This is a genomic window from Photobacterium sanguinicancri, assembly GCF_002265265.1.
GTDB classification, from domain to species: Bacteria; Pseudomonadota; Gammaproteobacteria; order Enterobacterales; family Vibrionaceae; genus Photobacterium; species Photobacterium sanguinicancri.
On record NZ_NOIF01000013.1, the window covers coordinates 1 to 49,099 of the forward strand.

Sequence of the window (49,099 nt, forward strand, 5' to 3'; positions counted from 1 at the left end):
ATTATTGTGGTCGCTATTGTGGCTTGGCTAGTTAACTTCTTGTTCCGCGATCTTATGCGTGTATCTGATGCACTAGCTGAAATCGCATCAGGGGAAGGCGATCTAACTCAACGCCTTGAGCCACGTAGCGACGATGAAGTCGGTCAGCTAGCCCTAAACTTCAACCGCTTTGTCGGAAACATGCACCAAATGGTGATGCGCTTACGTGATGTTTCTGATTCGTTAGGCCAACAAGCGCAAACAACGGCATCGCAAGCAGAAGAACGCAGCACCCGTATTCAACATCAACAAGATGAAATCAATATGGTTGCCACTGCGATTAATGAAATGGCGGCAGCAACACAGGAAATCGCCGGTAATGCAGATAATACGGCTCAAACATCAGGTGAAACGGTTAGCGCCGCTGAACACGGCTCTGAGCAAGTAACCCAAAGTCAGCAGTCCATTTCAAGCCTTGCGGGTGAAGTTGAAACAGCGACAGGCGTGATCGGTGAGCTAAATACACATGCACAAAGCATCAATACTATTCTTTCAACCATCCAAGGCATTGCCGAGCAAACTAACCTACTAGCACTGAATGCCGCAATTGAAGCAGCCCGTGCGGGTGAACAAGGCCGTGGCTTTGCGGTTGTTGCAGATGAAGTCCGCGTCCTAAGCCAACGTACTCACGCTTCAACGCAAGAAATCCAGCAGATGATTGAGACGCTACAGCAAACAACAGGTCGCGCTGTCGGTATCATGGAAAACAGTCGCCACTTAGCTGAAACTTCAGTTGATGATGCCAATGCCGCCTCTACTAGCCTGTCACAGATTAATATTGCAGTGACCAATATTAGTGATATGGCAACACAGATTGCCTCTGCTGCTGAAGAACAATCTTCAGTAACAGAAGAGATCACCCGCAATACCCAAGGTATTCGCGATGTGTCTGATGAACTGGCATTAGAAGCCGACGAAGCTGCGCGACAAGCGGCTGAACTCTCTTCATTGTCACATCAGCTACAACAAGAAATTAACCAGTTTAAGCTATAAGCCAGCCTAAAACTGAAACAAAAAAGGGTGTCACTGTATCAGTGACACCCTTTTCTTTTACCTATTAGTCAGTATCTACTAACCCTGACTCAGCTTATATCAATAGCGCACGGTTAAAAATTGAATAAGATTGCAGATACCGCCAGCACACCAACCACTAAAATAAAGTGATTACTCACTTTGCCACGATAACGGCGTAACGACTCCACTTTGTAAACCGCAATAACAGGCATGATAAATAAAATCATCGCAATCACTGGGCCTGAAAAGGCTTCCATCATGCCTAAAATACTCGGGTTCATCACAGCTGCTCCCCAAATACTCAGCATCATAAAGACAATCCCCGCTTTATCTGTCGCTTTTGGCGACAAACTAGAATGCTTACGCACTAAGCCATTAAAACTCTCACGCGCACCTAAAAAGTGACCAAGAAATGATGATGATATGGCAATAAAGGCAATCAGCGGACCAAGCAGAACAATAAAAGGATTGTCATGAATATTGGCAAGGTAAGACAGTACAGAAACATTCTGCGCTTTCGCTTCAAGTAGTTGCTCTGGGCTTAAGCTTAAGACACAAGAGAAAACGAAGAACAGAACAAAGCCAATCAGCATGATAGAGGTACGCTTTAGAATATGTTCCGCTTTATCGTTAGCGGCTTTACCGTAGTGACGACGCTGCGCTTGGGCAAAACTTGAGATTGCAGCTGCATGACTAAATGCAAAAACCGTCACAGGTACAGAAAGCCAAACTGTCAGTGAAAAATCCCCCACACTTGGTAGCGCACCCATAGTTGGTAAATGCCAGTTGGGGATCATGTATACCGAAAGGCAAAATAGAATTGCAGCCAGCGGATAAACAATAATTTCAAAGGCTTTTAGCATCACCTTTTCACCCGCTAGCATGATGGTGATCATACTAAAAACCAGTAGACCAGATAAGGCAATACGCGATGGCGAGCCGAAGCCCAGTTGATTAACAATAAAGCTATCAACAGTATTCGTTAGACCGACGCCGTAAATCAACAAGATCGGGAAAATAGACAGAAAATACAATACCGAGATCACTAGACCAGCCGAGCGGCCAAAATGCTCTTCTACTACATCGGTAAAATCTGCTTTCTGATTACGAGAAGAAAGAACAAAACGCGCTAAACCACGGTGTGCAAAGTAGGTCATCGGAAATGCAAGTAAGGACATCAACACTAAGGGCCAAAAGCCACCCGCACCAATGTTGATTGGCAAGAAGAGAATACCCGCCCCCACAGCGGTACCAAATAAGCTTAGCATCCAGCTTGTATCGTGTTTACTCCATGAAGAACTGGACACGTCTTCATTGCTTACTGGTATATCTTGAGATAATGACACGTAACAACCTACTTCTGCGGAATTAAAATCTGGCCGAAGTATATCGGCTTGGCATTTAATTCTCACAAAGCGAACGACAAACATCTCGCTCCGTAACCATGAAATATATAGTTACATCCCCCACTATAAAAGAGGTGAACACTTTAATTCGCTACTAAATGGCCAGTTAAGCAGAGCTATCCACCAAATTTTTCAAATTTTCATTTTTTTATTGGCGAACAAAAAAGCCCCAGTAGGCGAACTTACTGGGGCTTTTCACTATAACTCGTATGCACTAGTGCACTGATGATCAGTTAATTTCGATTGGCTCGAACGCTTTAACAAGATCATCAAGTTGTTTAATTTGCTTCAAGAAGGGTTCTAGCTTATCAAGAGGGAAAGCCGAAGGACCATCACAGCGTGCTTGATCTGGAGTTGGGTGTGCTTCCATAAATAGGCCCGCAATACCCGCAGCAATACCACAACGAGCAAGATCAACCGTTTGCTCGCGACGACCACCAGAAGCTGCACCTTGAGGATCACGGCACTGAAGTGCATGTGTCACATCAAAGATGATTGGGCTGCCTTTTGATGCTTTTTTCATCACATCGAAACCAAGCATATCAACAACAAGATTGTCGTAACCGTGCAGTACGCCACGCTCACAAAGAATGATATTTTCGTTACCACACTCTGCAAACTTCTCTGTAATGTTACCCACTTGACCTGGGCTCATGAACTGTGGTTTTTTCACGTTGATCACAGCACCAGTTTTCGCCATTGTCTGAACCAAATCAGTTTGACGAGCAAGGAAAGCTGGAAGCTGAATAACATCAACCACATCAGCAACAGGCTGAGCTTGGTGATGTTCGTGAATATCCGTGATGATCTTCACGCCAAACGTGTCTTTCAGTTCTTGGAAAATCTTAAGCCCTTCTTCCATACCAGGGCCACGGTATGAATGAACAGATGAACGGTTCGCTTTATCGAAAGACGCTTTGAAGACATAAGGGATACCAAGCTTGTCTGTCACTTTTACGTAATGTTCACAGATCTTCATCGCTAAATCGCGAGATTCAAGCACGTTCATGCCACCAAACAGGACAAACGGTTTGTCGTTTGCTACATTAAGATCGCCAACGCGAACTACTTTCTGTTCCATCATTATCTTTTCTCTTTATTAGTGAAGGGTCAGCGGCTCTTCGTTCAGGGCTGCAACTTGCAACTTCAATAACTCAGCTGCAGGGTCTTCAGGGCATTGTTCAATAAAATAGCTATAATCAGAAGCTGCAGCATGGCTACAGTCTAGCTTTTGATAAATATAACCACGGTCACGAATTTCATGCGGATCGTCTGGCTGCATCTTCAAAGCAAGATCGCTACAGCGCAACGCATCGGTATATTGCTCTTCACGCAGTAAAGCGCTTTTCATTACCGTTAACCAACGCTTAATTATATCGCTGTTGGTCGCATTTTCGAGATCTCTTGCGCCAATTTGTGCGAATGGTCCTTTCGCCCCTTTAAGCCAACCACCTAAAGTACGTAGGCTTAAAAATTCACCGTCAAATGGGTTGATATACTGAATTTCGCTATCATACCAAGTCACTTTCAAAATGAATTGGGTGGGGAAACCAACACTACTAACAGGTAGATCAAGGTGATTAGCCAAATAAAGAAAGATAGCACCTAAACTCACAGGAATACCGCGCTTACGATCTAACACTTTATCTAGGTAGATATTGTCAGACGAGAAGTATTGCTGTTCATCCCCTTCAAAGCCCCACTCACGATAAAATAAACGAATCAAGCCATCCAATCGTACATGTGGGTTAGGTTCATCCATCAACGCGTGTTCAGCTTCTTTTGCCATACGCTCAAGTTGGATTTGTACCCAGCCTTTCGGAAATGAAGGATCCGTTAACGCTGTCATCGCTAATGCCCCTTCAACAAGTGGCATTTGCTCTAATTCTTCATGACTAAAGTTCACGTCAATCACCCTAAAAATGATGTTTTGGTCATAGCTATGTTAGCGGCAGCAACTAGCCAACCTAACGCACCAAAATACGCGAACGTTTTAAAAACTTTATTTTTACCGTATTTCAATGTGAAAAAGCCCAACGCAATGTACGCCAGCACACAACTTAGTTTTTGTGTTAACCAGCTTCCAGCTTCGGTAAACGGCATAAAGCCCGTTATGAAGATCAGCGCCACACCCGACAGTAATAGAAACGTATCAACGACGTGGGGTGCTATTTTTAGGAATTTTTTTTCATTCAGCGTGGAATTAGCCATCATCAAGCAATAACGAACTGTAAATAACAATACGCTCAGAACGATAGCCAGCATGTGGAAGTGTTTAGCTGCTGCATACATAGTTTTGTCTCTCTATCCTTGCCAACACCCAAGCGTTACGCGATCTAATCCTGCGTAATCTTGAGCTGTCTCTACTTGGGTATACCCCAAATCCTGTAAAATCTGACGAACGGCGAAGCCTTGCTCAAAGCCATGCTCCATCAATAACCAGCCATCCGTTTGTAAATGCTGTCGGCCTTGCTCACTGATAATTCGAATATCAGCTAAACCATTATCTGGCGCAACAAGTGCTGTTAGCGGTTCAAACCGCACATCCCCTTGCGCTAAATGCGGGTCTTGATCGTCAATATAAGGCGGGTTACTCGCAATCACAGCAAACTGATCATTGGCTGATAACGGGCTATACCAACTTCCAGACAAAAAATCCGCATTGGTAATACCCAAACGTTGCCCATTTTCAGTCGCCAATTGCGCCGTTTCAGGACGAAGATCAATCCCAGTTACCAAGGCGTCAGCACGTTCAGAAGCCAGTGCTAGTGCAATCGCTCCCGTACCTGTTCCCAAATCTAACACTCGGCATGCTTGGCTTGGCATTTTATCCAATGCCAGCTCCACTAAGCGTTCGGTATCAGGGCGTGGGATCAAAGTATGCGGTGCGACTTTCAAAGACAGCGACCAAAATTCACGTTCACCGACAATATAAGCAATCGGCTCACCTTGAATACGCCGTGCAACTAATGCATCAAACATCTGCTGCTGCGCGTCCTCTAACGTTTTTTCTGGCCACGTCAGCAAATAACTGCGCGGTTTATCCAGCACATGACAAAGCAAAACAGCAGCATCAATTTGCGGGCTATCAGAGCCCGCATCGGTCAATTGCGCTGTAGTTTGCTTGAGCAAAGCGTCAATCGACAACGCCATTAGTTTTGTTCAGCCATTGCTGCAAGTTGATCCGCTTGGTGCTCAACCAATACTGGTTGGATCAAGCTATCTAAATCACCTTCCATCACTTCATTTAGGCGGTAAAGCGTTAACGTAATGCGGTGATCCGATACACGACCTTGTGGGTAGTTATAAGTACGGATACGGTCAGAACGGTCACCCGAACCTAGTAGGTTACGACGTGTACTTGCTTCCGCTTCGTGACGACGTTCTTCTTCAGCTTTAATGATACGAGCAGCCAGTACAGACATCGCTTTTGCTTTGTTTTTATGCTGTGAACGCTCATCCTGACACTCCACAACAGTACCTGTTGGTAAGTGCGTAATACGAATTGCAGAATCGGTGGTGTTAACGTGCTGACCACCCGCGCCTGATGCACGGAATGTATCAATTTTCAAATCTGCCGCTTTAATCTCAGGAAGGTCCGCTTCTGGGATCTCTGCCATTACAGCAACGGTACAAGCCGATGTATGAACACGACCTTGTGATTCTGTGGCCGGAACACGCTGTACACGGTGACCACCAGATTCAAATTTTAAGATACCGTAAGCACCTTCGCCGTTTACTTTCGCGATCATTTCTTTATAACCGCCTTGTTCTGAGCGGTTTTCACTGATCACTTCGATACGCCAACCTTGGCGCTCAGCAAACTTGCTGTACATACGGAACAGATCACCGGCAAAGATACCCGCTTCATCACCACCCGCACCTGCACGAATTTCGACGAAACAGTTACGTTCATCATTTGGATCTTTCGGGATCAATAGTACTTGCAGCTCATCTTCCAGACGAATGATATTCGCTTTCGCGTCTTTCACTTCTTCTTGCGCCATTTCACGCATTTCAGGATCGTCTTCTTGTGCCATTTCTTCAGCGGCTTCCAAGTCTTCCTTTGCTTGTTGATACGCTTGGAAAGCTTTGGTTACTTCTTCTAGCTGAGAATATTCACGTGATAGCGCACGGAACTTATTTTGATCGCTAAGAACCCCAGGATCACCCAGTAAGTGTTGAACTTCTTCGTAACGCTCAACCAAAGTTTCTAATTTAACTAAAATGGACGGTTTCATAATTCACTACAAATCAATGTTCTGTTTATGGCGATAAGCAACATCTCTCATTAAGAATACTTAACTTACCACCTCGAATAGGACGTCGTTATTTGCTTTTGGTGCTTAGACTCTGAGAATCTAATCCTAAGCTTTCACGAATAACGGCCAGCTTTTCCGGTTCACCGTGATGAGCCGCTTGTTGCATGGCGCGCGTTGGGGCATGAATCAACTTATTGGTGAGCTTATTACTGAGTTCGGTTAATACCTTTTCAGGATCACTACCATTAGCCAGTAACTGTAGACTGCGGCTCAATAAGTCTTGTTTAATATCATCAGCATGGCAACGGTATTGACGGATACTATCTACCGCTTCCAGTGAACGTAGCCAACTCATAAAAGCGGCGCTTTCTTCACTGACAATGGCTTCCGCTTGAATTGCAGCCACTTTACGTTGTTCACGGTTTTTGTTCACAATTCCTTGTAAGTCATCCACCGTGTAAAGATATACGTCGTTGAGATCACCCACTTCTTGCTCGATATCACGTGGAACTGCGATATCTACTAATAGCATAGGTTGGTGTCGACGTGCTTTGATCGCTTTTTCCACCATCCCTTTACCAACAATGGGTAATGGGCTGGCTGTTGAACTAATTACAATATCAGCACGGTGAAGGTGATCAGGGATTTCAGGTAAGCCGATCACCTCAGCACCAAATTCTTTAGATAATCCTGCCGCACGCTCTTTGGTGCGGTTAGCAACAATAAGGTTGTTACACCCTTGCTCAACAAGGTGGCGCGCCACAAGTTCAATTGTTTCACCTGCACCTACCAGTAAAACTGTTGCTTCTGACATAGATTCGAAAATCTGTTTTGCTAACGTACAGGCGGCAAACGCGACGGATACTGCGTTACCGCCAATATCAGTTTCAGTTCGCACCCGCTTCGCGACGGTAAAGGTTTTATGAAACAGCTTCTCTAACATGCCGTGCACCGCGTGGTGATCACCAGCATCTGAATACGCTTGTTTTACCTGACCTAATATTTGCGGTTCACCCAATACCAAGGAGTCTAAGCCACAAGCAACACGCATTAAATGGCGTACTGCAGCTTGTTCTTCATGGAAATAAAGGCTTGGCATGAGCTCATCTGCCGATAGCTGATGAAATTGGCTTAACCAATCAATAAGCACACCTGGCCCCGCTTGAGAGACGTCACAATACAGCTCCGTGCGATTGCACGTAGAGATAATAACGCCACTATTCACGTCAGGGTGTGTGCCTAGCTCATGTAGAGCGGCTGTTAGCTTATCAGGAGAAAAAGCCACTTTTTCACGCAAATCTACAGTCGCAGTATTGTGATTGATGCCTAATGCAAGCAAGGTCATGGAGACGGTGTACCAACGTTGCCAAATAAAAAGATCTAGGGCGGGATTTTACTTGATGACCCACCGTAATAAAAGGAAACAGGCAGATTCATTCATCATAGAGTACACATTTGCCGCTTTTTAGGTGCTATTTTACCCACTCGCCAACAATATACACATTAATGGCAAGCGCATGAAATTGCGTATTAAGCCAATGCTAAGCCTGTGCTTCTGTTACATATTATCACTTTGTCACCACGGCTTTTATTTGGCTTATCGCCTAATTACCGCTATTGTTTGCCCAAACTACCGAATGAGTCATTCGTCATGAATTTATCCGTGCCATTGTCGTTTAAACGCTGCCATCGCATGTTGAGCACTGCCTTAATGCTGATATTATTAGCTGGGTGTGCCCAACAAGCCCCCGTTCAATCTACCAATTGGCAAACCCATCAATATGCACTCGAACAGTTAAGCCACTACCAAGCAAAAGGGAAACTGGGCTACAAAGGCCCCGATCTTCGTTTTGGTGCGAACTTACTCTGGAAAACAGCGGCGCAAAAAGATCAGCTGCTTCTTACCAATTTTTTAGGTAGTACTTTACTCAAACTCGACACCACAGAATCTGGTGCCACACTGATCGACAATAATGGTCGTCGTCATCAAGGGACAGATGCAGCAACGCTAGTCCAGCAACTCACGGGGATTAACCTTCCTGTAGAACAAATGCGAGATTGGTTGATTGGTCTGCCAACAGCCGCAGATAGCTACCAACTAAATGAACAAAATACCGTTAGCTATTTAGCCAAGACAGTGGGCAATCAAACGTGGGAAATGACGTTTGATGAATATGACTACACCACCTCACCTGTATTACCAAAAAAAATGGTACTCACGCAAAATAGCCAACGTATCACCCTGATTATTCATTCTTGGTCTTTGAAATAAGTTATGAGCAGCCCAATTCTTACTCAAACAACACGCTGGCCTGCGCCTGCAAAACTCAACCTTTTCCTTTACATCACTGGTCGTAGACCTAACGGCTACCATGATCTACAGACCTTATTTCAGTTCTTAGATCACAGTGACACACTGACGATCACCGCTAATAACAGCACGGAAATTACGATTTCCCCTGAAATTGAAGGGGTCGCAACCGAAGATAATTTGATCTATCGCGCAGCCGATGCCCTGCGTAAAGCGGCAAACATTACAGCCGGCGCTGATATTCATATAGACAAGATTTTACCTATGGGTGGAGGATTGGGTGGTGGTTCATCTGATGCTGCGACAACCTTGGTTGCACTCAACTATTTATGGCAAACCAAGCTAACCGTAGAGCAGCTTGCTGAGATAGGTTTAGCCCTAGGCGCTGATGTACCTGTTTTCGTACGCGGAGTCAGTGCTTTTGCTGAAGGTGTTGGTGAAAAATTACAACCAGCAGAGCCCGAAGAAAAGTGGTATTTAGTCGCAAAACCAGACGTTAGCATCGCAACTGTCGATATTTTCACCCATTCGGACTTAACTCGCGATACTGAAAAACGCAGCCTGAAGGCACTATTAGCAGGGACTTACGAAAACGATTGCGAAAAAATAGTAAGAAGACTGCACCCTAAGGTTGATAAGGCGCTTTCTTGGCTGTTAGAATATGCGCCGTCAAGATTGACTGGTACTGGCGCATGTGTGTTCGCTGAATTTAGCACCCATCGCGAGGCCATTGCAACACTGAACAAATTACCTAACTGGCTCCACGGATTTGTCGCAAAAGGTGTCAACACGTCTCCCTTATTGACAGCCTTGAGCACACATTCTTCGGATGGTCAGTAATTACAACTTGGACGCAACCCTGAGGTTTCCACCGTGCCTGATATGAAGCTGTTTGCTGGTAACGCTACACCAGAACTAGCCCAACGCATTGCTGACCGTCTATACATCTCTCTTGGAGATGCGACAGTTAACCGTTTTTCTGATGGTGAAGTATGTGTTCAGATTAATGAAAACGTTCGTGGTAGCGACGTATTCATTATTCAATCAACTTGTGCACCAACTAACGACAACCTAATGGAGTTAGTTGTAATGATCGATGCACTTCGTCGTGCATCTGCAGGCCGTATTACCGCAGTTATCCCTTACTTCGGTTATGCTCGCCAAGACCGCCGCGTCCGTTCTGCTCGTGTGCCTATTACTGCAAAAGTCGTTGCTGATTTCCTTTCAAACGTTGGTGTTGACCGCGTTCTGACTGTTGACCTGCACGCTGAGCAAATCCAAGGCTTCTTCGATGTACCAGTTGATAACGTATTCGGTAGCCCTGTGTTACTAGAAGACATCCTGGCGAAGAAACTGGAAGATCCAGTTGTTGTATCTCCAGATATCGGTGGTGTTGTGCGTGCACGTGCTATCGCTAAACTACTAGACGATACTGACATCGCTATCATCGATAAGCGTCGCCCTCGCGCGAACGTTTCTCAGGTAATGCACCTGATCGGTGACGTTGAAGGTCGTGACTGCATCATTGTTGATGACATGATCGATACTGGCGGCACACTATGTAAAGCAGCAGAAGCACTGAAAGAGCGCGGCGCTAAGCGTGTATTCGCTTACGCAACTCACCCAGTATTCTCTGGTACGGCTGTTCAAAACATCCGTGAATCTGTTATCGATGAAGTTATCGTAACTGACTCAATTCCTCTATCTCAAGAAATCATAGACACAGGTCGCGTATCTGTTCTAACGCTTTCTGGCATGCTAGCGGAAGCTATTCGTCGCATTAGCAACGAAGAATCAATTTCAGCAATGTTCGAACACTAATCGAGCGAAGCGGGAACTGACAAACGCCTCGCTTTTGCGGGGCGTTTTGCTTTTGGGGCTATAACAACCTTGCAGGGCAATAACCGCGATCCGTATCAATCTTTCCAAGTTTGGTATAACATAGCGCGCGTTTTCAGCCTAAGACGAGAGAAATCAAGCGTGAGTAACCAAATTCGTCTACTAGTTGGTCTGGCAAATCCAGGCCCTGAGTATGCTAGAACTCGCCACAATGCCGGCGCATGGGTCGTCGAAGAATTAGCGCGTGTTCATAACATCAGCTTACGAGAAGAATCAAAATACTACGGTCTGACTGGCCGGATCATGGCAAATGGCCAAGATCTCCGCTTGTTGATCCCAACAACATTCATGAACCTGTCAGGTAAATCCGTGGCAGCGCTAGCGAATTTCTACCAAATAAAACCGGAAGAGATCCTAGTGGCGCATGACGAGCTCGACCTCCCGCCTGGAGTAGCTAAATTCAAGAAAGGCGGTGGGCACGGCGGGCATAATGGTCTGCGTGACATCATCAGTAAAATGGGCAACAACAAAGATTTCTATCGCTTACGTGTTGGCATTGGCCACCCTGGCGACAAGAATAAAGTCGCCAATTTTGTTTTGGGTAAAGCACCGACTAAAGAGCAAGAATGCATTGACGCGGCGGCTGATGAAGCTGTGCGCTGTATGGATATCTTACTGAAAGATGGGCTTAATAAAGCACAAAACCGACTACATTCATTCAAAGCAGAATAGATTCATTTCGATCTGCTTGTGAGTTTTCATTAGTAATGTTTGTTACGTTATGCTGGTGTAAAACAGCTAACGTGGCATTGCGTAATCACCAAAAGGGTTTAATACCATGGGTTTTAAATGCGGCATCGTTGGTCTTCCTAACGTTGGTAAATCAACACTATTTAACGCTTTAACAAAAGCAGGCATCGAAGCAGCGAACTTCCCGTTCTGTACTATCGAGCCAAACACTGGTGTCGTACCTGTGCCAGATCTACGTCTGGATGCGCTAGCTGAAATTGTAAATCCAGAGCGCATTTTACCAACAACGATGGAATTCGTAGATATTGCTGGCCTAGTCGCTGGTGCATCTAAAGGTGAAGGCCTTGGTAATAAATTCCTAGCAAACATCCGTGAAACTGACGCGATTGGTCACGTTGTTCGTTGTTTTGAAGACGACAACATCGTTCACGTTGCAGGTAAAATCAGCCCGCTAGACGATATCGAAGTGATCAACCTAGAGCTAGCTCTGGCTGACCTTGATACCTGTGAGCGTGCTATTTTCCGTCAAGCAAAACGTGCTAAAGGCGGCGATAGCGAAGCTAAATACGAAATTGCTGTACTTGAAAAGCTACTGCCAACGCTAACTGAAGGCGGTATGGTACGTTCAATCGAGCTTTCTAAAGAAGAAGCTGCTGCGATTGATTACCTACACTTCCTAACAATCAAACCAACTATGTACATCGCTAACGTTAGCGAAGACGGTTTCGAAGATAACGAATTCCTAGACATGGTTATTGAATACGCTGCGAAAGAAAATGCAGTTGTTGTTCCGGTTTGTGCTGCTATCGAATCTGAAATTGCTGAGCTTGACGATGCTGATCGCGAAGAGTTCCTAGCTGACATGGGTATCGAAGAACCAGGCCTGAACCGAGTGATCCGTTCTGGTTACGAACTACTGACGCTACAAACTTACTTCACAGCAGGCGTTAAAGAAGTACGTGCATGGACTATCCCTGTTGGTGCAACTGCGCCACAAGCTGCGGGTAAGATCCACACCGACTTCGAAAAAGGCTTTATCCGTGCTGAAGTTGTTGGTTACGACGCATTCATCGAGTTCAAAGGTGAAAGCGGTGCAAAAGAAGCAGGTAAATGGCGTCTAGAAGGTAAAGATTACATCGTTAAAGATGGCGATGTGGTTCACTTCCGCTTCAACGTATAAAACTAAATACGTTAAAAACGCATTTTGATGCATAAAATTTTATAAGCCAGCATGATTGCTGGCTTATTTTTTACCTATCGTTTATCAACAACTTCTTCTGATAACCCTGACAAAGCAAGTGTTTACCTACTTAAAAAAGCCTGCTTCGTGTGCCAATTATTCATTTCGTCCAAATATCCATCGAACAAGGCGATTTTATCGAGATATTTAAAAAAACTGTTGACGCTTTTCGCTGGTATGAGCATAATGCGCCCCGTTCCCGAGTTAGCGGTCAGTCATCTGACAGTGAAATTTGAAGAACAATTATGGCTACGTAGCTCAGCTGGTTAGAGCACATCACTCATAATGATGGGGTCACAGGTTCGAATCCCGTCGTAGCCACCATTTCTCTTCTAGAGAAATCATCGAAAGATGTAAAACTTTACCAGATGCGGACGTGGCGGAATTGGTAGACGCACCAGATTTAGGTTCTGGCGCCGCAAGGTGTGAGAGTTCAAGTCTCTCCGTCCGCACCATATTCTTTGCTCTCTTTCACTAGAGTTCAAAGTAAAAAAGATCATAATCGCGCTCACCAATTGCTGATTATGTGACTTAATAAGTAAGAGATTCGTTAAGTAATTATCGATAAAAAATGCGGACGTGGCGGAATTGGTAGACGCACCAGATTTAGGTTCTGGCGCCGCGAGGTGTGAGAGTTCAAGTCTCTCCGTCCGCACCATTTTCTCTTAACTTATTGATTTCTCCTCGCCGAGAAAAAACGTTCTCTTAATCGAGTAACGCTGTAGGGCTATCGCCAAGCGGTAAGGCAGCGGCTTTTGATGCCGCCATCCCCTGGTTCGAATCCAGGTAGCCCTGCCACAATTTAGACTTAATGATGTTATTCAACTTCGGTTGTATAATCATTGCTAAGTATGCGGACGTGGCGGAATTGGTAGACGCACCAGATTTAGGTTCTGGCGCCGCAAGGTGTGAGAGTTCAAGTCTCTCCGTCCGCACCATCATTTAGAAACCCACCTTTTGGTGGGTTTTCTTTTGCCTGTTGCAAGCTAAAGATACAACTATCAATTGGTTATTAACCATTAATGATATGTATCTTTTGCAGAAGACTTAGAGTGGCTTTCCACTCTTTTTACAACCTCAAAAATCGTATCTCTCTGGTTGTTAAGCCGAATGTTTTTAATAACATTCGGCTTTTTCTTTATCAGGCTAATACCGATTGTTGCCAAAAAAACAGATATAAAAAAGACGAGCACTTTGGCTCGCCTCTTTCAATCTTGTGATCAATCACATTCCCATCGCATACTTCAATACTTGCTTTTTAATGGGTCCCGCTTTCTCTGCCACTTTTAAACCTATGTTACGAGCTATTTTCAGCGGCAATAAATCATTGCTAAATGTCGTGTAGAAAAAATCCATCCCACTTTGCATGATCAGATTATCAGGACGACGACGACGTTCGTACTTTTTCAGTACATCTTGTTCAGCCCAGTTCTTTCCCGCTTTTTCTATTTCATGCAGTAAAACATCCACATCTTTAAAACCAAGGTTTACCCCCTGACCTGCTAATGGATTGATTGTGTGCGCGGCATCCCCAAGTAACACAATGTTATCTTGGTAATACTGCTGTGCATGACGGCGCGTTAACGGGAAGCTTCCCCAATTAACGACGGTAAACTCACCGACCTCTGCAGGAAAATGACATTTTACTTCCACAGTAAGCTGCTCGGCAGTCATCGCTGACAGTTGTTTAATGCGTTGTGGACTGTCATACCACACCAGTGATCCCTGATGACCAACTAAAGGTAAGAACGATCGCGGCCCTTTAGGCGTAAACCACTGCCAAGTAATATCTTGCTGAGGTAACGCCGTTTCAATATTGATCAACATACAGTGTTGACGATAATCCCATGCCGTAATACCAATACCTGATTGCTGGCGTACTTGCGAATTAGCACCATCGGCCCCCACTAATAGCTTCGCCTGTAGCTGACGGCCATCATCTAGCGTAACAACAACCCCACTGGATACTTTTTGGCTGTTTATCATTTTGCTTGGGCATAACAAGGTAAGGTTTGGATAATCTGAAAACTGTTGCCATAGCCCAAGTTGGATCAATCGGTTCTCAACAATAAAGCCCAAACGATCAAGTTGCATCTCATCAGCACTAAACCGTGTACGGCACTCAGGATGGTCCCATGTTTCTAAGCGCTTAAATGGGCAAACGCGCATCGCTTGGATCGCATTCCATGCACCCAATCGACTTAATAGTCCCACTGAATTAGGGGAAATTGCCGATACTCGTAAATCCATAGGTTGGCTTGCTTCAAACTCTTGCGGTTGCTGTCCGTCTAAAACAACAACTCGTAAACCGTATTGCGCCATACCGACAGCTGTTGCTGCCCCCACCATACCGCCACCGGCGATCACTACATCAAACTGTTCCATACACTTATCTCATTGTTTGGCTGCTGATATTTTACCTTGCTAGAACCATAATGCGAGCCTTCAACCATAGCAACTGAACCCAGTCCAAAAAACCACAATTTATTCGGGGTGGCGAGGATCTAGTCAGGCACTAGATAAAGCAGTACAATACGCGGCTTGCTGGCGGTCTTGCACTCAATAATGAGGCTACCGTCTTCCGAGCAATGTTGAATGCAATAATTGACACTACGAGCGAAGAGTTAGACATGGCTAAGAAACTGCTTATTAAAACCTGGGGCTGCCAGATGAACGAATACGATTCATCAAAAATGGCCGATCTTCTCAATGCCTCAAATGGCTTCGAGCTAACGGAAATCCCAGAAGAAGCAGATGTTCTGCTACTGAATACCTGCTCAATCCGTGAAAAGGCACAAGAAAAAGTTTTCCACCAGCTAGGCCGTTGGAAATTCCTTAAAGATAAAAAGCCCGATCTTGTGATTGGTGTAGGCGGTTGTGTAGCAACCCAAGAAGGCGACTCGATTCGCAAACGTGCACCATACGTTGATGTTATTTTTGGCCCACAGACCCTGCACCGTTTGCCTGAAATGATTAAACAGTCAGGTACAAACCACGCGCCTGTTATGGATATTTCTTTCCCTGAGATTGAAAAATTCGATAACCTACCAGAACCTCGTGCTGACGGTGCAACGGCTTTCGTTTCTATCATGGAAGGCTGTTCTAAGTACTGTACTTACTGTGTGGTTCCTTATACCCGTGGTGAAGAAGTTAGCCGACCGCTTGATGATGTGCTGTTTGAAATTGCTCAACTAGCAGACCAAGGCGTTCGTGAAGTTAACCTACTGGGCCAAAACGTTAACGCATACCGTGGCGCAACACATGACGATGAGCTCGCAACTTTTGCTGAACTACTCCGCTTAGTTGCAGCAATTGATGGTATTGACCGTATTCGTTACACCACAAGTCACCCAATTGAGTTCACTGACGATATTATCGAAGTGTACAAAGATACGCCTGAAGTCGTGAGCTTCCTTCACCTTCCAGTACAAAGTGGTTCAGACCGCATTCTGGCAAATATGAAGCGCCCACACACAGCTATCGAATACAAATCGAAAATCCGCAAGCTGCGTAAAGCACGCCCGGATATTACAATCAGCTCTGATTTCATCGTGGCATTCCCAGGTGAAAGCGATCAAGACTTCCAAGATACCATGAAGCTGATCCGTGAAATCGACTTCGATATGAGCTTTAGCTTTATCTTCTCAGCACGACCAGGCACGCCTGCGGCAGATTATCCTTGTGATCTACCAGTGCAAGTGAAGAAAGAACGCTTGTATGAACTACAGCAACAGATCAATACTCAAGCTATGCGTTACTCGCGCCAAATGCTAGGTACTGAACAACGTATCCTTGTTGAAGGCCCATCACGCAAAAACATCATGGAACTACGCGGTCGTACCGAGAACAGCCGTGTTGTCAACTTTGAAGGTTCTGCTGAGCTTATTGGCCAATTTGTTGATGTTAAGATCACTGATGTATTCACCAACTCATTACGCGGTGAACTTGTACGCACGGAAGCAGAAATGAACCTACGTATTGCGGTCTCTCCTACCGAGATGATGGCAAAAACACGTAAAGAAGATGAATTGGGTGTTGGCGTATATACTCCATAGTATATAGCGCACGTCTAAAGCACGCCTTTAGACCAATGCCCTGATACGAAAGCCGCCCGTTGCTGTGGGCGGCTACACTGAGAGGCAAACCTTGAGCAAAATTATTACTGTTGAATTAAACCTGGAACCTATCGATAACCAGCGCCTTTCCAGCCTTTGCGGCCCTTTCGACGATAATATAAAACAACTAGAACGCCGTTTGGGTGTTGAAATAAATCATCGTAGTAGCCACTTTTCTATTGTTGGCCAACCTCATACCGCCGATGCTGCTGCTGAAATCATTAAGAATTTATATGTCGATACGGCCCCGGTTCGCAATACAACCCCAGATATAGAACCAGACCAAATCCACCTTGCGATCAAAGAGTCTGGTGTATTAGAGCAAAGTACGGATTCATCGATCCCTTACGGTAAAGAGATTCACATCAAAACCAAAAAAGGTGTGATTAAGCCACGTACGCCAAACCAAGCACAATACATAGCCAACATGGTTACCCATGATATTACCTTTGGTGTTGGCCCAGCAGGTACAGGTAAAACCTACCTTGCCGTTGCCGCCGCTGTGGATGCTCTTGAACGTCAAGAGATCCGTCGTATCTTACTAACGCGCCCTGCTGTTGAAGCGGGTGAAAAATTAGGTTTCTTACCGGGTGATTTAAGCCAGAAGGTTGACCCGTACTTACGTCCACTTTACGACGCACTGTTTGAGATGCTCGGTTTTGAGCGCGTTGAAAAGTTAATTGAACGAAACGTCATTGAAGTTGCCCCATTAGCATATATGCGTGGCCGTACTCTCAATGATGCTTTCATTATTTTGGATGAAAGCCAAAACACCACAGTGGAACAAATGAAAATGTTCCTAACACGTATTGGTTTCAATTCACGTGCTGTTATTACCGGTGATGTAACCCAGATCGATTTACCACGAGGTGCCCGTTCAGGCTTACGTCATGCGATTGAAGTATTATCGGAAGTTGATGAAATCAGTTTTAACTTCTTCCAGGCAGATGACGTTGTCCGCCACCCAGTGGTAGCCCGTATAGTGCAAGCCTATGAAGTGTGGGAAACCGCCGATCAAAAGCAACGCAAGCTAACAGAACAGCGTCGTCGCAATGAACAAGCTGCGTTAGTTGCAGCGGCAACATCTACAGTAGAACCAGAAAAGAGTAACTAATGGCTATTTATCTCGACCTGCAACATGCAACTGAAAATCAAGATGGCTTACCAAGCGAGGCCGATTTTCAACAGTGGCTAAATGCAGCTGTCACCCTGTTTAAGGCTGATGCGGAAGTGACTATCCGCTTGGTTGATGAAGAAGAAAGCCATGCGCTAAACCACGAATACCGTGGCAAAGACAAGTCGACTAACGTGCTGTCTTTTCCATTTGAAGCGCCTCCTGGCGTAGAGCTAGATCTGCTAGGTGACCTGATCATCTGCCGTCAGGTTGTTGAGAAAGAAGCAAAAGAGCAGAATAAAACGCTAAATGCTCACTGGGCACATATGGTTGTACACGGCAGTCTCCATCTGCTAGGTTATGACCATATTGATGATGAAGAAGCAGAAGAAATGGAAGCGCTGGAAACAGAAATCATGCAAAAAATGGGATTTGCTGATCCGTACGCCGACGACAACCTGTAATTTATTATCTATAACGCTATTCGCCTTTGGGGTGAATAGCTACCGTGGTTTAGGCCACTCTATTGACATGAAAAGTGATGAACGAAGATAACTCGCAAAATTCTGAAGGTCCGAGTAGAAAGTCCTTCTTTGAACGTATTGGCCAATTGTTTCAAGGTGAACCACAAAACCGTGAAGAGCTGGTCGAGGTATTCCGCGATTCGGAAGAAAATGATTTGATTGACCACGACACCCGCGACATGCTCGAAGGTGTGATGGAGATAGCAGAAATGCGCGTGAGAGACATAATGATCCCACGATCTCAAATGGTTACTATCGAACGTTCTCAGAAGCTAGAAGACCTTATTGATTTAATTGTTGATGCTCAACACTCACGCTACCCTGTGATCAGTGACGATAAAGACCATGTAGAAGGTATTCTACTGGCAAAAGATCTGCTTCGTTACTTAATCCCAGACTCTGAAGCTTTCGATATGGACAAGGTTCTCCGCCCTGCGGTGGTTGTGCCAGAAAGCAAGCGAGTTGATCGCCTACTGAAAGAATTCCGCGAAGAACGCTACCACATGGCGATCGTCGTAGATGAATTTGGTGGTGTATCGGGTGTTATCACTATCGAAGATATTCTTGAGCAAATCGTTGGCGAAATCGAAGATGAATTCGACGACGAAGAAGAGCAAGATATCCGTCAGTTAAGCAAACATACCTATTCGGTAAAAGCGCTGGCGACCATTGAAGATTTTAACGACTTATTCCAAACCGCATTCTGTGACGACGAAGTCGACACTGTCGGTGGTCTGGTAATGACCAGCTTCGGTCACTTACCGGCTCGTGGTGAAGTTGTTGAACTTGATGGTTACTCGTTTAAAGTCACATCTGCTGACAACCGTCGTGTGATTCAGCTTCAGGTGACTATTCCACATGAAGCGCATCAGCCAACGACGACTACTTAATTAGTTTTCCATGATGAATAAAGCCTTTTTCATCTCCCTTGGGCGGCCTTTATTGGCCGCTTTTGCGGGAGCTTTAGCGACCTTATCGTTCGCACCTTATAATATCTGGCTTCTTGCCCCTGCTTCACTCACGCTCTTTTTCTGGCTACTCCTCAATCAAAGTATTAAACGCTCGGCATTGATCGGTTTTAGCTGGGGCTTGGGTTTATTTGGCACAGGGATCAGTTGGGTTCATGTAAGCATTGACACTTTTGGTGGTATGCCAAAAATTGCCAGTGTATTCCTCATGGTTTCACTGATCAGTTACCTTGCACTCTATCCGCTGATTTTTGGTGCTCTATTCAACCGCTTTAATCAAGGCCGTCCTTTCTACCAGCTTCTACTTAGTGGCCCGGTGTTATGGCTCTTATTAGATTGGCTACGTGGTTGGGCATTTACTGGCTTCCCGTGGCTATGGATGGGATACGGCCAACTAAACTCACCGTTCTCAGGTCTGGCACCCATTCTTGGTGTTGAAGGGATCACGCTCGCATTAGTGTTGATCAGCGCTGGTATCGTGGCGGCAATTTCCGATCGCAACTGGAAACCCTTGATGGTTCCAGCACTCGTGATAGGTTTGTCCTTGCTGGTTCATGGTGCACAATGGGTAACACCCAATTCAGATAAAACCGTCGATGTCGCCTTAGTACAAGGCAATGTGCCGCAAGAGCTAAAATGGCTACCAAGCGAGCGCTGGCCAACGCTGATGAAGTATATCGACCTCACCCGTGAAAACTGGGATGCCGATATTATCGTTTGGCCTGAAGCTGCGATTCCCGCCTTAGAAGCACACCTTCCTTCGTTCTTACAAAACTTGGATGAAGTGGCTCGCGAGAACAACAGCACAGTGATCACTGGGGTTTTAGACCAAAAAGAAAATGGGGAGTTTTTCAATAATATCCTGACTCTCGGCCAAAATAATGACAATGGTTACGATTACGATAACGCGACCCGTTACAGTAAACATCACCTACTGCCTTTTGGTGAGTTCGTACCGTTTGGTGATTTATTACGTCCTATTGCCCCCTTCTTTAACCTACCGATGTCCTCATTTAGTCGTGGCGACTTCGTACAGCCCAACTTAGAAGCCAACGGCTATAGTATTGCCCCCGCTTTATGCTACGAAGTCGCATTCAGTGAACAGGTTCGCCAGAACGTCAACGTTGATACTGATTTACTATTAACGCTGTCTAATGATGCGTGGTTTGGCACCTCTATTGGCCCATTCCAGCACATGGAGATCGCACAGATGCGCTCACTCGAACTGGGTAAGCCGCTATTGCGAGCCACCAATACGGGTGTAACAGCAGTCGTTGATCATATGGGGCACATTACTAAGCAAATACCGCAATTTGAAACTGCGGTACTGCGAGCTAAAGTTACCCCAACGGATGGCTTAACACCCTACACTAGTTTGGGAAGCTGGCCATTATATGGTTACGTATTGTGGTCCTTAGCGTTGTCGATGGTCTTAATTCGCCGTCAACGCGGAGGGTTTAGAGAGACCCAAACCGAACAACCTTAATAGCACCTTAAAAGACGAAGATTAACGCTTCGTCTTTTTTTTCATCTTGCTAAGATAGAAAGCACATTCAGTATTTATACCAACCTGGGCTGTTACTTATTTAGATTGGTACAACTAAAGGATTCGCACCATGAAAACGGTTAACCGCTTATTTTCAATGCTAGGGGGGCTTGCACTCCTTTGCATCGCAACAGGCTCTGTCGCTAAAGAAGACATCGAAATCCGTGCTTCCCTTGAGCATTTTCAGCAAGCACAACAAACCCAGCCCTTTTTTGACTCCGCGTATGGCTACGCTATTTTCCCTTCAGTCGGTAAAGGTGGTTTCTGGGTCGGCGGTGCATACGGTACTGGCACTGTGTATAAAGCCCAAAACGTCACGGGATTTGCCAAACTGTACCAAGTTTCTGTTGGCCTTCAATTTGGAGGACAATCTTACAGTCAAATCATGTTCTTCCAAGACCAGCGATCTTACGAACGCTTTATTAGTGGTAGCTTTGAATTAGACGCCCAAGCCTCTGCTGTGGCATTAACAGAAGGCGCACAAGCACGTGCTGGGACAACAGGGGTTGGCGCTGGCTCTGGAAAGAACTTTGTCGAAGCCAATTACACTAATGGCATCGCCATTTTCACCTACGCCAAAGGCGGTATGATGATTGAAGCGTCATTGGCAGGGCAAAAATTTAGCTATGAGCCGCTCAACGCGACCACAGAACAGGTCAAAGATCTCAATCAAAGGGATACAGACCAAGCCAAGCAAGGCGCTCCCGTCAGTGATCTGACATCACCTACGGCAAGTGATAGCGATGAACCAACCGTTATTTTGGCCCCCCCACTAGAAGAGTAAGAGGTTGCAGGATGATAATACGACTTTCATCGTCGTATTATCCTGCCAGTTTGATTTTCAAGGCTCTATTTTATCTTGCCAATTAACAGCAAACCCAATATAAAATAGGATTAGTTGCCTTGCCTACTAGCATTACTCACCGCAAAATTCATCAAGCAGTAACATATAAAACTGAACGCACATCACCACAAGCATAAGATCGCTTGCAACCGTTTTACTATTTCCTTGATATCGATTCCCATTCTCGTTTTTTATCCTGAAAAATAAAATAAAAGGAGAACACTTGGTTGGGAGGAAGACTTTCCTCATAACAATAAACCAACTTGGATAAGCCTTAGCTTGTTCTATTTGGTATCAAAATCAAGGATAGAAAATGAGAACCATACCAACTCTACTGGCTATGCTCATTGCGAGCAGCCCTGTTCTAGCCAATAACAACTCACTAATAACCGATCAAGTCATTGTTAAATACCGTGCTAATAGCCCAGTAATGCAGGCTGCAGCATCACCAATGGTTGATGGTATAACCCACTTACAACAAAGTATCAGTGCCGATATTCTATACCTTCGCCCAAGTGCGAACGGCACCCACATTCTAAAAGTATCCGATCAAACGAAACTTGAAACGGTGATCGAACAGCTACAGCAAGATCCGAACATCGAATATGCCGAGGCTGACCGTATTATGTGGCCGACCGCGATCCCAAATGATCCGGGATATAATCTCCAATGGCATTATTCAGATGCGACCAGTGGCATCAATATGCCAAAAGCATGGGATGTTACAACTGGCGGCTCAGAAGTCATTGTTGCGGTGATCGATACTGGTGTTCGTTTTGATCATCCCGACCTTATAAACAACTTACTCCCTGGCTATGATTTTATTAAGAATGCCAAAGGGGCGCGAGATAACGATGGTCGAGATAGCGATGCAACTGACGAAGGTGATTGGTTAGTTGCGGGTCAATGTGGTCAAAACTATCCGCCACAAGATAGAAACTCATCGTGGCATGGTACTCATGTTGCGGGCACCATCGCGGCGGAGGGTAACAATAGCCAAGGCGTGACTGGTGTGGCTTGGAATACCCGTATCGTCCCCGTGCGAGTCCTTGGTGCCTGTGGTGGCTACACCTCTGATATTACCGATGGAATGCGCTGGGCTGCAGGCTTGCCTGTTCCCAACACACCAGCCAATCCATACCCAGCTCAAGTCCTAAATTTAAGTCTTGGTGGCCAAGGAGCTTGTGGCTATGCTTACCAACAAGCCGTTAATGATGTCCGAGCGAAAGGCGCCACCATTGTCGTGGCAGCAGGTAATGACAACCTAAATGTCCGCGATTTTAGCCCAGGTAACTGCCAAGGCATTATCTCGGTTGCTTCCAATAACAAGGAAGGAAATCGTGCATTCTATTCAAACTATGGCGATCTCATTGATATCACAGCGCCAGGCGGCGGTCGCTCTGGTGGGATCCTATCCACTTTTAACGCAGGCAAACGCCAAGCGGGCGAAAACAACTATAGCTACTCAATGGGCACCAGTATGGCTACCCCACATGTAGCAGGTATCGCCGCACTCATGTATTCACTCGATTCCAGCCTAACGCCAGATCAAGTTGAGCAATATATCACCGAAACATCGCGTCCATTCCCTGCTGGTAGCAGCTGTAATACCTCAGAGTGTGGTACAGGTATTGCCGATACTTTTGCGGCTTTACAGCGAGTGAAAGGGATCACACCAGAGCCGGGGACAGTTGATTGCAGTACATTACAGCAATGGTCACCTAGCAATGTGTATCAAGCTGGCGCTCAAGCACAGCAAAATGGTCTCGCCTATCAAGCTCAATGGTGGACTCAAAACCAATCCCCGATAGATAACCACACCAATTGGGCCGTATGGACCAAGCTGGGTCAGTGTAAATAAAACTCAAATTAGAACCTGAACGAACAAGCGGGCTTAATCGCCCGCTTTATATTCACGCCTAAATGCAAAACTAAGTTAAGGCCTAACTATGGTGATAAGGGCTGGCGGGTAAATTGCTCGTGCCCACAGCGCACACAAGGCTCTAAACGCTTCACATGGGTATACATTTGATGATGACCACAATGTTCGCAAACTAAATTACCCAGACCGATAATTTCTCCAGCTTGATAGACGCCTTGGTGCTGAATATCGCCCATCACCTCGCGCCACTCTAATTGGGTTTTATCGGTAATTTCAGCTAAACCACTCCAAATTGTTTCCGATACAGCCTGATAAAATGGGCTTTCATCAAAAGGCTCTGAACTTTCTTCTACGTTTTGACCAAATTCAGCCAAATCACGCTTTAGATACGCCGAGATCAATGCTAACTCATCCTTGGTCATATCACTGGCGGCTTGACGGTATTTCTCTGTAGTTTCAACCCATTGCTGAAGCTCTTCGGGACTATGCTTTAAGGCTTCAGTTACTTTCTCAAGTAGTGCTTCATATTCTGCTTTTTGCTTCGCCATATGTACCTCCTCCCCTTGAACCGACAACACAAGTCACTCAAAACACCGTATAAGGCAGAGATAAAGCAACAATAACTGTATCGAATGACCCTCAGCTATTGTTGACACCTTTACCTTTAGTTATTCTATGTCGATTATATTGAATGTGTTTGTACTCAACTCACAAAATCCTGGATGTCATCGATGCAAGAACAATATCGCCCACAGGACATTGAACAGAAAGTTCAAGAACACTGGGACAACAACAAGACCTTTGTTGTAAGTGAAGACCCTAATAAAGAAAAATTCTACTGTCTCTCCATGTTCCCGTACCCAAGCGGTCGACTGCACATGGGTCACGTTCGTAACTACACCATCGGTGATGTTGTTTCTCGTTACCAGCGTCTGCAAGGCAAAAACGTCATGCAACCAATCGGTTGGGATGCATTCGGCCTACCAGCAGAAAACGCAGCGGTTAAGAACAACACAGCACCAGCACCATGGACTTATGAAAACATTGAGTACATGAAGAACCAGCTTAAATCGCTAGGCTTGGGTTACGACTGGAGCCGTGAGTTCGCAACTTGTACGCCTGAGTACTACCGTTGGGAACAAGAGTTTTTCACTAAGCTTTACAATAAAGGCTTGGTTTACAAGAAGACCTCTTCTGTAAACTGGTGTCCGAATGACCAAACTGTACTGGCTAACGAGCAAGTAGAAGATGGTTGCTGTTGGCGTTGTGATACGCCTGTAGAGCAGAAAAAAATTCCACAGTGGTTCATTAAGATCACTGAATACGCACAAGAGCTACTTGACGATCTAGACAACCTTGACGGTTGGCCTGACATGGTGAAAACCATGCAGCGCAACTGGATTGGCCGCTCTGAAGGTGTTGAGCTATCTTTCGCTGTTAACGGCGAAGAAGCACCACTAGAAGTATACACAACGCGTCCAGACACCCTTATGGGCGTTTCTTACGTTGGTATTGCTGCAGGTCACCCACTTGCAGAGAAAGCGTCTCAGAACAACCCTACGCTTGCTGCATTCGTTGATGAATGTCGTAACACCAAAGTTGCTGAAGCTGAACTAGCAACAATGGAAAAGAAAGGGATGGATACTGGCCTAACGGCTATCCACCCGCTTAACGGTCGCGTTGTCCCTGTTTACGTCGCTAACTTCGTTCTAATGGATTACGGCACAGGTGCGGTAATGGCGGTTCCTGCTCACGATCAACGTGACTACGAATTCGCCACTAAATACGGCATCGATATCATTCCAGTAATCAAACCAGAAGACGGTTCTGATATGGACGTATCTGAAGCGGCTTACACTGAAAAAGGTGTACTGTTTGATTCTGGCGAATTTGACGGCCTAACATTCCAAGCAGCATTCGATGCAATTGCAGCGAAGCTTGAAGCGGAAGGTAAAGGTAAGAAGACAGTTAACTTCCGTCTACGTGACTGGGGTGTTTCTCGTCAACGTTACTGGGGCGCACCAATCCCAATGGTAACGACAGAAGACGGCCAAGTTCACCCAGTTCCAGCGGATCAACTGCCAGTTATCCTACCGGAAGACGTGGTAATGGACGGCGTAACTAGTCCAATTAAAGCGGATAAAGAGTGGGCAAAAACCACCTTTAACGGCGAACCAGCATTACGTGAAACCGATACCTTTGATACTTTCATGGAATCATCTTGGTACTACGCACGTTACTGTTCTCCACAAGCTGATGACATTCTAGATCCAGAAAAAGCGAACTACTGGCTACCAGTCGATCAGTACGTTGGTGGTATCGAGCACGCTTGTATGCACCTACTGTACTCGCGCTTCTTCCACAAATTGCTACGTGACGCAGGTTACGTAACATCTGACGAGCCGTTCAAGCAGCTTCTTTGTCAAGGTATGGTACTAGCAGATGCTTTCTACCACACTAACGATAAAGGCACCAAAGAGTGGATCGCACCGACTGATGTTGAAATCGAACGTGACAGCAAAGGTCGCATCGAGAAAGCAGTCGATAACCAAGGCCGCGATGTAACGCACTCAGGCATGATCAAAATGTCTAAGTCGAAAAACAACGGTATCGACCCACAAGAGATGGTAGACAAATACGGTGCAGATACCGTGCGTCTATTCATGATGTTTGCATCACCTGCAGACATGACACTTGAGTGGCAAGAGTCTGGTGTTGAAGGTGCTAACCGCTTCCTGAAACGTGTTTGGAAACTGGTTAACGAGCACGCATCAAAAGGCGCAGCTGAAACTGTTGACGTTAGCGCACTATCTTCTGCTCAGAAAGTACTTCGTCGTGATGTTCATAAGACCATTGCAAAAGTAAGCGATGATATTGGCCGTCGTCAGACATTCAATACCGCGATTGCTGCAATCATGGAATTGATGAACAAGCTAGCGAAAGCGCCTCAAGAATCTGTGCAAGATCGTGCAATTCTAGATGAAGCACTTAAAGCCGTCGTACGTATGCTTTACCCTATGACACCACACATTTCTTACGAGATGTGGGAAGCGCTAGGTGAATCAAACGTTGACTCTGCAACATGGCCTACTTTCGACGAAGCTGCACTCGTTGAAGATGAGAAAACCATCGTGGTTATGATCAACGGTAAATTACGTGCGAAACTGACAGTTGCCGCTGATGCAACTGAAGAGCAAGTAAAAGAGCTTGGTCTTAACGATGAAAACGCAGTGAAATTCCTTGATGGCCTAACCATACGTAAAGTTATTTACGTACCTGGTAAGCTACTGAACATCGTTGCGAACTAAGTTCACAACCTGATGACAGACTATCCCCGCTCAGGCGGGGATATTTTTATCTAGCATCGCTATAGCAACTACCTGTCATATCAAGGTACAAATCAGATTGATTTCCCGCTATAGTCGATAAGTTTTCACTCTACTTAGGAGCTAATTTGGTGAAGGCTTTCTTTTCTCTAAAAAGCACCCTTAGACTACTTACGGTCGCCCTACTTTCTCTTACTGTGTCTGCGTGTGGTTTCCATTTGCGTGGTACTTACATGCTACCTGATGAAATCGCCAAACTATCACTGACTAGCTTTGACCAATACGGGCAACTCACCCGCTTGGTAAAATCACAATTCAAGTTGCATGGTATTGAAGCCGTGCCACCATCTGCGACAGTCTCTAACCTTCACTTAATCGGTGAAAGTGACGGCGAACGCACACTATCGCTATATCAAAACAGCCGTGCCGCTGAGTACGAACTCAATTATTCAGTACGCTACAGTATTACGATTCCTAATAAAGCCAGTAAAACATTCTCAACGAAGGTAACCCGTACTTTCCTTGATAACCCTTTAACTGCACTAGCAAAATCGGTTGAACGAGATATGATCAAAGACGAAATGCGTGAACAAGCATCGCGTCAAATATTACGTCAGATGGCTCGTTTGACAGCAACGATGGAAACACTCGACGAACAAGAGCTCGAAGCTAAACTAGCCGAGATGGAAGATACCAAAGCGGAAGATATGCCCGCTTCAAACACGTATAACAGCACCAACACTGTCAACACAGAGGAAGTGAGTACAGTGGAACCCGCAGAAGGCGAGGTAGGCACTAGCCAACCATGAGAGTTTACCCAGAACAACTGACACAGCAGCTCAAAAAAGGGCTGTGTCAATCCTACCTGTTATTTGGCAATGAACCGCTACTGAAGCAGGAATGTGGCGATCAGATTAAACAAATCGCGCAGCAACAAGGTTTTGATGAGCGTCATAGCTTCACCATAGATCATCAGCTTGATTGGAACCTAGTGCTCGATTGCTGTAACGCAATGAGTCTTTTTGCTGCACGTCAAATCATCGAGCTTGAGATCCCAGAATCTGGCTTAAACGTGAATCAAGCCAAATCATTGCTGGAAATCTGTGACAGCTTACACAGCGATATTCTGTTATTAATCACAGGACCCCGCATAAATAAAAAGCAAGAATCAACCAAGTGGTTTAAAGCACTCGATAGTCAGGGACTGTATCTTCCTTGTAATACGCCAGACCCTCGCCACTTACCTCGCTTTATCCAAGCTCGGTGCCAACAATTAAACCTTAAAGCTGATCACGAGTCGATTCAGATGTTGGCTCAATGGCATGAAGGCAACATGCTGGCATTAGCGCAAAGCCTACAGAAACTGACTTTACTCTACCCTGATGGCGAACTTACTATTGTTCGTTTAGAAGAAGCCTTAAGCCGCCATAATCACTACACGCCATTTCAGCTCGTTGATGCGGTTTTAGCTGGCCAAGCAAAGCGCAGCCAGCGCGTATTGCGTCAACTTGAAGGGGAAGGGATTGAAGCGACTATTATTTTACGGACATTGCAGCGCGAATTAACACAGCTGTACAAGATGCAAGAGATGGGTAAGAAAGGCACGCCGCTTAACATTATTTTCGAGCAGTTTCGCGTATGGCAAAACCGTCGTGAAATTTATATCGGCGCCCTGCATCGGTTACCTTATGCCAGAGTCGTCAGCTTGCTACGTTTATTGACCCAACTTGAGATCCAAGTGAAAACGGATTTTGATACTAAACCTTGGCCAGCACTGAGTGCGCTCTGCGCTGAGATGTGCGGGATAAGCACCCATACCGAACCTACACCTTTTTAGTGCTTGTGTCGGATCAGGCAGTGCGTGTTATACTGCGCCGCTAAATTGTGACTTAGATCGATTTGTCGCAAACTTTTTATTTATTATCACCAAACGAGGGGATTCCTTTGCAGGTTCAAGAACTACACGATTTTATTGTTGATAAAGTTGACGATATTAAAGCCCAAGACATCGTAACGATTGACGTACGTGGTAAGTCAAGCCTAACTGACTTCATGGTTCTATGTACAGGTACATCAAACCGTCACGTATCTTCAATTGCAGATCACGTAAACAAAGAATCAAAACTGATTGATTTCCCTCCATTTGGTATCAGCGGTGAAGATGATGGCCAATGGGTTATCGTTGATATGGGTAACGTAATGTTACACATCATGCAGGAAGATTCACGTAGCCTGTACCAACTGGAGAAGCTTTGGAGCTAATCAGTCATGAAGCTTCAATTGATTGCCGTTGGCACTAAAATGCCCAAGTGGGTTGAAGAAGGTTATAAAGAATATAGCCGTCGTTTCCCTAAAGACATGCCTCTGGAACTTATTGAAATTCCAGCAGGTAAACGCGGAAAAAATGCAGATATTGCTCGTATCTTGCAAAAAGAAGGCGAAGCCATGCTTGCCTCTGTACCGAAAGGTAACCGTATTGTCACCTTGGACATTCCTGGTAAACGCTGGGATACCGAGCAACTGGCTCAACAGCTAGAAAGCTGGAAGCTAGATGCGCGCGATGTTTCGATTTTGATTGGCGGCCCTGAAGGGTTATCACCTGCTTGTAAAGCAGCGGCCGAACAAAGTTGGTCTCTTTCACCACTTACACTGCCACACCCGATGGTACGTGTGGTGATGGCTGAAAGTTTATATCGCGCGTGGAGCATCACCGCAAACCATCCTTACCACAGGGAATAAGTGTCAATGAGACGAAAGCGTACCCAGATCCGCGACCATCGGGCTGAGTCGGCGCTCTTTTTCCGCCGTGCTCTTGTCTCATTTATAGGCATTATCGTGCTGGTAGGCGTGTTGCTCACTAACTTGTACCATATTCAAGTTAGTGAACATGACGACTATCAGACACGATCTAATGACAACCGTATTAAGGTTGTACCTGTCGCGCCTAACCGCGGCATGATCTATGATCGCAATGGCATTCTTCTGGCAGAAAACCGTCCTGTTTATGCTCTCGAGATCACCAAAGAAAAAGTGCCTGATATTGAGGCCACCTTCACCCGCCTCAAAGTATTAATGGGCATTACCGACGAAGATATCACCCGTTTTGAAAAAGAACGTCGTCATACCCGTCGCTTTAAATCTATCCCGATTAAAGGCCAGCTTACCGAAGAGCAAGTTGCCCTATTCACGGTCAATCAACACCGTTTTCCTGGGGTTGAAGTCAAAGCCTACCTCAAACGTTATTACCCATATGGTGATGCACTCACCCATGTCTTGGGTTATGTCGCTAAAATTAACGACCGTGATCTTGAGCGCCTAGAGCGCGATGAAAAAATCAGTAACTACAAAGCCACGCGAGACATGGGCAAGCTTGGTATTGAACGCTACTACGAAGATTTATTACACGGCACATCTGGCTACCAAGAAGTCGAAGTGAACAGTCGTGGCCGCATTATTCGTACACTCAAGTACGTACCACCGATCCCAGGCAAAGATATCAAGCTTAACTTGGATATTGACCTGCAACTGTTTGTCAAAGAGCAGCTCACGGTACGCAGTAAAGACCCAGAAACTGGCGAAGAAATCGTAAAATACAAACGAGGCTCTATTGTCGTCATGGATCCACGCGATTCTGCCGTTATTGCAATGGTATCAAGCCCAAGTTACGACCCGAATTTGTTTGTACATGGTATTTCAGGGCCTAAATATCGAGCACTATTGAATGACATTAACCGCCCATTGGTTAACCGTGTCACGCTAGGCATATACCCACCAGCGTCAACGGTAAAGCCTATGATTGCTGTCGCAGCCTTAACGGAAGGTGTCGTGACGCCACGCACCGTACGAAATGATCCGGGTTACTGGAAAATTCCAAATTCCAATAGCCGCCCATTCCGTGACTGGAAACGTTGGGGCCACGGCAAGGTGAACATTCACAAAGCAATAGAAGAATCTGTAGATACTTACTTCTATCAAGTTGCTTACGATCTCGGTATCGATCGCTTATCCGCTTGGATGACCAAATTTGGTTACGGTGAATACACTGGCATTGATATTCATGAAGAAAGTAAAGCCAATATGCCAACCCGAGAATGGAAGCAAGCTCGTTTCCGTCAGCCTTGGTATCAAGGCGATACGATCCCTGTTGGTATCGGACAAGGCTATTGGACAGCAACGCCATTGCAAATAGCCAAGGCCACCACTGTTTTAGTCAATAAAGGCATTGTCCGTGCGCCGCACCTTTTAAAAGACATTGTCGATAATGACGTTGAAAAACCAGCCATCTTTGACGAGTATCCGCCCATTACAGGCGTGGATGACGAAGACTGGGAAATTGCGAAAGACGGCATGAAACGCGTGCTATTTGGTGTCCGAGGTACCGCACGCCGTGCCTTTTATGGCGCCCAATACAAAGCGGGGGGTAAATCAGGCTCTGCGCAAGTGTTTGGCCTCGCAGAAGATGAAAAATACAATGCAGAGGAACTTGCCGAGCATTTACGTGATCATGCGCTATTCACAGCATTCGCACCGTATGACAAACCCGAAGTCGTTGTATCTATGGTGCTAGAGAATGCGGGCGGTGGTTCATCAAACGGCGGCCCGGTGGCTCGTCATATTTTCGATCACATTCTACTAAAGCCAAAGGCACCGTTAGACAAAACAGTATCGAGCACTGAGGTAACACAATGAGCATTATGGCCACCACAGGCAATAAACGAACCCTAAGTGACCGCTTACATATCGACTTCCCATTGTTAATGGGGATTTTAGCCTTGATGTGCTTTGGCCTACTTGTAATGTATAGCGCCAGTGGTCAACACATTGAAATGATGGAGCGCCAAGCTGTACGTATGGGTCTATCACTTTGCGTGATGTTTGCATTAGCCCAGATAGCACCGCGTCACTATGAGACCTGGGCACCGTATCTATTTGGCATAGGTCTATTGTTATTACTCGGGGTTTTGTTCTTTGGTGAAGCCTCTAAAGGTGCTCAACGCTGGCTAAACCTTGGTTTTGTTCGCTTTCAACCCTCAGAGCTTATCAAACTTGCCGTCCCCCTGATGGTGGCCCGCTTTATTGGTAACAAACCACTCCCCCCTAGCTTTCGTAATATTGTCGTCGCCTTGGTGATGATCTTTGTACCAACGATTTTAATCGCTAAGCAGCCTGACTTAGGCACTTCAATTTTGATCGCTGCATCAGGTATTTTTGTGTTGTTCTTATCTGGGATCAGCTGGCGTATTATCTTCTCTGCCGGTGTATTGCTTGGCGCATTTGTTCCTGTTTTATGGTTCTTCCTAATGCGCGATTACCAACGGACACGGGTATTGACACTGTTTAATCCAGAGTCAGACCCATTAGGGGCGGGTTACCATATAATTCAATCCAAAATCGCCATTGGCTCTGGCGGTTTAGCGGGTAAAGGTTGGCTGCAAGGAACTCAATCACAACTCGAATTTTTACCTGAACGCCATACCGATTTCATTTTTGCGGTGATTGCCGAAGAATGGGGCTTAATTGGTGTCGCCTGCTTGTTATCACTTTATCTCTACATTATTGCTCGTGGCTTATTGTTGGCAAGTCGAGCACAAACGGCGTTTGGCCGCATGATGGCAGGCAGTATCGTACTGAGCTTCTTCGTTTATGTTTTCGTTAATATCGGAATGGTAAGTGGTATTTTACCTGTTGTTGGTGTCCCACTTCCTTTAATCAGCTACGGGGGTACCTCAATGGTGACCTTGATGGCAGGCTTTGGCATTCTGATGTCTATTCATACCCATAGAAAAATGTTGTCAAAGGCGACCTAAATGCGTGTTATCTCCTTACTTATTGTCTTAATTCTGGCAGGCTGTAGTTCTACCCCTAGCGATGAGCGCTACGATATTGCTGATGATGTGGCACCAGAACAATCGCCAACCCTGGATCATATTGAGGATGCACAACCCCGCTATGAACCCAAAAGTCTTGCGGGTAACAAAGATTACACTTTACGTGGTCAACGCTACGAAATTGTAAAAGACCAAAAAGGCTTTACCCAAGAAGGTAATGCCTCTTGGTATGGTAAAAAATTCCATGGTCATAAAACCTCAAATGGTGAGGTATATGACATGTATTCAATGACAGCAGCACACAAAACATTGCCGCTACCGAGCTATGTAAAAGTCACCAATACCAATAATGGTAAAACAGCGATTGTCCGTGTAAACGATCGTGGACCGTTCCATGATGGCCGAATAATCGATCTTAGTATGGCAGCGGCCTCTAAGCTTGACGTGATCAAACATGGCACTGCGCCAGTTAAAATTGAATTAATCACGATTAAAAAACCAGCGTCAAGCGAAGAGTGGCAGAGCGCCAACCCTAATCAGTATTTTGTTCAACTTGCTGCGGTGAGTAATCAAGGAAAAGCACAACAAATTGCAGAACAATTAAAAATGCAATTTGAAACAAAAGTCGATTTAATGAAAGTAGAAAAAACGGATATTTACCGTATTCGCCTCGGGCCTTATATCGATCGTGATGAAGCAATTTCACAACGTGACAAAGCGAAATCACAGCAATATCCAAAAGCCTTTATCATTACATCGCAACGTTCTTTGGAACAAAAGTAACGTTTTGCAATCAAACAATACCAGCTGGGAATTTTCATTCCCTTAACGGAATTTATTTCGTGCCCAGTTGGTCAATAATACGGCCAATTAAAAGGCCGTGACTTTGTCTCTGTCAGTTTTTCGCTAATCCCACCATAAGGAGCGATGTCAAAGGTGGTTGATTACTTTCAATCTGATATAGTGTGTTCAGTTTTTGACATCGCCCAATAAAGTTACATCAATCATGAAGAAATCTGCTGCAACTTTTCGATCGATCGCTGCCTCTGCTTTGATGCTGGCATCGGTATCTGCCGTAGCGGCTCCAGCCGTTGTTCCTGAAGCCCCACAAATTGCTGCAAAAGGCTATGTCCTGATGGATTACCATTCAGGCAAAGTACTTGCGGGCAACAAAGAATTTGTTCAAATTCCGCCAGCAAGTCTAACCAAGATGATGACCAGTTATGTTATTGGTCAGGAAGTTAAACGCGGAAACATCTCGATGGATGACACCGTTGTCATCAGTAAAAATGCTTGGGCAAAAAACTTCCCTGGTTCATCAAAGATGTTCATTGAAGTAGGTAGCGAAGTAAAAGTCGCAGATCTTAACCGCGGCATCATCATCCAATCTGGCAACGATGCCTGTGTTGCGATGGCTGAACACGTTGCGGGCTCTGAAGACTCTTTCGTTGATCTAATGAACGCTTGGGCTAAAACCATCGGAATGGATAAAACCCATTTTGGTAATGTTCACGGCCTAGACAACGACAACCTGTACACCACACCTTACGATATGGCATTGCTTGGTCAAGCGCTTATCCGTGATGTACCTGATGAGTTTGCAATCTACAAAGAAAAATCATTCACCTACAATGGCATCACGCAGTACAACCGTAACGGTTTATTGTGGGATAAAAGCCTCAACGTAGATGGTATGAAAACAGGCCATACCAACAACGCAGGTTACAGCCTAGTTAGTACCGCAACTGAAGGTAAAATGCGCCTAATTTCGGTAGTGATGGGCACTAAAAGTGCGAATGCCCGTAAAGCAGAGAGTAAAAAACTGCTTAACTACGGCTTCCGTTTCTTTGAAACCGTTTCACCACATAAAGCGAATGAAACTTTCGTAACCGAAAAAGTGTGGATGGGTGATCGTAGCGAAGTCTCTTTAGGTGTTGACCAAGATACATTTGTAACGCTACCTCGTGGCCAGACTAAAGATCTGAAAGCAAGCTTTGTTCTTGAGAAAGAACTTAAAGCCCCTATCATGAAAGGCGAAAAAGTCGGTACGCTTTACTACCGTGTTGGCGAGGATGATATTGCTGAATATCCACTTATCGCCCTAAATGATGTTAACGAAGGCAGCCTATTCAGCCGCCTGATTGATTACATCATGTTGCTATTCAAAGGCTGGTTAAGCTAAGTTTTCTACCTGAAAACAAACAATTAAAAAGAGGCAGCTTAAGTTGCCTCTTTTGCTATCTGCCGCCTAGTATCGAGAAACTGGTAGTCGGTAGTAAGATCGGTATAATAGCTCGCCTGAAATTGAGTTATCCCTTGCGGAATCCTGGAGTACAGAATGCAACAACAAGAACAGCCTAAACTAAAAGATCTGCTTGAGTTCCCTTGTAAGTTTTCATACAAGGTAATGGGTTTCAACAAGCCTGAACTACCGGATCTTGTAGTTGAAGTGATTCAACGTCACGCACCAGGCGACTACACACCAACCGTTAAGCCTAGCGGTAAAGGTACTTACAGCGCTGTTTCTGTCACTATTACAGCAACGTCTATCGAGCAAGTTGAGATTCTTTACAAAGAATTAGGCGATATCGAAATCGTTCGTCTTGTTCTGTAGTTAGCGACACCAAATACCCCTACAAATTGGCGGCTGAAATTTCAACCGCCAAGCTTTATAATGCCAACCAAGAATAGCTCGGCTTTGCCGATATTAATTGGGTGATACAGTGCAGAAACATCTCAAAATTCGACACCTTGGACGCTGCGACTACGAACCAACATGGCAAGCCATGCACAAGTTCACCGATGAGCGTACACCAGAAACAACCGATGAAATTTGGTTAGTCGAACACAACCCTGTTTTTACCCAAGGTCAAGCTGGTAAAGCAGAGCACCTGCTAAATACTGGTGATATTCCTGTGGTTCAAAGTGATCGTGGCGGCCAAGTGACTTACCATGGTCCAGGTCAGCTAATTGCGTATATCCTGATCGACTTGCGTCGAAATAAAATGGGTGTTCGTGATTTAGTCACACACATTGAAAATACAGTCATTCAAACGCTATCCCATTTCGGGGTAACGTCTAACGCCCGCCCAGATGCGCCGGGAGTATATGTAAATAACCAAAAAATATGCTCACTCGGTTTACGTATCCGTCGCGGTTGCTCTTTTCACGGTCTGGCACTCAATATAAATATGGATTTGGCGCCGTTCTTGCGTATTAATCCTTGTGGTTATGCAGGTATGGAAATGACGCAACTTGCGTCACTTAATGGCCCATCAGAACTGACGGAAGTTCAGCCTGTACTTGTCGAAGAGCTTGTAAAACTGCTCGATTACCAGAGCGTTGAGTGGATAACGGAAAGCAATTAATTATGAGCAAACCTATAAAAATCGAACAAGGCGTCAAATACCGCGATGCCGATAAGATGGCCCTCATTCCTGTACGTAATGTGGCAGAAGAAGAAGCGCCACAGGAAGTGCTACGTAAACCTGAATGGATGAGAATCAAGCTTCCGTCAGATAGCAAGCGCATCCAAGAGATCAAGTCAGCAATGCGTAAGAACAAGCTTCACTCTGTTTGTGAGGAAGCGTCTTGCCCTAACCTAGCTGAGTGCTTCAACCACGGTACTGCAACTTTCATGATCTTAGGGGCGATTTGTACTCGTCGTTGCCCATTCTGTGATGTTGCCCATGGCCGTCCATTACCACCAAATGCCGAAGAACCAGCACACCTAGCTCAGACTATTGCTGATATGAAGCTAAAATACGTGGTGGTAACATCGGTTGACCGTGATGACTTACGTGATGGCGGTGCTCAACACTTCGCCGATTGTACTCGTGAAATTCGCGCAAAAAACCCAAGCATTCATATTGAAACTCTGGTGCCTGATTTCCGTGGTCGAATGGATCGTGCACTTGAAATTCTACGTGACAACCCGCCAAACGTTTTCAACCACAACTTGGAAACTGCACCACGCTTGTACCGTAAGGCTCGCCCAGGTGCTAACTACCAGTGGTCACTGGATCTATTGAAGAAATTCAAAGAGATGCACCCAGAAGTACCGACTAAGTCTGGTGTGATGATGGGCTTAGGTGAAACAAAAGAAGAGATCGTTCAAGTACTGAAAGATCTTCGTGCACACGGTGTTACCATGCTAACACTGGGTCAATACCTTGCACCAAGTCGTCACCACTTACCGGTTGAGCGCTACGTGCCGCCTTCTGAGTTTGATGAACTTAAAGAGATTGCATTAGAGCTTGGTTTTACCCATGCTGCGTGTGGTCCATTTGTTCGTTCTTCTTACCATGCCGATATGCAGGCACAAGGTATTGAAGTTAAATAATTCTAAACGAATTATTACGACAATAAAAAACCGCTTTCGGTGTTAGCCTCAAGCGGTTTTTTTTCATTTCAAATATTCTATGAACCGTTAGCTTTACGGTTACTAGACTCAATGGCTTTACCAAATACGGGTGCCATGCTTTCTAACGCACGCTCTGTAATTGGCTTACCATCTGAATCAGTTACATTCAATGATGTACGGTTACCAAGATCACCTAACTGAAGCTTATAAGTAGAATCATCAAGCTCAATCGGTTTAACACCTAGATCCGTCCAGAATTGATCATCTGGCGAGCGGAATTTCACTTCCACTACACCTTGTGAACGGTTACGACCTTCAATAGTAAAGCCAAGCTCATCAAGCAATGATGGTAAACGTTCCCAGAAAACGTTATAGGGCGCACGCGCAATAATAACAGGCAGACCACTACGATCTTGCCCCATGGTAATTGGAATTTGTTTCACTAGCTCTTGTGCACGTAATCGTGCTTCTTCACGTACTTCGGCATCGTAACGCGACGTAACTAAGTTAGTCATTAAGATGCTATATCGTTCTTTATTAATAACAGAGACAGGCTCGTCTTTATCACCTTCACGCCAATCAATAAGAATGATTTGATAGTTATTCTCGCCCGGCTTATCAGACTTAGCGATCACATAACGGCTACTAACCTGTGTTTCGTCATCTTCATTGGTCCAAGAAACCCACTCTGTTTCTAAGCGGTTGGCACTTTGTTCACGTAATGCGATACCTTGCTCGGTAAGCATGGTTTTCGTTAATGACCAAACACCCGCGAGTTCCTCACTATTAGCGAGCACTAAGGTGACACCATCTACGTTTTTAACAACGCGAGCACCAGGGATCAATGCCAGCACTTGCTGTGGCGAACGAATATCGACACCTGCGCCAATTTCACCAGAAAATGCTTGGTTAGGGATCGCATAATCATTAGTAGCATAAGGCTCTGTACCTTCAGGCAACACCCAGTTGCTTAATGGTTTAGTTTCAAGATAGGTAAAATCTTGATTTGCCTGACGACGTCGCTCTTCACTACCCGAACAGGCTGCCAAGCTGGCAACCATTAATGTCGTTAGTACGAACCTATGTTTAGAATTCATTAATGCTCCTGCGCTCCTACGCGTTGCAAACTATTGCAGCACACCGCTTTCTTGCAATGCTTCAACCACTTTGGGTTGTGCTGACTCACTTAATACGGTTAATGGCAAACGTAAATCACCCAACTCAATCAAACCAAGTTTGTGAGCTGCCCATTTCACTGGGATTGGATTAGATTCTACAAATAAATTTTTATGTAAGCTCATTAAACGTGCATTGATTTCACGTGCAGCCTCAAACTGACCTTCACGTGCCAATTTGAACATTTTTGCCATATCTGCAGCTGCAACGTTTGCCGTGACAGAAATCACACCATGACCACCACGTTCAACAAACTCTAATCCAGTAGCATCGTCGCCGCTTAGTTGGATAAAGTCTTCGCCACAAAGTTCCCTAATCTGTTGAACACGATCTAAATCTGCGGTCGCATCCTTAATACCGACGATATTGTCGATTTTAGCTAAACGTGCAACCGTCTCAGGTAATAGGTCAACAGCCGTACGACCAGGTACATTATAAAGAATCTGTGGTAGATCTGTTGCCTCAGCAATCGCTTTATAATGCAGATATAAACCTTCTTGCGTTGGTTTATTGTAATAAGGGGTGACACTTAAACAACCCGCAACACCAGTACCAATAAAGAGTTTACTGAATGTAATGGCTTCGTGCGTTGCATTAGCGCCGGTTCCTGCAATAACAGGAATACGGCCTTTCGCAAGCTCGATAGTCTTAACAACTACCTTTACGTGCTCATCAACCGTTAATGTTGCTGATTCACCCGTAGTACCAACAGATACAATCGCATCTGTGCCTGCTGCAATATGATATTCCACCAAATTTGCAAGGCTAGTGTAATCCACTTCGCCCGCTTCATCCATTGGCGTGACTAGCGCAACCATGCTTCCTGAAAACATGTCCATCTCCCCTTGATATATATAACTTCATGGTACGATTGAGTGAATATAAACTCAAGCACGAGCGTAGGTAAAAGTACTATCTTGACAATAACTTGATAAGAAGTTGCTAGCGATGTCTGTTATCCCGACTGAATACCTGTGCTACCATGCGGGAAAGATAACAATACGATGTAGAGAATATGGAACATTACTTAGTTATTACTGCAGTTGGTACGGATCGTCCAGGCATCTCAGACGAAGTTACTCATCTTGTCACCGAATGTGGCTGTAACATCATAGACAGCCGTATTGCTCTGTTTGGCCATGAATTTACGCTCATCATGTTATTGTCAGGCAATGGCAATGCCATCTCTCGCGTTGAAGCCTCCTTACCGCTAAAAGCGCAAGAGCATGAACTGCTCACGGTGATGAAGCGTACTTCAAAACATAAAGCGCGCTTATTTTCATACACGGCTGACTTCCATATCGAAGCCGATGATATGCCGGGCTTAGTGGGTCAATTTACCCATTTCCTTGCCTCTCGAAAAGTCGATATCGCATCCTTAAGCGCACACACTCACGATGCCAGCGAGACTGACAGTACTGATCGTTTATTCATCCAAATCAGTACTAATATTCCCGAGGGTTGCAACCTCATGACATTACAAGAAGAATTCGAAGCCCTTTGCACCGATTTACTGGTGACAGGCACTGTCAATTTTGTTGGCCATAATCAATAAGGAAGCCTCATGAATACGTTGACCGCAGGTACTTCAGCCCCTGCTTTCACCCTACTAAACCAAGACAACGAAAACGTTAGCTTGGCTGATTTTAAAGGTAAAAAAGTCTTAGCTTATTTTTACCCCAAAGCCATGACACCAGGCTGTACTGTTCAAGCATGTGGCTTGCGTGATAGCAAAGCTGAATTAGATGCACATAATGTTGTGGTACTGGGTATTAGTATTGACCCGGTAAAACGCCTACCTAAGTTCATTGAACGAGATAATTTAAACTTCACGTTACTGTCCGATGAAGATCATGCCGTATCCGACCAATTTGGCGTCTGGGGCGAAAAAAAATTCATGGGTAAAATATACGACGGTCTTCATCGTCAAAGCTTTTTAATTAATGAAGAAGGCGTTATTGAACACGTTTTCAATAAATTCAAAACAAAAGATCATCATGAAGTTGTGCTTGCCTACTTAAATGAACACGCTGACGCCTAATATAGAGCAGTCAAACCGTTCAACTCAATGCCTGCGCTGCTCACCGCAGGCATTTTTATTGTTAAGCATGATCATCACCGACCAGCCATAATGCCACAACAAAAACCCGATAAAATTCGACTTCCCTCACTTTATCCATAAAAATCATCACTCAAACCTTGCTCAGAGCCTGCTCACTCAGATATAACCCCAGTTAGTTTGAAATAAAACCAAATCCAACTTTAATATTAAGGATAATGTTAATGAACGACACACTACTGGGATTAATCTGGAACACGTCACGCGCAGTGCAAAACAAAGCACAAAGTACCGTTGGTCAGGTATCGCCTGAGCTCAATGCCGAACAAACGCTAATGCTGATGCTACTAAAAGAAGAAGAAGATGGCTTACGTCCAATCGATATTGCAGAGCGCTTAATGCGATCGAAAAGTTCGGTAACCAGCATTATTAAAACGGCTCAACGCCACGGTTTAGTGGCAACTCGTCCTCACCCACATAAAGGTAATTCAAAGTGTGTCCACCTCACAAAAAAAGGGGTGATGGTGTGTAACTCTGCGGGGAATAATATTCACTCTTTACTTGCAGAAGTCCCTCAAGGTTTAACAGATAAAGAAGTTGAGACTTGTCGAAAAGTACTGGAAGTGACACTCAATTGCTATCGCTAATCGGTGAGTAATAATCAGAGTAATCATAAAAAATGGCGCATCGAAATGCGCCATTTTACTATATAAGAATAAGCGCTAGGCTTGCTCTTGTAACTCATCATCTTCTGTCGCTGAGAAAGCACTCCATACCGCTTTCACCAATGTTGCTAATGGAATAGCGAAGAACACCCCCCAGAAGCCCCAAAGGCCACCAAACACCAGCACCGCAATAATAATCGCCACAGGGTGAAGATTGACAGCTTCCGAGAATAAGATAGGTACTAATACGTTACCATCTAATGCTTGAATGATACCGTATGCCACCAGTAGCCACCAAAAATCAGGCGAGATGCCCCACTGGAACAAACCAACCATCGCCACAGGAATGGTCACAGCTGCCGCGCCAATATATGGGATCAGCACAGAGAAACCGACTAAGACAGCCAGTAACAAGCCATAACGCAGATCTAAAATCACAAACGTCAGGTAACTGATTGAACCTACAATTAGGATCTCGGTTACTTTACCGCGAATATAATTTGAAATTTGCTGATTCATCTCCGCGCCAACTTTACTGGCAAGGCGACGATTCTTTGGTAACACAGTCCCTAAGATAGACAACATTTCTTGCTTATCTTTCAGTAAGAAAAAGACCAGTAACGGAACCAAAATAAGATAAACACCGAGTGCTGCTAAGCTCACCAACGAGGCTAACGAGCCTTTCACTACGCTTTCACCCATACCCAATACTTTTTCTCGTAGGGTATTCATGAACGTATCCACTTGGTGTGGCTGCACAAAGTCAGGATAGCGTGATGGCAATGACGATACATAACTCTGCAAGTCATTAAACATAGTCGGTACATCAGACATCAGGTTTCCAATCTGATGCCAAATGGTAGGCACTAAACCAAACACCGCCATCACCATCAGCCCAACAAAGATCAATAAGACAACAGTCACGGAAAGCGATCGGGGCAAACCCAATTTATGTAAACGTGCAACTGGCCATTCGAGTAAATACGCCAACACAATTGCCACCAATAAAGGCGCTATCAAATTCCCTAAGAAATAAATCGTTAAAAAGCCACCCACAAGGATAACCACCAGACTCGCTGCATCTGGGTCTGAAAAACGTCGCTTATACCAGCGATTAAACATATCGAGCATAACTGTCTCTATTTTTGCATTTTGGTGACAAAAAGAATCAATGACTGCGCCGAGTCATTCTGAATTTCAATAGCATAACCATGATTGATTAAGTATCGGGGAATATCTTGTCTCGCGCCTGAATCAGAAACATGAATCTCCAGCTTTTGTCCCAAACTCAACGCGTTAACAGCCCTTTTGGCTAATAATAGTGCCATAGGGCAGCGCTCAGTCATTAAATTAAGCAATTGCGTTTCCATTCCAGTGTGCTGACAGTTATTATCCATTTACGCATTGTAAATGACATCTGCTCGACAAAAAAGAAACCTGTACGGTGTTCTATTGTCTTATTGCTAATAGTCCCTGTTTTTCCGGGCTAGGACCCAACAATTCAGATCAAAGGCGATTGTATTATTTCTATGTCCCGATTGAAGAAAGCCCCAGCTTATTTACTGATCACAGCATTATTGAGTAGCAGTTTGCCTATTCATGCTGAGACTTTTAACAGCTTACCAGAAATTGGTACCACTGCGGCTTCAACCCTTACAATAGAAAAAGAACTGGAATATGGTGATGCTTACATGCGAATGCTGCGTGCAAGTCGACCTATCATCAGCGATCCTCTTTTGGCCGATTACGTCCAAGATTTAGGCCACCGCCTAGTGGCTAACGCAAATGATGTCCGTACCCCATTCAACTTTTTCCTGATCCAAAATCGTGAAATCAACGCCTTTGCCTTCTTTGGTGGCTATGTAGCACTTCACAGTGGCTTATTTTTATATGCCAAATCAGAAAGTGAATTTGCCTCTGTTGTGGCGCACGAAATCGCACACATCACCCAACGCCATTTAGCGCGAAGTATGGAAGATCAAGCCAAAAAGTCACCGGCAACTATGGCCGCAATGATAGGGTCTCTCATGCTTGCCATTGCTTCACCAGAAGCAGGGATGGCTGCACTGCACGCAACAACAGCCGCTTCAGTCCAAGGGCAAATCAACTACACCCGCAGTAACGAAAAAGAAGCGGATCGCATCGGTATTGCTACTTTGGCTAAATCAGGCTTTGAAGTACAAGCAATGCCACGGTTTTTTGGTCGTCTGGCCGATCAATATCGTTATGCAAGCAAGCCTCCTGCGATGCTGCTGACTCACCCCTTACCGGAAGATCGTATTTCAGATACCCGAAACCGAGCAAGTCAATATCCGGCACGCCGGGTAGAGCCATCAGATCGTTATCTACTGGCCCGTTCACGTATTGTGGCGCGTTTTGCTGGGTTAGAAAGCGACGCGGCATTAGATTGGTTTGACCGTAAGTTGAAAAAGGCCAGAGGCCAACAAAAAGTCGCGCTGAACTATGGTAAAGCCTTAATACTGATAGATACGGGTAAATATGCACAAGCCCATGCCTTACTCGATCCATTACTGGCCGCTGAACCAAACAATCGTTTCTTCATTGATTCCGCAACCGATTTAGACATTGGCGAGAAAAAATATGAATCCGCGATTGCTCGCTTACAGAGTGCTTTGAAGCAAAGTCCAGAGCAAAAAGTATTACGCTTAAACCTTGCCCATACCTACCAAGAAGCAGGGAAAGTCGATGACAGCTTATCGATGTTATTGCGTTATACCTACGATAACCCGAAAGATACCAATGGCTGGTACATGCTTGCCCAAGCACAAGGGGAAAAAGGAAATCGAGCAGCTGAACTAGCAGCCCGAGCTGAATTGCTCGCACTGCGTGGGTTGTGGGATAAAGCCATAAAAAACTATATCCAGGCCAGTCAATTAGTTGAGATAAATTCACTCGACCAAGCGCGTTACGATGCTCGGATCGACCAACTTCGCTTATCTCGTGAAAAGTTTGCAGCACTGTAAATACGCACAAGCCCCTCACAACACCTGATACAAGCTATCGCGATAACCGATCTCGCGTGATCGCGATAGCAAAGCCACTGACACACGCCTTTCAATACCGCTTTATTCCCTTACAATGAAGCATCACTCCCTACGCGCTCAACACGTTACCAGGGAGGATCAAAACTAAAAATGGAGAAACCATGTCTATTTCGATCTATCACAATCCTCGCTGTTCAAAGAGCCGTGAAACATTAGCGCTACTTGAAGAGAAAGGCATTACACCAACCATCATCAAATACCTAGATCAAACACCAAGCATTGCGGAACTTGAAACCCTACTAAAGCAACTTGGGTTTGATTCGGCACGCCAAATGATGCGCACCAAAGAAGCTATTTATAAAGAATTAGCATTGGGTGATGACGCTATTACTGAAGCGCAACTTTTTACTGCAATGGCAGAAAACCCGAAACTTATCGAGCGTCCAATTGTTGTCAATGGCAATAAAGCCGCACTCGGTCGCCCACCAGAGCAAGTATTGGATATTCTTTAATGCATTCAATATTAGTGCTGTATTACAGCCGTCATGGCAGTACGCGACAATTAGCGCGTCAGATAGCCCGTGGCATCGAACAAGTTGATGGCTGCGAAGCGGTATTAAGAACGGTGCCAGACATTAATGAGCAAGGGCTGCAAACGCAGCCCCCAGTTGATGGCGATCCTTGGGTTAATCACCACGATTTACAAACTTGCTGCGGCTTGGCATTAGGGAGCCCAGTTCGGTTTGGTAACATGGCTGCGCCACTCAAGCACTTTATTGATTCCACCAGCGCGCAGTGGCTATCAGGGGCGTTAATTGGTAAGCCTGCAAGTCTTTTTACCTCATCATCGTCTATGCATGGTGGGCAAGAGACCACGTTACAATCCATGATGCTGCCATTGCTCCATCACGGGATGCTCATCGTTGGCATTCCTTATTCTGAACCACAACTCCACACTACGGAGCATGGCGGTACACCTTATGGGGCTTCTCACCTAAATCATGGTAATGGGTTACATCAGGATGAAATGTTACTGGCACAGGCACTAGGAAAGCGTCTTGCACAAACAGCGAAAAAACTCTCTGACTAAGTTTTTTCCTTTACAGGAATCTCTCGGACACGAAAACAATTTGAGAACGTGGTAACGGAGCTTAAAACCAAGATGGAAAACAAACACTCGCAAGGAAGGTGTTTATGGTAGCAATGCAACCTTTAACTCAGAATCTACGCTATTTTGCGTTAACCAGTAACTTAAGCTTATTACTGTGGGTCGCGTTATGGCAGGGCGTTATCTCGCCGCACCCTCACCTCAATAACATCATCATTATGCTTATGTGGGTATTTCCACTGCTATTACCTTTAAAAGGAATACTCGAGGCAAAGCCCTACACTCATGCGTGGGCTAATTTCATTTTGATGTTCTACTTCCTGCATGCCCTCACTATTTTATGGATAGAGCCTGCAGAACGTTGGTTAGCAGCAGTAGAGCTTGGCATTACATCTTGTGCATTCATCGGCAATATCGTATTTGCCCGTCAACGAGGGCGGGAACTAGGAACGAAACTGCCACGCCTTTCTCAAGTCGAAAAAGAAGAGCACGCAAGACATCAAGACAAATAAGTGGCAACGAATGCCATTTAACAACGCTAAAAAAAACGGCTGCATCATCTGCAGCCGTTTTTATATCTAACGCGTCGAATTCAGTCACCGCTTGGCACTGTTAAGGCTGCCAATAGAACTGATTTTCTACAGCAACTTCAGATGGCATCACAACATCAGCTGAACGCGGTTGGGTTACACTCCCTTCCGTTAATGTCGAATCTTCTTGGGCTATCGTTTTTTCAGGTGATACCACACCATCACCGACGATCACGGTATTGGTCGTTACGTCTTGCTCTGAACGCGAGACATCAGTATCGCTAATACTCTGCTCCTGATTAACAACATTAATATTGCTATCACTCTCAACTAAAGCTTGTCCTGTATAGCTATCTTCAGAAAGCGGAGTCATACGACGATCCAACAACAGTTCGCGCTTAAACGCATCTTCAGTCGTTAACAGGTTTACACCAAACATCGCCTTATCGCCATGTAAACGCTGCACATCTACCGAAGCAACTGAGCTTAAACTTGTTAACATGCGCTCAAGTGTAAAGAAATCTTCCGTCGTTTGAATATTCGCCACACTAATGGTGAATAGACCTCGGCTTTCTCCCCCCAGTTGCACGGCATATTTTGCAGCCAACTGATCGGCAATCTGATTAACCATTTCACGTGTTGCAACTGCTAACTCACCACTCGCACGACCTTCTTTAGGCGCAACTTGTGATGCAACCAAGCGATCGGCCGACTGCTCGAAAAGCTGCCAAGAAAGCGAGACATTACTGCCATCTTCACGTGCTCGTACAATCAAAATTGATTCAGGGTTATAACGTAAACTCGCATTTGCAACAGGCTCAACAAAACCACCCCATAAATCAGGCACTGTGACGGCGGTAATATCTTCAAAATCACCAATAGGCATCAATACTGGTACACCACGCTGATTAGCCGCGGTATTCATTTCCGTTTGCAGTGGGTTGCTTGTCTGATCCCATACAATTTCGCGTTCACGGTTATTCTCTTTTACTAACCAAACTAAAACGGCAGGACGCTGATCGCTCCATACGGTTGCATTGGCTTGAGCTAATAAGTTATGAACTTGCACGCGATCAAAAGTCATATCTAAGGTTTGTTGACCATTTAGCGATCCAACACCGAATTGACTAATGTATTGGCTTGAGCTTGATAACGCCTTGCGAATAACCTCGTTATCGACCACCTGACTCTGACCAGACACTTTCACCAGCACTTGCTCAAGGCCTTGCTGACGCGCGGTTTGTTCTGATTGCTTATCAGTATCTGGTAATACAACCTGAGCCTGATATAAGTTATTCACTGTGGCAGCATTCAAAGGCAACGCCAATAACGCCAACATAAAAAAAGCAAAACGCAGCATAGAAAACTCATTCATCATTTAGATATATTCCGATCATAAGGTGATTTGCCTATCAGCAGCAACCTCTTAGCCCCGATATCGTGACAGATTTTAGTCAATCTTCATGTTTTTATATTTTTCCGCCTTCAGATCTGCCATTCCTCAGCAAAAAGTCTGTGGTACCCACAAAACCAAAGTGAAATATCGCATCGCTTACAGGAATTAGTGATGCTCCGTACAAAAGGGATGTATCCATATCAGTGATAGAAAAAACTCTATTTCAAAGCATAGGTAATCGTTTGCTGCTGTGATAGGATTGCGCGATTTTATTTTTAGAAGACCAAATTTTGACAAGGTGGATAAAAAAATGATGCAGGTTCTCCAAGGTGCACAAATGTTATTTGTCGCATTCGGTGCATTAGTGCTGGTTCCGTTACTAACTGGCCTCGACCCCAATGTTGCCCTATTTGGTGCAGGTATAGGTACCCTTCTTTTCCAAGTGATCACCAAACGTTCTGTTCCTATCTTCCTCGCTTCATCTTTCGCTTTTATTGCTCCTATTATGTACGGCATCCAAACTTGGGGCGTAGCCAGCACCATGGGTGGCCTAATGATGGCTGGGGTTGTATACGTACTCATGGGCGTTGTGATCAAAGTTCGCGGCGTCGGAATCATCCATAAATTACTGCCGCCAGTCGTTGTTGGCCCAGTTATCATGGTAATAGGCTTAGGTCTGGCACCAGCTGCAGTCAACATGGCTGTTGGTAAAAGTGGGGACGGTGGCATCCAACTGGTTAACGGTGATGCGGCGATTTGGATTTCTGCCGCCTCATTACTTACAACAATCACATTCAGCGTATTTGCCAAAGGCTTCTTTAAACTCGTACCTATCATGGCGGGTGTTGTTACGGGTTACTGTGTCAGCCTTGCTTTTGGTGTGGTCGACTTTACGCCTGTGGTACAAGCAAGTTGGTTAGCAATGCCGAACTTCACTTACCCTGAATTCAACATCAATGCAGTGCTATTCATGATTCCAGTTGCGATCGCACCCGCGGTTGAGCACGTGGGTGACATGTTGGCAATCTCAAATGTCACCGGTAAAGACTACCTTAAAAAGCCGGGACTACACCGTACGATGGCGGGTGACGGCATCGCAACAATTGCAGCATCTATGTTTGGCGCACCGCCCAATACAACTTACTCAGAAGTCACCGGTGCGGTAATGCTAACCAAAGCTTTTAACCCTATCATCATGACATGGGCCGCTGTAACAGCACTTGTATTGGCATTTGTTGGTAAGCTTGGCGCTGTACTACAAACCATTCCAGTTCCTGTAATGGGTGGCATTATGATTTTGCTGTTTGGTTCAATCGCAACAGTAGGCCTAAATACTCTGATTAAAAACCAAGTAGACCTACACAAGGCACGTAACCTTGTGATTGTAGCGGTAACACTGGTATTTGGTATTGGTGGCATGGCTTTTGGTATCGGCGAATTCAGCCTTCAAGGTGTCAGCCTATGCGGTATCGTCGCGATTTTGCTTAACCTTGTTTTACCAGATGACCTGGGGGAATCACACGTTGTTGATAATGCACAGATTGATGGCATTGAGAAATAACAGCTAGCCAAATAATAAAAACGGTAACCTTATGGTTGCCGTTTTTATGTCTATTTCATAGCTAAAAGATGTTGCCATACTGCGTCCTCAATGTGCCAATACAATTCGGGACAGAGCACATCACAAGATCAAAAAAGCCGAACCAAGGTTCTAATGCCGATCAGTTAGCGTAAATATGATCGGTTGAACGATCCTCCAGAGCTGTCAAAATCCAAGTGTAATTAATGC

47 protein-coding genes and 5 tRNA genes are annotated in these 49,099 nt (G+C 45.1%); 38 read left to right on the forward strand and 14 right to left on the reverse strand.

What is annotated here, in order from left to right; all coding sequences use genetic code 11:
- Positions 1–1,032 (forward strand): methyl-accepting chemotaxis protein (locus ASV53_RS03790; RefSeq protein ID WP_141226228.1); only part of this gene is annotated, 1,032 nt, incomplete at its 5' end.
- Between the two features lie 113 nt (positions 1,033–1,145).
- Here ASV53_RS03790 and ASV53_RS03795 read toward each other — a convergent pair.
- From ASV53_RS03795 to hemA, 7 genes are all read right to left on the reverse strand, one after another.
- Complete coding sequence (locus ASV53_RS03795; RefSeq protein ID WP_094956193.1) at positions 1,146–2,399, reverse strand: aromatic amino acid transport family protein; 1,254 nt, start codon at positions 2,397–2,399, stop codon at positions 1,146–1,148.
- Positions 2,400–2,688: 289 nt separating this feature from the next.
- Positions 2,689–3,543, reverse strand: coding sequence for a 3-deoxy-8-phosphooctulonate synthase (gene kdsA, locus ASV53_RS03800; protein WP_189337817.1), 855 nt, complete (start codon positions 3,541–3,543; stop codon positions 2,689–2,691).
- 15 nt (positions 3,544–3,558) lie between these two features.
- Positions 3,559–4,335: a SirB1 family protein gene (locus tag ASV53_RS03805; RefSeq protein WP_062688146.1), complete on the reverse strand. Its 777-nt coding sequence runs from the start codon at positions 4,333–4,335 to the stop codon at positions 3,559–3,561.
- A 35-nt stretch (positions 4,336–4,370) separates the two neighbouring features.
- Positions 4,371–4,751, reverse strand: coding sequence for a SirB2 family protein (locus ASV53_RS03810; RefSeq protein ID WP_062688049.1), 381 nt, complete (start codon positions 4,749–4,751; stop codon positions 4,371–4,373).
- Between the two features lie 12 nt (positions 4,752–4,763).
- Positions 4,764–5,612 (reverse strand): peptide chain release factor N(5)-glutamine methyltransferase, encoded by an 849-nt coding sequence (gene prmC, locus ASV53_RS03815; RefSeq protein ID WP_094956171.1) that lies wholly within the window; start codon positions 5,610–5,612, stop codon positions 4,764–4,766.
- Positions 5,612–6,700: a peptide chain release factor 1 gene (gene prfA, locus ASV53_RS03820; protein ID WP_062688047.1), complete on the reverse strand. Its 1,089-nt coding sequence runs from the start codon at positions 6,698–6,700 to the stop codon at positions 5,612–5,614. The genes prmC and prfA overlap by 1 nt, the downstream gene beginning before the upstream one ends.
- Positions 6,701–6,788: 88 nt before the next feature.
- The gene (hemA, locus tag ASV53_RS03825) at positions 6,789–8,066 is read right to left on the reverse strand and encodes a glutamyl-tRNA reductase (RefSeq protein ID WP_062688046.1); all 1,278 of its coding nucleotides are present in this window, start codon (positions 8,064–8,066) and stop codon (positions 6,789–6,791) included.
- A 306-nt stretch (positions 8,067–8,372) separates the two neighbouring features.
- Between hemA and lolB the strand changes: the two genes are divergently transcribed.
- The 10 genes from lolB (at position 8,373) to ASV53_RS03880 (ending at position 13,799) form a co-directional block, all read left to right on the forward strand.
- Positions 8,373–8,993 (forward strand): lipoprotein insertase outer membrane protein LolB, encoded by a 621-nt coding sequence (gene lolB / locus ASV53_RS03830; RefSeq protein ID WP_062688045.1) that lies wholly within the window; start codon positions 8,373–8,375, stop codon positions 8,991–8,993.
- A gap of 3 nt (positions 8,994–8,996) precedes the next feature.
- Positions 8,997–9,872: a 4-(cytidine 5'-diphospho)-2-C-methyl-D-erythritol kinase gene (gene ispE, locus ASV53_RS03835; RefSeq protein ID WP_062688044.1), complete on the forward strand. Its 876-nt coding sequence runs from the start codon at positions 8,997–8,999 to the stop codon at positions 9,870–9,872.
- Between the two features lie 33 nt (positions 9,873–9,905).
- Positions 9,906–10,853 carry a ribose-phosphate pyrophosphokinase gene (locus ASV53_RS03840; protein WP_062688043.1) on the forward strand — a complete coding sequence of 316 codons (948 nt, stop codon included), beginning with the start codon at positions 9,906–9,908 and terminating at the stop codon, positions 10,851–10,853.
- A 159-nt stretch (positions 10,854–11,012) separates the two neighbouring features.
- Positions 11,013–11,603, forward strand: coding sequence for an aminoacyl-tRNA hydrolase (gene pth, locus ASV53_RS03845; RefSeq protein WP_062688042.1), 591 nt, complete (start codon positions 11,013–11,015; stop codon positions 11,601–11,603).
- 106 nt (positions 11,604–11,709) lie between these two features.
- Complete coding sequence (gene ychF, locus ASV53_RS03850) at positions 11,710–12,801, forward strand: redox-regulated ATPase YchF (RefSeq protein WP_094956172.1); 1,092 nt, start codon at positions 11,710–11,712, stop codon at positions 12,799–12,801.
- Between the two features lie 307 nt (positions 12,802–13,108).
- A tRNA-Met gene (locus ASV53_RS03860) sits at positions 13,109–13,185 on the forward strand.
- Between the two features lie 46 nt (positions 13,186–13,231).
- Positions 13,232–13,316, forward strand: a tRNA-Leu gene (locus ASV53_RS03865).
- 118 nt (positions 13,317–13,434) lie between these two features.
- Positions 13,435–13,519 (forward strand) — tRNA-Leu (locus ASV53_RS03870).
- Between the two features lie 65 nt (positions 13,520–13,584).
- A tRNA-Gln gene (locus ASV53_RS03875) sits at positions 13,585–13,659 on the forward strand.
- A 55-nt stretch (positions 13,660–13,714) separates the two neighbouring features.
- A tRNA-Leu gene (locus ASV53_RS03880) sits at positions 13,715–13,799 on the forward strand.
- Positions 13,800–14,085: 286 nt separating this feature from the next.
- Here ASV53_RS03880 and ASV53_RS03885 read toward each other — a convergent pair.
- The gene (locus tag ASV53_RS03885; protein ID WP_062690732.1) at positions 14,086–15,246 is read right to left on the reverse strand and encodes a 2-octaprenyl-3-methyl-6-methoxy-1,4-benzoquinol hydroxylase; all 1,161 of its coding nucleotides are present in this window, start codon (positions 15,244–15,246) and stop codon (positions 14,086–14,088) included.
- A gap of 245 nt (positions 15,247–15,491) precedes the next feature.
- Here ASV53_RS03885 and miaB point away from each other — a divergent pair, with 245 nt between their 5' ends.
- The 7 genes from miaB (at position 15,492) to ASV53_RS03920 (ending at position 23,833) form a co-directional block, all read left to right on the forward strand.
- Positions 15,492–16,916 (forward strand): tRNA (N6-isopentenyl adenosine(37)-C2)-methylthiotransferase MiaB, encoded by a 1,425-nt coding sequence (miaB, locus tag ASV53_RS03890; RefSeq protein ID WP_094956174.1) that lies wholly within the window; start codon positions 15,492–15,494, stop codon positions 16,914–16,916.
- A 91-nt stretch (positions 16,917–17,007) separates the two neighbouring features.
- Entirely contained in the window at positions 17,008–18,090 is a 1,083-nt protein-coding gene (locus ASV53_RS03895; RefSeq protein WP_094956175.1) for a PhoH family protein, read from the forward strand.
- The gene (gene ybeY, locus ASV53_RS03900) at positions 18,090–18,554 is read left to right on the forward strand and encodes an rRNA maturation RNase YbeY (RefSeq protein ID WP_094956176.1); all 465 of its coding nucleotides are present in this window, start codon (positions 18,090–18,092) and stop codon (positions 18,552–18,554) included. The genes ASV53_RS03895 and ybeY overlap by 1 nt, the downstream gene beginning before the upstream one ends.
- 77 nt (positions 18,555–18,631) lie before the next feature.
- A complete protein-coding gene (gene corC / locus ASV53_RS03905; RefSeq protein WP_062690730.1) occupies positions 18,632–19,504 on the forward strand; it encodes a CNNM family magnesium/cobalt transport protein CorC in 873 nt (290 codons plus the stop codon).
- A gap of 13 nt (positions 19,505–19,517) precedes the next feature.
- Positions 19,518–21,068 carry an apolipoprotein N-acyltransferase gene (gene lnt, locus ASV53_RS03910; protein WP_094956177.1) on the forward strand — a complete coding sequence of 517 codons (1,551 nt, stop codon included), beginning with the start codon at positions 19,518–19,520 and terminating at the stop codon, positions 21,066–21,068.
- Positions 21,069–21,198: 130 nt separating this feature from the next.
- Complete coding sequence (locus ASV53_RS03915) at positions 21,199–21,912, forward strand: lipid-binding SYLF domain-containing protein (RefSeq protein ID WP_094956178.1); 714 nt, start codon at positions 21,199–21,201, stop codon at positions 21,910–21,912.
- A gap of 373 nt (positions 21,913–22,285) precedes the next feature.
- Positions 22,286–23,833, forward strand: a complete 1,548-nt coding sequence (locus ASV53_RS03920; protein WP_094956179.1) for a S8 family serine peptidase — start codon at positions 22,286–22,288, stop codon at positions 23,831–23,833.
- Positions 23,834–23,919: 86 nt separating this feature from the next.
- Here the strand turns inward: ASV53_RS03920 and ASV53_RS03925 are convergent, their stop codons facing one another.
- Positions 23,920–24,402 carry a zinc ribbon-containing protein gene (locus ASV53_RS03925; RefSeq protein ID WP_062690727.1) on the reverse strand — a complete coding sequence of 161 codons (483 nt, stop codon included), beginning with the start codon at positions 24,400–24,402 and terminating at the stop codon, positions 23,920–23,922.
- 183 nt (positions 24,403–24,585) lie between these two features.
- Here ASV53_RS03925 and leuS point away from each other — a divergent pair, with 183 nt between their 5' ends.
- The 12 genes from leuS to lipA all read left to right on the forward strand — a co-directional run bounded on the left by leuS (position 24,586) and on the right by lipA (position 37,350).
- Entirely contained in the window at positions 24,586–27,162 is a 2,577-nt protein-coding gene (gene leuS, locus ASV53_RS03930; protein WP_094956180.1) for a leucine--tRNA ligase, read from the forward strand.
- Between the two features lie 149 nt (positions 27,163–27,311).
- On the forward strand, positions 27,312–27,989 hold the full coding sequence (locus tag ASV53_RS03935) for an LPS-assembly lipoprotein LptE (protein ID WP_094956181.1): 678 nt from the start codon (positions 27,312–27,314) through the stop codon (positions 27,987–27,989).
- Complete coding sequence (gene holA, locus ASV53_RS03940; protein ID WP_094956182.1) at positions 27,986–29,017, forward strand: DNA polymerase III subunit delta; 1,032 nt, start codon at positions 27,986–27,988, stop codon at positions 29,015–29,017. The genes ASV53_RS03935 and holA overlap by 4 nt, the downstream gene beginning before the upstream one ends.
- Before the next feature lie 107 nt (positions 29,018–29,124).
- Entirely contained in the window at positions 29,125–29,442 is a 318-nt protein-coding gene (rsfS, locus tag ASV53_RS03945; protein WP_062690723.1) for a ribosome silencing factor, read from the forward strand.
- A gap of 6 nt (positions 29,443–29,448) precedes the next feature.
- Positions 29,449–29,919 (forward strand): 23S rRNA (pseudouridine(1915)-N(3))-methyltransferase RlmH, encoded by a 471-nt coding sequence (rlmH, locus tag ASV53_RS03950; RefSeq protein ID WP_062690722.1) that lies wholly within the window; start codon positions 29,449–29,451, stop codon positions 29,917–29,919.
- A 6-nt stretch (positions 29,920–29,925) separates the two neighbouring features.
- A complete protein-coding gene (mrdA, locus tag ASV53_RS03955; protein ID WP_062690721.1) occupies positions 29,926–31,869 on the forward strand; it encodes a penicillin-binding protein 2 in 1,944 nt (647 codons plus the stop codon).
- A complete protein-coding gene (gene mrdB, locus ASV53_RS03960) occupies positions 31,866–32,987 on the forward strand; it encodes a peptidoglycan glycosyltransferase MrdB (RefSeq protein ID WP_094956183.1) in 1,122 nt (373 codons plus the stop codon). Before mrdA ends, mrdB begins: the two co-directional genes overlap by 4 nt.
- The gene (locus ASV53_RS03965; RefSeq protein ID WP_094956184.1) at positions 32,988–33,791 is read left to right on the forward strand and encodes a septal ring lytic transglycosylase RlpA family protein; all 804 of its coding nucleotides are present in this window, start codon (positions 32,988–32,990) and stop codon (positions 33,789–33,791) included. It begins immediately after the preceding gene.
- A 223-nt stretch (positions 33,792–34,014) separates the two neighbouring features.
- Positions 34,015–35,190, forward strand: coding sequence for a serine hydrolase (locus ASV53_RS03970; protein ID WP_094956185.1), 1,176 nt, complete (start codon positions 34,015–34,017; stop codon positions 35,188–35,190).
- A 156-nt stretch (positions 35,191–35,346) separates the two neighbouring features.
- Positions 35,347–35,622 (forward strand): DUF493 family protein YbeD, encoded by a 276-nt coding sequence (gene ybeD / locus ASV53_RS03975; protein WP_062690719.1) that lies wholly within the window; start codon positions 35,347–35,349, stop codon positions 35,620–35,622.
- 109 nt (positions 35,623–35,731) lie between these two features.
- Positions 35,732–36,376, forward strand: coding sequence for a lipoyl(octanoyl) transferase LipB (lipB, locus tag ASV53_RS03980; protein WP_094956186.1), 645 nt, complete (start codon positions 35,732–35,734; stop codon positions 36,374–36,376).
- A gap of 2 nt (positions 36,377–36,378) precedes the next feature.
- Positions 36,379–37,350 carry a lipoyl synthase gene (lipA, locus tag ASV53_RS03985; RefSeq protein ID WP_062690717.1) on the forward strand — a complete coding sequence of 324 codons (972 nt, stop codon included), beginning with the start codon at positions 36,379–36,381 and terminating at the stop codon, positions 37,348–37,350.
- A 77-nt stretch (positions 37,351–37,427) separates the two neighbouring features.
- Here lipA and bamC read toward each other — a convergent pair whose 3' ends face one another.
- Complete coding sequence (bamC, locus tag ASV53_RS03990) at positions 37,428–38,468, reverse strand: outer membrane protein assembly factor BamC (protein ID WP_094956187.1); 1,041 nt, start codon at positions 38,466–38,468, stop codon at positions 37,428–37,430.
- Between the two features lie 30 nt (positions 38,469–38,498).
- Positions 38,499–39,380, reverse strand: a complete 882-nt coding sequence (gene dapA / locus ASV53_RS03995) for a 4-hydroxy-tetrahydrodipicolinate synthase (protein WP_094956188.1) — start codon at positions 39,378–39,380, stop codon at positions 38,499–38,501.
- 182 nt (positions 39,381–39,562) lie between these two features.
- Between dapA and ASV53_RS04000 the strand changes: the two genes are divergently transcribed.
- The 3 genes from ASV53_RS04000 to ASV53_RS04010 all read left to right on the forward strand — a co-directional run bounded on the left by ASV53_RS04000 (position 39,563) and on the right by ASV53_RS04010 (position 41,253).
- Complete coding sequence (locus ASV53_RS04000) at positions 39,563–40,102, forward strand: glycine cleavage system transcriptional repressor (RefSeq protein ID WP_062690716.1); 540 nt, start codon at positions 39,563–39,565, stop codon at positions 40,100–40,102.
- 9 nt (positions 40,103–40,111) lie between these two features.
- Positions 40,112–40,588, forward strand: a complete 477-nt coding sequence (gene bcp / locus ASV53_RS04005; RefSeq protein ID WP_062690715.1) for a thioredoxin-dependent thiol peroxidase — start codon at positions 40,112–40,114, stop codon at positions 40,586–40,588.
- Positions 40,589–40,830: 242 nt separating this feature from the next.
- A complete protein-coding gene (locus tag ASV53_RS04010) occupies positions 40,831–41,253 on the forward strand; it encodes a MarR family winged helix-turn-helix transcriptional regulator (protein WP_189337818.1) in 423 nt (140 codons plus the stop codon).
- Between the two features lie 75 nt (positions 41,254–41,328).
- On the opposite strand, the gene ASV53_RS04015 is transcribed toward ASV53_RS04010, so the two are convergent.
- Both ASV53_RS04015 and ASV53_RS04020 read right to left on the reverse strand, forming a co-directional pair.
- Positions 41,329–42,402: an AI-2E family transporter gene (locus ASV53_RS04015; protein WP_094956190.1), complete on the reverse strand. Its 1,074-nt coding sequence runs from the start codon at positions 42,400–42,402 to the stop codon at positions 41,329–41,331.
- An 8-nt stretch (positions 42,403–42,410) separates the two neighbouring features.
- Complete coding sequence (locus ASV53_RS04020; RefSeq protein WP_062690713.1) at positions 42,411–42,641, reverse strand: sulfurtransferase TusA family protein; 231 nt, start codon at positions 42,639–42,641, stop codon at positions 42,411–42,413.
- Positions 42,642–42,800: 159 nt separating this feature from the next.
- Here ASV53_RS04020 and bepA point away from each other — a divergent pair, with 159 nt between their 5' ends.
- From bepA to ASV53_RS04040, 4 genes are all read left to right on the forward strand, one after another.
- The gene (gene bepA, locus ASV53_RS04025; RefSeq protein ID WP_094956191.1) at positions 42,801–44,255 is read left to right on the forward strand and encodes a beta-barrel assembly-enhancing protease; all 1,455 of its coding nucleotides are present in this window, start codon (positions 42,801–42,803) and stop codon (positions 44,253–44,255) included.
- 182 nt (positions 44,256–44,437) lie between these two features.
- Entirely contained in the window at positions 44,438–44,788 is a 351-nt protein-coding gene (arsC, locus tag ASV53_RS04030; RefSeq protein WP_062690711.1) for an arsenate reductase (glutaredoxin), read from the forward strand.
- Positions 44,788–45,366, forward strand: coding sequence for an NAD(P)H:quinone oxidoreductase (wrbA, locus tag ASV53_RS04035; RefSeq protein WP_094956192.1), 579 nt, complete (start codon positions 44,788–44,790; stop codon positions 45,364–45,366). The genes arsC and wrbA overlap by 1 nt, the downstream gene beginning before the upstream one ends.
- Positions 45,367–45,470: 104 nt before the next feature.
- Entirely contained in the window at positions 45,471–45,896 is a 426-nt protein-coding gene (locus tag ASV53_RS04040; protein ID WP_062690710.1) for a DUF2069 domain-containing protein, read from the forward strand.
- 100 nt (positions 45,897–45,996) lie between these two features.
- Here the strand turns inward: ASV53_RS04040 and ASV53_RS04045 are convergent, their stop codons facing one another.
- Positions 45,997–47,292 (reverse strand): DUF2066 domain-containing protein, encoded by a 1,296-nt coding sequence (locus ASV53_RS04045; protein WP_239928723.1) that lies wholly within the window; start codon positions 47,290–47,292, stop codon positions 45,997–45,999.
- A gap of 328 nt (positions 47,293–47,620) precedes the next feature.
- On the opposite strand from ASV53_RS04045, the gene ASV53_RS04050 reads away from it, so the two are divergent.
- On the forward strand, positions 47,621–48,871 hold the full coding sequence (locus ASV53_RS04050) for a uracil-xanthine permease family protein (RefSeq protein ID WP_062690709.1): 1,251 nt from the start codon (positions 47,621–47,623) through the stop codon (positions 48,869–48,871).
- Positions 48,872–49,099 lie beyond the last annotated feature (228 nt).

Bases quoted from the DNA above. Each gene is read 5' to 3' on its own strand.
- ASV53_RS04045 (WP_239928723.1), bottom strand. From the start codon at position 47,292: ATGATGAATGAGTTTTCTATGCTGCGTTTTGCTTTTTTTATGTTGGCG.
- leuS (WP_094956180.1), top strand. From the start codon at position 24,586: ATGCAAGAACAATATCGCCCACAGGACATTGAACAGAAAGTTCAAGAA.
- prmC (WP_094956171.1), bottom strand. From the start codon at position 5,612: ATGGCGTTGTCGATTGACGCTTTGCTCAAGCAAACTACAGCGCAATTG.
- ASV53_RS03810 (WP_062688049.1), bottom strand. From the start codon at position 4,751: ATGTATGCAGCAGCTAAACACTTCCACATGCTGGCTATCGTTCTGAGC.
- ASV53_RS04050 (WP_062690709.1), top strand. From the start codon at position 47,621: ATGATGCAGGTTCTCCAAGGTGCACAAATGTTATTTGTCGCATTCGGT.
- lolB (WP_062688045.1), top strand. From the start codon at position 8,373: ATGAATTTATCCGTGCCATTGTCGTTTAAACGCTGCCATCGCATGTTG.
- miaB (WP_094956174.1), top strand. From the start codon at position 15,492: ATGGCTAAGAAACTGCTTATTAAAACCTGGGGCTGCCAGATGAACGAA.
- ASV53_RS03885 (WP_062690732.1), bottom strand. From the start codon at position 15,246: ATGGAACAGTTTGATGTAGTGATCGCCGGTGGCGGTATGGTGGGGGCA.
- prfA (WP_062688047.1), bottom strand. From the start codon at position 6,700: ATGAAACCGTCCATTTTAGTTAAATTAGAAACTTTGGTTGAGCGTTAC.
- ASV53_RS04040 (WP_062690710.1), top strand. From the start codon at position 45,471: ATGGTAGCAATGCAACCTTTAACTCAGAATCTACGCTATTTTGCGTTA.
- ASV53_RS04015 (WP_094956190.1), bottom strand. From the start codon at position 42,402: ATGCTCGATATGTTTAATCGCTGGTATAAGCGACGTTTTTCAGACCCA.
- ychF (WP_094956172.1), top strand. From the start codon at position 11,710: ATGGGTTTTAAATGCGGCATCGTTGGTCTTCCTAACGTTGGTAAATCA.
- lnt (WP_094956177.1), top strand. From the start codon at position 19,518: ATGAATAAAGCCTTTTTCATCTCCCTTGGGCGGCCTTTATTGGCCGCT.
- corC (WP_062690730.1), top strand. From the start codon at position 18,632: ATGAACGAAGATAACTCGCAAAATTCTGAAGGTCCGAGTAGAAAGTCC.
- dapA (WP_094956188.1), bottom strand. From the start codon at position 39,380: ATGTTTTCAGGAAGCATGGTTGCGCTAGTCACGCCAATGGATGAAGCG.
- bepA (WP_094956191.1), top strand. From the start codon at position 42,801: ATGTCCCGATTGAAGAAAGCCCCAGCTTATTTACTGATCACAGCATTA.
- ASV53_RS03805 (WP_062688146.1), bottom strand. From the start codon at position 4,335: ATGCCACTTGTTGAAGGGGCATTAGCGATGACAGCGTTAACGGATCCT.
- kdsA (WP_189337817.1), bottom strand. From the start codon at position 3,543: ATGATGGAACAGAAAGTAGTTCGCGTTGGCGATCTTAATGTAGCAAAC.
- ASV53_RS03965 (WP_094956184.1), top strand. From the start codon at position 32,988: ATGCGTGTTATCTCCTTACTTATTGTCTTAATTCTGGCAGGCTGTAGT.
- mrdA (WP_062690721.1), top strand. From the start codon at position 29,926: ATGAGACGAAAGCGTACCCAGATCCGCGACCATCGGGCTGAGTCGGCG.
- arsC (WP_062690711.1), top strand. From the start codon at position 44,438: ATGTCTATTTCGATCTATCACAATCCTCGCTGTTCAAAGAGCCGTGAA.
- mrdB (WP_094956183.1), top strand. From the start codon at position 31,866: ATGAGCATTATGGCCACCACAGGCAATAAACGAACCCTAAGTGACCGC.
- ybeD (WP_062690719.1), top strand. From the start codon at position 35,347: ATGCAACAACAAGAACAGCCTAAACTAAAAGATCTGCTTGAGTTCCCT.
- ASV53_RS03925 (WP_062690727.1), bottom strand. From the start codon at position 24,402: ATGGCGAAGCAAAAAGCAGAATATGAAGCACTACTTGAGAAAGTAACT.
- ASV53_RS04020 (WP_062690713.1), bottom strand. From the start codon at position 42,641: ATGGAAACGCAATTGCTTAATTTAATGACTGAGCGCTGCCCTATGGCA.
- holA (WP_094956182.1), top strand. From the start codon at position 27,986: ATGAGAGTTTACCCAGAACAACTGACACAGCAGCTCAAAAAAGGGCTG.
- hemA (WP_062688046.1), bottom strand. From the start codon at position 8,066: ATGACCTTGCTTGCATTAGGCATCAATCACAATACTGCGACTGTAGAT.
- bcp (WP_062690715.1), top strand. From the start codon at position 40,112: ATGAATACGTTGACCGCAGGTACTTCAGCCCCTGCTTTCACCCTACTA.
- rlmH (WP_062690722.1), top strand. From the start codon at position 29,449: ATGAAGCTTCAATTGATTGCCGTTGGCACTAAAATGCCCAAGTGGGTT.
- wrbA (WP_094956192.1), top strand. From the start codon at position 44,788: ATGCATTCAATATTAGTGCTGTATTACAGCCGTCATGGCAGTACGCGA.
- ASV53_RS03970 (WP_094956185.1), top strand. From the start codon at position 34,015: ATGAAGAAATCTGCTGCAACTTTTCGATCGATCGCTGCCTCTGCTTTG.
- ispE (WP_062688044.1), top strand. From the start codon at position 8,997: ATGAGCAGCCCAATTCTTACTCAAACAACACGCTGGCCTGCGCCTGCA.
- bamC (WP_094956187.1), bottom strand. From the start codon at position 38,468: ATGAATTCTAAACATAGGTTCGTACTAACGACATTAATGGTTGCCAGC.
- ybeY (WP_094956176.1), top strand. From the start codon at position 18,090: ATGGCTATTTATCTCGACCTGCAACATGCAACTGAAAATCAAGATGGC.
- ASV53_RS04000 (WP_062690716.1), top strand. From the start codon at position 39,563: ATGGAACATTACTTAGTTATTACTGCAGTTGGTACGGATCGTCCAGGC.
- ASV53_RS03915 (WP_094956178.1), top strand. From the start codon at position 21,199: ATGAAAACGGTTAACCGCTTATTTTCAATGCTAGGGGGGCTTGCACTC.
- ASV53_RS04010 (WP_189337818.1), top strand. From the start codon at position 40,831: ATGAACGACACACTACTGGGATTAATCTGGAACACGTCACGCGCAGTG.
- lipA (WP_062690717.1), top strand. From the start codon at position 36,379: ATGAGCAAACCTATAAAAATCGAACAAGGCGTCAAATACCGCGATGCC.
- ASV53_RS03920 (WP_094956179.1), top strand. From the start codon at position 22,286: ATGAGAACCATACCAACTCTACTGGCTATGCTCATTGCGAGCAGCCCT.